This is a genomic window from Anaeromassilibacillus sp. An200 (assembly GCF_002160025.1).
GTDB classification, from domain to species: Bacteria; Bacillota; Clostridia; order Oscillospirales; family Acutalibacteraceae; genus Caccousia; species Caccousia stercoris.
This window is the reverse complement of the sequence record NZ_NFJU01000008.1, coordinates 1-57,048: the sequence shown is the minus strand read 5'-3', so window position 1 is coordinate 57,048 and position 57,048 is coordinate 1. Positions and strand designations below refer to the sequence as shown.

Annotated in this window: 61 protein-coding genes and 1 tRNA gene (1 of these 62 only partly in view); 57 read left to right on the top strand and 5 right to left on the bottom strand. The window is 56.5% G+C overall.

What is annotated here, in order from left to right:
• A protein-coding gene (locus B5F35_RS05780) for a DUF4132 domain-containing protein (RefSeq protein WP_162611342.1) crosses the window boundary here: on the top strand, positions 1-301 show its end. 3,224 nt of this gene lie to the left of the window's left edge; only the last 301 of its 3,525 coding nucleotides appear in the window; the start codon falls outside the window, past its left edge; the stop codon is at positions 299-301.
• A gap of 104 nt (positions 302-405) precedes the next feature.
• Here B5F35_RS05780 and B5F35_RS05775 read toward each other — a convergent pair whose 3' ends face one another.
• A complete protein-coding gene (locus B5F35_RS05775) occupies positions 406-2,463 on the bottom strand; it encodes a PepSY domain-containing protein (RefSeq protein ID WP_087238952.1) in 2,058 nt (685 codons plus the stop codon).
• Entirely contained in the window at positions 2,460-3,041 is a 582-nt protein-coding gene (locus B5F35_RS05770) for an RNA polymerase sigma factor (protein WP_162611341.1), read from the bottom strand. Before B5F35_RS05770 ends, B5F35_RS05775 begins: the two co-directional genes overlap by 4 nt.
• A gap of 213 nt (positions 3,042-3,254) precedes the next feature.
• Here B5F35_RS05770 and B5F35_RS05760 point away from each other — a divergent pair, with 213 nt between their 5' ends.
• The 6 genes from B5F35_RS05760 to B5F35_RS05735 all read left to right on the top strand — a co-directional run bounded on the left by B5F35_RS05760 (position 3,255) and on the right by B5F35_RS05735 (position 12,136).
• Positions 3,255-3,959, top strand: a complete 705-nt coding sequence (locus B5F35_RS05760) for a 4Fe-4S binding protein (protein ID WP_087238946.1) — start codon at positions 3,255-3,257, stop codon at positions 3,957-3,959.
• 102 nt (positions 3,960-4,061) lie between these two features.
• Entirely contained in the window at positions 4,062-5,234 is a 1,173-nt protein-coding gene (locus B5F35_RS05755; protein ID WP_087238944.1) for an NAD(P)-dependent malic enzyme, read from the top strand.
• 313 nt (positions 5,235-5,547) lie between these two features.
• The gene (locus tag B5F35_RS05750; RefSeq protein WP_162611340.1) at positions 5,548-7,305 is read left to right on the top strand and encodes an Hsp70 family protein; all 1,758 of its coding nucleotides are present in this window, start codon (positions 5,548-5,550) and stop codon (positions 7,303-7,305) included.
• Positions 7,302-10,418, top strand: coding sequence for a J domain-containing protein (locus tag B5F35_RS05745; RefSeq protein WP_087238940.1), 3,117 nt, complete (start codon positions 7,302-7,304; stop codon positions 10,416-10,418). The genes B5F35_RS05750 and B5F35_RS05745 overlap by 4 nt, the downstream gene beginning before the upstream one ends.
• Positions 10,419-10,479: 61 nt before the next feature.
• Positions 10,480-11,355 (top strand): polysaccharide deacetylase family protein, encoded by an 876-nt coding sequence (locus tag B5F35_RS05740; RefSeq protein WP_162611339.1) that lies wholly within the window; start codon positions 10,480-10,482, stop codon positions 11,353-11,355.
• Between the two features lie 37 nt (positions 11,356-11,392).
• Entirely contained in the window at positions 11,393-12,136 is a 744-nt protein-coding gene (locus tag B5F35_RS05735; RefSeq protein WP_087238936.1) for an N-acetylmuramoyl-L-alanine amidase, read from the top strand.
• Here the strand turns inward: B5F35_RS05735 and B5F35_RS05730 are convergent.
• Positions 12,118-14,544, bottom strand: a complete 2,427-nt coding sequence (locus B5F35_RS05730) for a cation-translocating P-type ATPase (protein ID WP_087238934.1) — start codon at positions 14,542-14,544, stop codon at positions 12,118-12,120. The genes B5F35_RS05735 and B5F35_RS05730 overlap by 19 nt on opposite strands.
• Before the next feature lie 306 nt (positions 14,545-14,850).
• On the opposite strand from B5F35_RS05730, the gene B5F35_RS05725 reads away from it, so the two are divergent.
• The 50 genes from B5F35_RS05725 (at position 14,851) to B5F35_RS05490 (ending at position 55,964) form a co-directional block, all read left to right on the top strand.
• Positions 14,851-16,053 (top strand): O-antigen ligase family protein, encoded by a 1,203-nt coding sequence (locus tag B5F35_RS05725; protein ID WP_087238932.1) that lies wholly within the window; start codon positions 14,851-14,853, stop codon positions 16,051-16,053.
• Positions 16,054-16,169: 116 nt separating this feature from the next.
• Positions 16,170-16,700, top strand: a complete 531-nt coding sequence (locus B5F35_RS05720; protein ID WP_087238930.1) for a cysteine hydrolase family protein — start codon at positions 16,170-16,172, stop codon at positions 16,698-16,700.
• A 119-nt stretch (positions 16,701-16,819) separates the two neighbouring features.
• Positions 16,820-16,895, top strand: a tRNA-Ala gene (locus B5F35_RS05715).
• Positions 16,896-17,236: 341 nt separating this feature from the next.
• Entirely contained in the window at positions 17,237-17,911 is a 675-nt protein-coding gene (locus tag B5F35_RS05710) for a hypothetical protein (protein WP_206423598.1), read from the top strand.
• 76 nt (positions 17,912-17,987) lie between these two features.
• Complete coding sequence (locus B5F35_RS05705) at positions 17,988-18,431, top strand: hypothetical protein (RefSeq protein WP_087238928.1); 444 nt, start codon at positions 17,988-17,990, stop codon at positions 18,429-18,431.
• Complete coding sequence (locus B5F35_RS05700) at positions 18,428-19,108, top strand: hypothetical protein (protein WP_087238926.1); 681 nt, start codon at positions 18,428-18,430, stop codon at positions 19,106-19,108. Before B5F35_RS05705 ends, B5F35_RS05700 begins: the two co-directional genes overlap by 4 nt.
• Positions 19,109-19,122: 14 nt before the next feature.
• Positions 19,123-20,322 (top strand): antirestriction protein ArdA, encoded by a 1,200-nt coding sequence (locus tag B5F35_RS05695; RefSeq protein WP_087238924.1) that lies wholly within the window; start codon positions 19,123-19,125, stop codon positions 20,320-20,322.
• A complete protein-coding gene (locus B5F35_RS05690) occupies positions 20,319-21,440 on the top strand; it encodes a DUF6329 domain-containing protein (protein ID WP_087238923.1) in 1,122 nt (373 codons plus the stop codon). The genes B5F35_RS05695 and B5F35_RS05690 overlap by 4 nt, the downstream gene beginning before the upstream one ends.
• Positions 21,440-21,712: a hypothetical protein gene (locus tag B5F35_RS19155; protein WP_242969416.1), complete on the top strand. Its 273-nt coding sequence runs from the start codon at positions 21,440-21,442 to the stop codon at positions 21,710-21,712. The genes B5F35_RS05690 and B5F35_RS19155 overlap by 1 nt, the downstream gene beginning before the upstream one ends.
• Before the next feature lie 108 nt (positions 21,713-21,820).
• Positions 21,821-22,177 carry a hypothetical protein gene (locus B5F35_RS19150; RefSeq protein ID WP_242969415.1) on the top strand — a complete coding sequence of 119 codons (357 nt, stop codon included), beginning with the start codon at positions 21,821-21,823 and terminating at the stop codon, positions 22,175-22,177.
• 181 nt (positions 22,178-22,358) lie between these two features.
• Positions 22,359-23,660 carry a hypothetical protein gene (locus B5F35_RS05680; RefSeq protein WP_087238920.1) on the top strand — a complete coding sequence of 434 codons (1,302 nt, stop codon included), beginning with the start codon at positions 22,359-22,361 and terminating at the stop codon, positions 23,658-23,660.
• Positions 23,657-24,646, top strand: coding sequence for a DUF4314 domain-containing protein (locus tag B5F35_RS05675; RefSeq protein ID WP_087238918.1), 990 nt, complete (start codon positions 23,657-23,659; stop codon positions 24,644-24,646). Before B5F35_RS05680 ends, B5F35_RS05675 begins: the two co-directional genes overlap by 4 nt.
• Before the next feature lie 10 nt (positions 24,647-24,656).
• A complete protein-coding gene (locus B5F35_RS05670) occupies positions 24,657-25,817 on the top strand; it encodes an antirestriction protein ArdA (protein WP_087238916.1) in 1,161 nt (386 codons plus the stop codon).
• Complete coding sequence (locus tag B5F35_RS05665; protein ID WP_087238915.1) at positions 25,817-26,854, top strand: hypothetical protein; 1,038 nt, start codon at positions 25,817-25,819, stop codon at positions 26,852-26,854. Before B5F35_RS05670 ends, B5F35_RS05665 begins: the two co-directional genes overlap by 1 nt.
• 154 nt (positions 26,855-27,008) lie before the next feature.
• Positions 27,009-27,347, top strand: coding sequence for a hypothetical protein (locus B5F35_RS05660; RefSeq protein WP_087238913.1), 339 nt, complete (start codon positions 27,009-27,011; stop codon positions 27,345-27,347).
• Entirely contained in the window at positions 27,344-28,330 is a 987-nt protein-coding gene (locus tag B5F35_RS05655; RefSeq protein ID WP_242969414.1) for a DNA adenine methylase, read from the top strand. The genes B5F35_RS05660 and B5F35_RS05655 overlap by 4 nt, the downstream gene beginning before the upstream one ends.
• 2 nt (positions 28,331-28,332) lie before the next feature.
• Complete coding sequence (locus B5F35_RS05650; RefSeq protein WP_087238911.1) at positions 28,333-28,833, top strand: hypothetical protein; 501 nt, start codon at positions 28,333-28,335, stop codon at positions 28,831-28,833.
• Positions 28,826-29,554, top strand: a complete 729-nt coding sequence (locus tag B5F35_RS05645; protein ID WP_087238909.1) for a DUF3849 domain-containing protein — start codon at positions 28,826-28,828, stop codon at positions 29,552-29,554. Before B5F35_RS05650 ends, B5F35_RS05645 begins: the two co-directional genes overlap by 8 nt.
• A gap of 20 nt (positions 29,555-29,574) precedes the next feature.
• Positions 29,575-29,934, top strand: a complete 360-nt coding sequence (locus B5F35_RS05640; protein ID WP_087238907.1) for a SpoVG family protein — start codon at positions 29,575-29,577, stop codon at positions 29,932-29,934.
• A 31-nt stretch (positions 29,935-29,965) separates the two neighbouring features.
• Entirely contained in the window at positions 29,966-30,523 is a 558-nt protein-coding gene (locus B5F35_RS05635) for a YodL domain-containing protein (RefSeq protein WP_242969413.1), read from the top strand.
• A 134-nt stretch (positions 30,524-30,657) separates the two neighbouring features.
• Complete coding sequence (locus tag B5F35_RS05630) at positions 30,658-30,912, top strand: DUF6133 family protein (protein WP_087238906.1); 255 nt, start codon at positions 30,658-30,660, stop codon at positions 30,910-30,912.
• Positions 30,912-31,316 (top strand): A24 family peptidase, encoded by a 405-nt coding sequence (locus B5F35_RS05625; protein WP_087238904.1) that lies wholly within the window; start codon positions 30,912-30,914, stop codon positions 31,314-31,316. Before B5F35_RS05630 ends, B5F35_RS05625 begins: the two co-directional genes overlap by 1 nt.
• A gap of 10 nt (positions 31,317-31,326) precedes the next feature.
• Entirely contained in the window at positions 31,327-32,151 is an 825-nt protein-coding gene (gene cpaB, locus B5F35_RS05620; RefSeq protein ID WP_087238902.1) for a Flp pilus assembly protein CpaB, read from the top strand.
• A complete protein-coding gene (locus tag B5F35_RS05615) occupies positions 32,148-32,954 on the top strand; it encodes a CpaE/TadZ family protein (protein WP_087238900.1) in 807 nt (268 codons plus the stop codon). Before cpaB ends, B5F35_RS05615 begins: the two co-directional genes overlap by 4 nt.
• Positions 32,954-34,450 carry a type II/IV secretion system ATPase subunit gene (locus B5F35_RS05610; protein ID WP_087238898.1) on the top strand — a complete coding sequence of 499 codons (1,497 nt, stop codon included), beginning with the start codon at positions 32,954-32,956 and terminating at the stop codon, positions 34,448-34,450. The genes B5F35_RS05615 and B5F35_RS05610 overlap by 1 nt, the downstream gene beginning before the upstream one ends.
• Positions 34,447-35,376, top strand: a complete 930-nt coding sequence (locus tag B5F35_RS05605; protein WP_087238897.1) for a type II secretion system F family protein — start codon at positions 34,447-34,449, stop codon at positions 35,374-35,376. Before B5F35_RS05610 ends, B5F35_RS05605 begins: the two co-directional genes overlap by 4 nt.
• Before the next feature lie 4 nt (positions 35,377-35,380).
• Entirely contained in the window at positions 35,381-36,253 is an 873-nt protein-coding gene (locus B5F35_RS05600) for a type II secretion system F family protein (RefSeq protein ID WP_087238895.1), read from the top strand.
• A gap of 11 nt (positions 36,254-36,264) precedes the next feature.
• Positions 36,265-36,660, top strand: a complete 396-nt coding sequence (locus tag B5F35_RS05595; RefSeq protein WP_087238893.1) for a DUF4320 family protein — start codon at positions 36,265-36,267, stop codon at positions 36,658-36,660.
• Entirely contained in the window at positions 36,657-37,190 is a 534-nt protein-coding gene (locus B5F35_RS05590) for a hypothetical protein (protein ID WP_242969412.1), read from the top strand. The genes B5F35_RS05595 and B5F35_RS05590 overlap by 4 nt, the downstream gene beginning before the upstream one ends.
• An 83-nt stretch (positions 37,191-37,273) precedes the next feature.
• Entirely contained in the window at positions 37,274-37,858 is a 585-nt protein-coding gene (locus tag B5F35_RS05585) for a DUF6550 family protein (protein ID WP_087238891.1), read from the top strand.
• Between the two features lie 66 nt (positions 37,859-37,924).
• Positions 37,925-39,682: a DUF8193 domain-containing protein gene (locus B5F35_RS05580; RefSeq protein WP_087238889.1), complete on the top strand. Its 1,758-nt coding sequence runs from the start codon at positions 37,925-37,927 to the stop codon at positions 39,680-39,682.
• Positions 39,683-39,702: 20 nt separating this feature from the next.
• A complete protein-coding gene (locus B5F35_RS05575; RefSeq protein WP_087238888.1) occupies positions 39,703-40,050 on the top strand; it encodes a DUF3852 domain-containing protein in 348 nt (115 codons plus the stop codon).
• Between the two features lie 9 nt (positions 40,051-40,059).
• Complete coding sequence (locus B5F35_RS05570; RefSeq protein ID WP_087238886.1) at positions 40,060-40,485, top strand: hypothetical protein; 426 nt, start codon at positions 40,060-40,062, stop codon at positions 40,483-40,485.
• A gap of 95 nt (positions 40,486-40,580) precedes the next feature.
• Positions 40,581-41,480 carry a conjugal transfer protein TrbL family protein gene (locus B5F35_RS05565; RefSeq protein ID WP_087238884.1) on the top strand — a complete coding sequence of 300 codons (900 nt, stop codon included), beginning with the start codon at positions 40,581-40,583 and terminating at the stop codon, positions 41,478-41,480.
• Positions 41,477-42,166 (top strand): DNA cytosine methyltransferase, encoded by a 690-nt coding sequence (locus B5F35_RS19145; RefSeq protein WP_242969411.1) that lies wholly within the window; start codon positions 41,477-41,479, stop codon positions 42,164-42,166. The genes B5F35_RS05565 and B5F35_RS19145 overlap by 4 nt, the downstream gene beginning before the upstream one ends.
• A complete protein-coding gene (locus B5F35_RS05560; protein WP_442856431.1) occupies positions 42,081-43,415 on the top strand; it encodes a DNA cytosine methyltransferase in 1,335 nt (444 codons plus the stop codon). Before B5F35_RS19145 ends, B5F35_RS05560 begins: the two co-directional genes overlap by 86 nt.
• 117 nt (positions 43,416-43,532) lie before the next feature.
• Complete coding sequence (locus tag B5F35_RS05555; protein WP_087238882.1) at positions 43,533-43,868, top strand: hypothetical protein; 336 nt, start codon at positions 43,533-43,535, stop codon at positions 43,866-43,868.
• Between the two features lie 61 nt (positions 43,869-43,929).
• Entirely contained in the window at positions 43,930-44,187 is a 258-nt protein-coding gene (locus tag B5F35_RS05550) for a hypothetical protein (protein ID WP_087238880.1), read from the top strand.
• A 1-nt stretch (position 44,188) separates the two neighbouring features.
• Positions 44,189-44,581 (top strand): hypothetical protein, encoded by a 393-nt coding sequence (locus B5F35_RS05545; protein WP_087238878.1) that lies wholly within the window; start codon positions 44,189-44,191, stop codon positions 44,579-44,581.
• Positions 44,578-45,159 carry a hypothetical protein gene (locus tag B5F35_RS05540; RefSeq protein ID WP_087238876.1) on the top strand — a complete coding sequence of 194 codons (582 nt, stop codon included), beginning with the start codon at positions 44,578-44,580 and terminating at the stop codon, positions 45,157-45,159. The genes B5F35_RS05545 and B5F35_RS05540 overlap by 4 nt, the downstream gene beginning before the upstream one ends.
• A 145-nt stretch (positions 45,160-45,304) precedes the next feature.
• On the top strand, positions 45,305-47,068 hold the full coding sequence (locus B5F35_RS05535) for a VirB4 family type IV secretion system protein (protein ID WP_087239056.1): 1,764 nt from the start codon (positions 45,305-45,307) through the stop codon (positions 47,066-47,068).
• On the top strand, positions 47,068-48,261 hold the full coding sequence (locus B5F35_RS05530; RefSeq protein WP_087238874.1) for a hypothetical protein: 1,194 nt from the start codon (positions 47,068-47,070) through the stop codon (positions 48,259-48,261). Before B5F35_RS05535 ends, B5F35_RS05530 begins: the two co-directional genes overlap by 1 nt.
• Positions 48,262-48,275: 14 nt before the next feature.
• Complete coding sequence (locus B5F35_RS05525) at positions 48,276-48,533, top strand: DUF6103 family protein (RefSeq protein ID WP_087238872.1); 258 nt, start codon at positions 48,276-48,278, stop codon at positions 48,531-48,533.
• On the top strand, positions 48,530-49,144 hold the full coding sequence (locus tag B5F35_RS05520) for a hypothetical protein (protein ID WP_087238870.1): 615 nt from the start codon (positions 48,530-48,532) through the stop codon (positions 49,142-49,144). Before B5F35_RS05525 ends, B5F35_RS05520 begins: the two co-directional genes overlap by 4 nt.
• On the top strand, positions 49,141-50,175 hold the full coding sequence (locus B5F35_RS05515) for a hypothetical protein (RefSeq protein WP_087238868.1): 1,035 nt from the start codon (positions 49,141-49,143) through the stop codon (positions 50,173-50,175). The genes B5F35_RS05520 and B5F35_RS05515 overlap by 4 nt, the downstream gene beginning before the upstream one ends.
• A gap of 25 nt (positions 50,176-50,200) precedes the next feature.
• Positions 50,201-50,902, top strand: a complete 702-nt coding sequence (locus tag B5F35_RS05510; RefSeq protein ID WP_087238866.1) for a hypothetical protein — start codon at positions 50,201-50,203, stop codon at positions 50,900-50,902.
• A 3-nt stretch (positions 50,903-50,905) separates the two neighbouring features.
• Positions 50,906-52,858, top strand: a complete 1,953-nt coding sequence (gene mobP3 / locus B5F35_RS05505; protein ID WP_087238864.1) for a MobP3 family relaxase — start codon at positions 50,906-50,908, stop codon at positions 52,856-52,858.
• Between the two features lie 12 nt (positions 52,859-52,870).
• The gene (locus B5F35_RS05500) at positions 52,871-53,776 is read left to right on the top strand and encodes a DUF3991 and toprim domain-containing protein (RefSeq protein ID WP_087238862.1); all 906 of its coding nucleotides are present in this window, start codon (positions 52,871-52,873) and stop codon (positions 53,774-53,776) included.
• 116 nt (positions 53,777-53,892) lie between these two features.
• A complete protein-coding gene (locus B5F35_RS05495) occupies positions 53,893-55,710 on the top strand; it encodes a type IV secretory system conjugative DNA transfer family protein (RefSeq protein WP_087238860.1) in 1,818 nt (605 codons plus the stop codon).
• Complete coding sequence (locus B5F35_RS05490) at positions 55,707-55,964, top strand: helix-turn-helix domain-containing protein (RefSeq protein WP_087238858.1); 258 nt, start codon at positions 55,707-55,709, stop codon at positions 55,962-55,964. The genes B5F35_RS05495 and B5F35_RS05490 overlap by 4 nt, the downstream gene beginning before the upstream one ends.
• A gap of 24 nt (positions 55,965-55,988) precedes the next feature.
• Here the strand turns inward: B5F35_RS05490 and B5F35_RS05485 are convergent, their stop codons facing one another.
• Together B5F35_RS05485 and B5F35_RS05480 are read right to left on the bottom strand one after the other, a co-directional pair.
• A complete protein-coding gene (locus B5F35_RS05485; RefSeq protein ID WP_087238856.1) occupies positions 55,989-56,531 on the bottom strand; it encodes a GNAT family N-acetyltransferase in 543 nt (180 codons plus the stop codon).
• A gap of 335 nt (positions 56,532-56,866) precedes the next feature.
• Positions 56,867-57,048, bottom strand: a 182-nt coding sequence (locus B5F35_RS05480) for a winged helix-turn-helix domain-containing protein (protein WP_140401153.1), incomplete at its 5' end; no start/stop codon positions are given.

The following is a 57,048-nucleotide window of genomic DNA, read 5'->3' as shown; positions in this document are numbered from 1 at the left end:
TGTGCAGGATGCGGGAGGCTTCTATGATTTTTACCGCGAGGACGGAGAGATCGGGGTTGACCTGTCGTTTTCCGGCAGCTTTGTGGGCGATCCCTCGGAGACAGTGACGCTGTACGACGCCGTTTTTTACCGGGCCGGGACAGTGGCGCGGGGCAGCTATGTCTATGACGAGCCGACCGGAGAGAATATTTTCCTGTTGGACGAAGTGGATCCGCGTTATTTCAGTGAAATCGTGTATCAGCTGCAAAAGGCCTCCGCTTCCAGCGAGGAGCGGGATATGGACTGGAAAAAGAACCGGTAGGCGCAGATTGGCTTGAAAAAGCCCGAAACCCTTCCCAGCCATTTAGGCTCGGAAGGGCTTCGGGCTTTTATTTGTGAAGAGGTCGGTAAAAGCGGAAGAAAAAATCAGTCGTAATCCGTTTCCCATTTCAGGAAATTGCCGTTTCTCGCGTCAATTTCAAATTCGTATTCCGTGCGGCCTTCCCGCATTTCGCCCTCATATGTGGGAATTCCATCATCATAGTCGTAGGAAATTTCCACCAGAGTAGCGTTGGGAGCCTTGGCCTGCACCAAGGACTTTGCCTGGTCAATGGAAATGGTGGAGGAGGCTCCCCCGCCTGCCGTCCCACCGTTTGTATAGGAAGGCTTCTGCTCGCTTTCGCGTTTGAGAATGGAGCCTGTGGAGGCGTCGATGGTGTAGTCATATTCTGTGTTGTTTGCGTAGAAGTCGATCTCGTACTCCCAGCGTCCGTCGTCTTTCTCAAGCTGCACCTGGGTGAAGGTGACAGAGGAGGAAGAGAGTCCGGCATCGCTTGCCGCCGCGTCCTTGGCTGCCTGCTCGCTGATCAGCGTGGGATTGGTGTTCGGCGTTGTCGTGGTGGATGGAGTGCTGGAGGTGGACGGAGCGGTGGATGCTGTCTGCGAGGATGTGGAAGGCGGCGTTGTCTGGGACGGAGCGGGGGTAGTTTCTGCCGAAGCCGCGGATGACGTCGGGCTGGACGGAGGTGTCACCGTATGGGTTGCCTCGCTCTCCTTGGAAAGAATAGAACCGCTTTGCGCGTCGATATCGTATTCATACTTTCCGGAGGAGGTGTAGAACTCAATCTCGTACTGCCAGCGTCCATCGTCATTATCAAGCTGCACCTTACCGAAGGTGACATCAGAAGCGGAGAGACCTGCGTCGGAGAGCGCGGTCTGGCGGGCGGCGTCCTCGCCGATCACACCGCTCACCCCACTGCCTGTGGAGGTGGAGACGTTCTCAATCTTTCTGGAAAGCACGGAGCCGGAAAGAGCGTCAATATCATATTCATACTTTGTATTGCCGCTGATGAATTCAATTTCATAGATGCTGCGTCCATTGTCCCGGTCCAGTGTTCCCTTGGTGAAGGTGGGGGAACTCACGCCCGCATCGCTGACCGCCGCGCTCTGCGCCGCTTCCAGGCCAATCACATCGCCGGAAGCCAGCGGGCTGACCTCGGTTTTGCGGGTCAGGATTTCGCCGGAGGTTGCGTCGATCTCATATTCATACGTTTTTTCACGGTCGTAAAATTCGACATCGTACACCACACGGCCGTCATCCCAGTCCAGCAAAAGCTTCTGCACGGTCACAGAGGAAGCCTGTACGCCGGCGTCGGAGAGAGCTGTGTCGCGGGCATCCGTCTCGCTGATATACCCCTTGGTGCTGACCGCGCCGCTGCTGGAAACACCGGTCACTTCTTTGGCGGAGGCCAGGATGTTCAGCTCCTGGATGGAGAGGGAAGAGAGCTGCTCAAAAGTATACTGCGAATTGGTGTCGAGGATTTCTTCGATGAGAGAAGCCTTGCCGGTGGAGATGTTGTAGGTGGCGGCCTTCTGCTGCAAGTCGCTGTTGTTGGTGGAAAGCGTCTGGCTCAGAATGGAGCCTTCGATGTTGTTCGATCCCAGGATCTGGTTGATCTCGCTGACCAGCTGTTCCTGGAGGGCGGCAGCTTTTTCATCGTCGCCGTTTTCCACGGTGATCAGGATCGAGTTGGCAATATCGCTCAGATAACCGTTGCGGAGCATGGATCCGATGATGGCGTTCGTCGCAACGTTCAGATCCGTTCCCTTGAGATCCATGTCAAACAGGATTTTCGAAGCGTCAGCATTCAGGGGTTCGGCGGAGAGGACTTTTTCCTCCTTGTTCACTTCGAGCTGGATGCTGGGGTTGACGTCAAACGCGACGATGGAATCGACGGCATAGTAATTCTGGTATCCGAAGAAGCCTCCGATTCCTCCGACGAGGACGAGGCAGAGAACGGCCAGCCCGATGGCAAGGCCGCGGATCCCTCTGCGCTTGCGGGGAGATTCGCTGACTGGTGCGTTCGTCATCACAAGATTCCTTCCTTTCTGTTGCTCACAGGCAGAGAGGACAGAGTCGAGAATATCCGGCGCGGCGCTTTGTGCGGCGCGATTGAGCAACCGTTTGATTTCTTTGTTGTTCATACGCCCTCCTCCTCTGAAAGCTGTCTGCGCAGCCGTTTCATGGCGCGGTGATATTTGGAAAGAACAGTGTTGATCGGAAGCTCCAGAAACGAAGCAACTTCACGGAAGCGAAAGCCTGAAACGGCGTGAAGGGTGACGATCTGCCGCTCCTCCTCGCTGAGAATGTTCAGCGCGGCAGAGAGCACCATGCGTTCCTCCCGGCCCAGATGAGGATCCTCCCACGGTTCGGGTCCGGACTCCTCTTCAGGCACCTCACCCCGGATTTTTTTTCGCCGGAATGTCATCATTGCTTTGTTTTTGGCGATGGCGTAGAGCCAAGCACGAGAATGACCCTGAGGCTGGTAGCGCGCCGCCGTGGTAAAGACGTCGAGATAGGTGTCCTGCAGGGCGTCTCCGGCATCGGCACTGTTCTTTAACAGGGAAAGCAGATACGCATAGAGCGGGGCCTGTGTGAGGTGATACAGCTCCTCCAGGGCTGAGGTGTCTCCGCCGGCGATCGAGACAATCAGCTGTTCGGTATGCTGTTCATTCCAGGCTGAACCGCGTTTCGCGGTGGAATCGCTTACTGTCATAAACATTTCCGTTTTTCTCCTGTCGTTTATAAATTGCATGGAAAGCCCGTTTTATTGCAGAGGTTTCACCTTTTCAAAAAATATTTTTTTGCTTTGTGTTGTTAAAACAACAGACAAACCGTCCTCGCTGCTGTATGATAAAAGGCGTACAGAGGGAAAAGCCGGAAATCCGGCGGATCCCGGAGAAAAGTTCGAGGAACCGGAAAGGCGGAAAAAACCATGTTAAGGAAAATTATACACATTAATGCGGAAAAATGCAATGGGTGCGGCGCTTGTGCCGAAGCTTGTCATGAAGGAGCGATTGGGATGCGTGACGGAAAAGCCGTGCTGCTGCGGGAGGACTACTGCGACGGCCTGGGGGATTGCCTGCCCGCCTGCCCGACGGGCGCCATCACCTTTGAGGAACGTGAGGCTGCCGCTTATGACGCTGCCGCAGTGGAGGCCGCAAAACAGGAGAAGAAGCAGGCGCCCCTGCCGTGCGGATGCCCCGGAAGCCGGTCCCGTGCGCTGACGCCCCCGCCCGCCGTACCGCACACAGCGCAAACGCCCGCCGCGAGTGAGCTTCGCCAGTGGCCCGTGCAGATCAAGCTTGTCCCGGTGAAGGCTCCGTATTTTGACGGGGCGAAGCTGCTGATCGCCGCAGATTGTACAGCATATGCGTTTGCCTCCTTCCACCAGAAATTCGTGCGGGGCCACGTGGTTCTCGTGGGCTGCCCGAAGCTGGACAGCGTGGATTACAGTGAAAAGCTCACGGAAATCCTCAAAAACAATAATATCCGCAGCGTCTCCGTGGTGCGCATGGAGGTTCCCTGCTGCGGCGGCATCACTGCGGCGGTGCAGCGTGCGCTGGCACAGTGCGGCAAGCAGCTTCCCTGGCATGTGACGACGATCTCCGTGCAGGGAGAGATTCTTGAGGAGCTGTAAGGCAAAAATTCCTCATCGGCTCTTTTCCGAAGGTGGATTCTGATCTATAATAGGACGGTACAGGCAATGTCTGTCGAATCCGAACGGAAGAGGGAAATACAGATGGATTATATGAAAGAATCCCTGCGGCTGCACGAGCAGTGGCAGGGCAAAGTGGAAATGGTCTGCCGTGCTCCGCTGCAAACGCGCGACGATCTCTCGCTGGCCTATACCCCGGGCGTCGCCGCGCCCTGTCTGGAGATCCAGAAGCACCCGGAGAAAAGCTTCACCCTCACGCGGCGTGGGAATACCGTGGCCGTGGTGACGGACGGCACCGCCGTACTCGGTCTGGGCGATATCGGCCCCGAAGCAGGCATGCCGGTGATGGAGGGCAAATGCGCGCTGTTCAAGTCCTTTGCGGACGTGGACGCGATCCCGATCTGCGTGCGCTCGAAGGATGTGGACGAAATTGTGCGCACGGTGAGCCTGATTGCCGGAAGCTTCGGCGGAATCAATCTGGAGGATATCGCCGCGCCGCGCTGCTTTGAGATTGAGCGCCGTTTGAAGGAAGCGTGCGACATCCCGGTGTTCCACGACGATCAGCACGGCACCGCCGTCGTGGTGGCTGCCGCTTTCCTCAACGCCTGCCGCCTGACGGGCCGCAAGCCGTCCGAGGTGCGCGGTGTGGTCAACGGTGTGGGTGCGGCCGGAACGGCGATCGCGGACTTCCTGCTCGCGCTCGGTGTGGGCGAGCTGATCCTGTGCGACCGCAGCGGCATTCTTGTGGAGGGCGATCCGTCGCTCAGCGAGGCGCACGCCGCGATGGCCAAACGCACGAATCCCCGCCGCGTCGCCGGAACGCTGGCCGACGCGATGGCCGGAGCCGATCTGTTCGTCGGCGTTTCCGCGCCGGGCATTGTGACGCAGGACATGGTGCGTTCCATGGCGCCGAAGGCGATGGTGTTTGCGATGGCAAATCCGGTTCCCGAGATCCTCCCGCAGGAAGCGCTGGATGCGGGTGCGGCTGTCGTGGGCACGGGCCGCAGCGATTATCCGAACCAGATCAACAATGTGCTGGCGTTCCCCGGTATTTTCCGCGGGGCGCTCGACGTGCGCGCAAGCGATATCAACAACCAGATGCTGGTAGCTGCCGCGCAGGCGATCGCGTCCTACATTCCGGAAGGTGAGCTTTCCGTGACCAACCTTCTGCCGAGCGCACTTGACCGCAAGGTTTCCGCGGCTGTCGCCGCCGCTGTCGCGCAGGCGGCGAGGGAATCCGGCGTGGCCCGCATTTAAGCTAAAACATGAAGTTTTCGCACAAGCCTTTTTCAAAAGGCTTGTAGGGGTTTCAGGGGGCAAAGCCCCCTGAGAAAAGTATGCGCAGCCAAGAAAAGCCAGGAAAAAGAGCGCAGCGATTTTTTCCGGATGTCGTGCACCAAGACAATTTCCAGCACAAATCCATTCCTGGAGCGGGAGCCGTTTCACACGGTTCCCGCTCTTTTTTGCGTTCCAGCCTCTCATTGCAGTGCGTTTTGTTCCGTGCTACAATAAAATCAATTGCCGCAGAATGGCGGCTCAGCTTGAAAACAGCGGAAAAGAGGGAAACACCATGGCGGTGATAGGCATTGATTTGGGAACCACAAACTCGCTGGCCTGCGTTTACCGGGACGGAAAGGCGGAGTTGATCGAAAATGAGCTTGGGAGCCTGATGACTCCCAGCTGTGTCAGTGTGCTGGAGGACGGGACGATTCTGGTTGGAGCGGCGGCAAAAGAACGCTTGATTTCGCATCCCGATCGCACGGCTGCTTCGTTTAAGACTTGGATGGGAACGGAAAAGACGTACTCTCTCGGCGGCCGCTCCTTCCTCCCGCATGAGCTGTCCGCTCTGGTGCTCAAAAAGCTGGCGGATGACGCCAGACGCTTTCTGGGAGAAGAGATTGAGGAAGCGATCATCAGCGTTCCGGCTTACTTCAACGACAACCAGCGATGCGCCACCAAGCTGGCGGCGGAGCTGGCCGGGCTGCCCGTCAAACGGCTGATCAACGAGCCTTCGGCTGCCGCGCTCTGCTACAGCCACGCCACCGGCCGGGAGGATTGCAGGCTTTTGCTGGTGGATTTCGGCGGCGGGACGCTCGATGTGAGCGTGGTAGACTGCTTTGAAAACATCATCGAGATTGTGGCGGTGGCGGGAGACAATCACTTGGGCGGGAACGATGTGGATCAGGCGATTGTGGACTATTTCTGCCGTGAAAACGGGATCGCTCTCGATTCCCTCTCCCCGGACTGCCGGGCGCGCCTGTTCTCCCTGGCGGAGGCCGCAAAGCTGCATCTGTCCCAGACGGACATGGCGCTGCCCATGGTGCTCCGGGAGGGCGAGCAGAGCTGGGGTGCGAGATTGGATCGGAAAACGCTCCGCACGCTCTGCGATCCGCTGTTCGCACGGGCAGGAACGGTGATCGCCCGCGCCGTCCGCGACAGCGGCATGAGCGCCGGAGAGCTGGACGGCGTGGTACTTGTCGGCGGATCGTCGCGTATGGCGGTCTTTCAGGAATATTTGACGGAGCTGCTTTCCGGCGCGCCCTCCCTGGTAGGAAATCCTGACCATATCGTAGCGCAGGGAGCCGGACTTTGCGCGGGGATCAAGCAGCGCGCCGAGGGGCTGCGGGATGTGGTCATGACGGATGTGTGCCCGTTTTCGCTCGGGGTCGCCTCGTGCGTTGACCAGCAGGACAGGAATCCGCACATGGTGTTCCTGATCCCACGCAGCAGCATGCTGCCCGCCCGGCGCTCCGAGGTGTTCCGCACGCTGTACGAGGATCAGAAGCAAATCCGGGTGGAGGTGTATCAGGGCGAACAGTATTACGCGTCGGACAATCTCAGGCTGGGCGAGATTTTGGTACAGGTGCCGCCAGATCGGGCGGGCAGCCAGTGGGTGGAGGTCACGTTTGCCTATGATATCAACGGGATTCTGGAAGTCACGGCGCGTGGCAGCGGCGGCGACGTACGCAGGCGGGTGATCGTGAATCCGAAACTGGATCTGTCGGAGCAGGAGCGCGAGCGGATCATCGCCTCGTTTGAGGAGCTGTCGATTGAGAGCGGCGCGCACGATCGCGACCGCTATCTTCTGGCCCGCGCGGAGCGGTTGTTCGCGGAATTGACAGGCCCGGCGCGCAGGGAGGCGGCGTTTCTGATCCAGCGGTATCAGGCGATCATCCGTTCAGGCCGCCAGGCGCTGCTTGCACGGGAACGGGATGAGATGCAGGAGCGTTTGGATCGTCTGGAAGCCTTTCTGCAAGCGGACTGGATGCTGGGCGGCTGGGGGCCGGAGGACGAAGACGAGGACTGGGATGAGGAGGATGACGAATGAGCTGCTGGGAGATTCTTGAAATACCGGAACATTCGGATGTTGCCGCAATCCGCCATGCCTATGCCGTGCTGGCGGAGCGGTATCATCCGGAGGAGCACGAGGAGGAATTCCTGCGGGTGCGGGACGCATACCGTGAAGCCATGGCGCTGGCGCGCGGGCAGGCAAGGCCGTCCGCCGGAAGGGAAGAGCCTTCGCCGCCGCCGGAGAAAGCGGAACAGCCAGTTTTGCATCGGGAACCACAATCTCATCCGGAGAAAACATCCGTACCGGAGCCGCTCATAGAAAAGCCGGAAGAACCGTCCCCTGCCGCAGAACCTCAGCGCCCCGCCTTTGTCTTACAGGAGGAGAAAATCGCGCAGGAGGAGCTGCCCCCGGATTTTCCTGCCCTTGCCGCTTTCCGGGAGCTGTATGTTTCCCCACGCCGCAGGGATCGCGCGGCTTGGGACAAATATGTTTCCTCACCGGAATTTCTCTCCGTGGTGAAAAATGAGGCGTTTCTGCGGGCGGTGCGCGCGTTTGTGGAGGAGCAGGCGGAAGCGTTTCCCCCGAACCGCGAGATCCAGACGGTGCTGGCGATCGTCTATCGCTACCGCGCCGTACCGTATGAGGATCGTGTGGAGTTTGAGCTGGCCTCCGGCGCGGGATTCCAGGGGATCGAGCATGTCCTGGCGATCGCCAAACTCGGCCCTCTCTCGCGTGGCCTGCGGGGGAACGACGACGCTTTGCAGGCAGGCTTCGAGGATTATTTTTACCTTGACGGGCTGGCGAACAAAAGAGCGTGGGACGAGTCGTGCAACCAAAGCATGAAGGAGATCGTGCAGCGCTATACCATTTCCTACATCAAAGAGAGATGCTCCAAGCGGTCCGAGACGGAGCGCAATCTCCTTTCCCTGCGGCTGCTGGAATATTTCTTCTCGGCCAACAGCCTGCCCGCAAGCGCATATGAAACGCTCTGGAATACGCTTCTCCTGGAAAGCGCGACGATGGGAAGGGCCCAAATTCTCTATGGCCGCCTGCGGGAGATCGCGCTTCCCCATCTCCAGGAAATGGAGCAGGAGGATTTTTCCGATGTGCAGAGCGCGGTTCTTGCATTTGCCAAACGGAGCAGCGCGGACGACGGCAGGCATCCGGAAAAGCTGCGCGCTCTGGCGAATGAACTGTTCGCCCGCGAGGATCTGCACCGCGCCCTGCGGAACCGTGCCTTCTGTGATCGGTATGTGCTGTATTCCTGGTTCTTTGAAAATGAGCACCCGATCTTTTTTGAGCATCTGCTGGCCTGCTGTGAGGACGATCAGATTCCGCTGCGGGACGAGATCCGCCGGAAAGCAGAGGAATTTCTGAACGATCACAGAAAGCAGAGCGAGCGGGAGGAGGATGATCGCACAGAGCCTTCCCTGGAAAGCTGCTGGGTGGGAGACCGCCCGTTTCTGCGGTATTTTCTGTTTCGTGCCTTTTGGGGAGCCCGGCTGCCGGATGGGAGTCTGTCGCTGGAGGATGTCCTGTGGGAAAGCTTCTGGCCTTCCCGCGACTGGGCCCGGAAGCTGGGCGGCTACAATCTGTCCGGCGCGCGTATCCGGGAACCGTTCTCGTTGTCTTATGTTTATGAGCGCCGTTCCTCCGACGGCGAAACAGTCGAGCCTTTGGAAATGGATGTGGTATTCCGCCGCTTCTGTGTGGAGTATTTCTGTAACGGCCGGCCGGCCGCCGGGCCGCTGTTCCCCTTTGAGGTGCTCAAAGAGATGGAGGACGATGGAGATTTTTTCCTGATGCTGCCGGTCGCTATGGCGCATCAGGAGGAGCTGGAAACGGTACAGGAGGAGATTTTCCACCGGTTGCAGGGGCTCCCGCTTCCGCAGGAGTGTATGCAGGATGTGGCGGGATGTTTGGCTTCCTTCGTCTGCTGCCTGGGAGAAATCCAAACGGAGCAGGGCGAAAGCGGCCTGATGCTTCTGCGCCCCCTGATTTTCTGGCGGGAGCGGCCGAACCGTGCGTATGCCTGCCTGTGGTATTCCAATGGGCGGATGTATGCGGCGGAGATGACGGACGAGGGAATGCAGGTGCTTCCGGATGGCGTGTGGGACGATGTGACCGCCGATCAGGCTGCCGGTTTCGCGGAAAGCGTACTGGACGGGCTTTGTGAGGAGAAGGAGCCGGAAGAACTGAGCTTTCAGCAAATCCCCATCGTGCATGCCCAGCCTGACAGTGGTTTGGAGCGCGTCTATGGCGAACCGGAAGTGAACGAAAAGCTGGCGTGCGATCAGATACAGGATTTTTGCGAGGGGAAGCTGACCCGTCTGGAATTTGAATGGCCGAAGGAAGGCTATTCGCTGGTTTTGATGCGCGATGCAGATCAGTATGCCTGTTTTATTTTTGATGATGTCAAGCAGATGACATGTACCTATCTCTCGGATCCGAAGGCCTATCAGACCGTGGATTCCGAGCTGGTGCAGTATGTGCCCTTCTTTTTGGGAAAGCTACCCTTTTATGCTGTGCATAAAAATATGGAAAACATATACGCGGTGCTGCCGGGAATTCTTTCCAAACTTTCACAGCCTACCCCAAAGGAACAACGGTTAAAGATGCTGTCCATCTTTGAATGGTCGCAGAAGGTGTATTTGTATTCCTCCGCCCAGCGGTACTGGTTTGATCGCCGGACCGTCGGTGATTTTCCGCCGAGTCGCGGCACGCTTTCCCTCACGGGAAAATTCCAGATCGAAAAGCAGCCGGATGTGCTGCTTCTGGAAGAAAAGGATGGAGCCCTGCGGGAGGAGCCTGTGTCCGCACAAAACCGGAGCGTGGTTTACACAAATCTGGTCGGTTTCTTTTTGGGACGTGTCCGCCGTTTCGGCATGGCCTGGAATCTGCCGGAGGGAGAAGTGCGTCTGCTGCTGGAGAGTGAAGGCGACGGGGATGAAAAGCAGTATGCGCTTTCCGTCACGCGAGAAGGCCGCACGGAATATCTGGCGATAGAAAAGGAGCTCAGCTGGAGCGCAAAGGAGCGCATGCGCTGGGAGCTTACCAGGATACGGGATTTTATGGATCTTTTCCTGATGAGCCTTCCGGACGTGAAAAGACTGCTTTCCAAGCTGGAAAAACTTGGCGCGCTGCGGTAAAGCTGTGAGATACGCATATCCGCCCCTCTGCCGCATAAGCATAGGGCAGGGGGGGATGGAGATGTTTGCTTCACTGCGTGTGAAAGGCTGGATTCTTGCTGCCGCCGCGGCGTTGGCGCTTGGATGCGCTGCCGGAGTGCTGATCCGCTCCGCCTTTGCGGTGCGCCCGGCTTCCGCCGCGCCCTCACAGGGGATCCCGCTTCCCGCCGTCATGTATCATGGCCTTCTGCGGGATCCCGCGCTTCAGGGGACTTATGTGATCGATCCCGCTTTGTTTGAGAGCGATCTTCTTTATCTAAAAGAAAAGGGCTATACGCCTGTCCACATTGCCGACCTGCTGGCCTATGTGGACGGGAAGGCGGAGCTGCCGGAAAAGCCGATTCTGCTCACCTTTGACGACGGCTACTATAACAATTACGTTTACGCTTATCCACTCGCGCAAAAATACGATATGAAGATCATCATTTCGCCCATCGGCTGCTGGTCGGACGCATACAGCGAGTCGGGGGAGGAGCGCGCGCCCTATACGCATCTGACGTGGACGCGGATCCAGGAAATGTGCGGCAGCGGCCTGGTGGAATTCCAGAACCATACCTACAGTCTGCATGAAGGAAAGGGCGAACGGATCGGCAGCAGCCGCAAGTCCGGCGAATCGGACGAAGCCTATACGGCTTTGCTTACTTCCGATCTCGGACAGATGCAGGAAAAAATGCGTCTGCATCTCGGAAAAGCGGCAGACTGCTTTGTCTATCCTTTCGGGGCGATCGGCGAGGGAGAGGAGGAGATCGTGAAAAATCTTGGCTTCCGATGCACCATGACGTGTGACAGCCGCATAAGCTGGATTACACGGGAGCCGCAGTCTCTGTTTGGGATCGGCCGGCAGCTTCGTCCGCCGGATTGTTCCAGCGAGGAGTTTTTCTCCTTCCTGCCCGAATAGGCGGGCTCCCGAATCCAACCGGGAGGAGATCCGTGTCATGCCGATTATTTTTCTAAGCCCTTCTCTCCAGCCCTTTAACCAGTATGTAGGCGGGGGAAACGAACAGCAGTATATGAACGAGGTGGCGGACGCGATGGAGCCTATGCTCCGCGCGAACGCCATTCGCTTTACCCGGAGCAAAATCGGGGACAGCCTGGCGGACGTGATCCGGCAGTCGAACAGCGGAAACTATGACCTGCACCTTGCCCTGCATTCCAACGCGGCGGGCGAGTCCATGAGCGGCCAGCTCAACGGCGCCGACATGTATTACTACACCTACAGCGTGTGGGGGAAGAAGGCAGCCAACATTCTTGCGGAGAATTACCGCAAGATCGCCTATGATCCCAAGCGCGTCCAGGCGCGTCCCACCACAAAGCTGGTGGAGGTGACCAAGACAAACGCTCCTGCCGTTCTGGTGGAGGTGGAGTATCATGACAATGAGGCGGGTGCCAACTGGATCCGCACGCATATCAACGAAATTGCCGCGAATCTCACAGAAGGGCTGACCATCTATTTTGGCCTTCCTTATATTTCGGACACCATGGAACCGCGCAGCGCCATGGTTTGTACGAAGGAAAGCCCTCTGAATCTGCGTGTGCGTCCCGATCTTCACGCGCCGGTTGTGACGCAGATCCCGCGCGGCTCCACCGTGACGATCTATGGCGTGTGGAAAAACTGGCGTGTGGTCGGTTACCAGGATTATTTGGGCTATGCCGACGCCTCTTATCTGCGGGAGGTTTGATCCTCTTCGGAAAGACGGCTCCGAAGCCTGCGGAAGAAATCTCCCGTTTTTCCGCACGAAGCCATGGCGATCAGGCGGTGAATGCCGATAAACACGGCGGAAGCAGCCGCCAGCAGCGGCACAAGAGCCACCGCCATGGGGACGGTAAAGACTGTGAGGGAGAACAGATCGCGGAACAGGACAATCGCCAGACAGAAAACCGTGACCATCGCGATGCATAACACCGTACGCGGAACGTTCAGCGGCCGGCTGATTTTTACGAGGGTCAAAAAGCCCGCAAAGGCGGTCTGGCAGACAGCCATCGTGGAGAGCTGGACAGCGTCCAGTCCCAGGAAAGCGGAAACGGGAAGAAGCAGCAGCAGGCCAAGGATCATTGCGGCAGCGCCGGGAAGCGCCTGACGCAGAACGTTTGAAATGAAGTGTCCCCGGATGCGTTCCTTGTTCGGCTCCAGTGTGAGCAGGAACGAGGGAATTCCGATGGTGACGGCGTTGATCAGTGTGAACTGGATCGGTTCAAACGGGTAGGCGGCGGACAGGAACAGGAAGCAGACCGCAATCACGCCGGAGAATATGGATTTGACCAGAAAGAGAGAGGCGGAGCGCTGCAAATTGTTGATCGCGCGCCGTCCCTCCCGCACAACGTGCGGCATGCTGGCAAAATCAGAATCGAGCAGCACCAGGTTGGCAACGGATCGGGCTGCTTCGCTGCCCGCCGCCATCGCAACGCTGCAATCGCTTTCCCGCAGGGCCATCACATCGTTGGCGCCGTCTCCTGTCATGGCAACAGTATGTCCGCGATCCTGCAATGCCTTGACCAGGATGCGTTTCTGATCCGGAGTGACGCGGCCAAACACGGTGTAGTCCTCCGCCGCCTCCCGCAGCTGCTCCGGGGACAGGGCGGAAGCGTCAAGAAAGCGATCCGCGCCTGGCAGGCCCGCTTTCCCGGCGATGCTGGCCGCCGTCGCCGCGTCGTCACCGGAAATGACTTTGAGTGTCACCCCCTGTTCTGAGAAATACCGAAGCGTTTCCGGGGCGCTCGCGCGGATTTTGTCGCTGAGCAGGACGAGAGCCAGCGGCTTTGGCGCGTCCGGGAGTGTTTTGTCTCCGAAGGCATGAGAGGAATGGGCAAGCAGCAGCACACGGCTTCCTTTCTGTGCATAAGCTTCGACCGTTTCCCGGATTTCGGAAAAACGATCCCGCAGGATAAATTCCCCCGCGCCCAGAATGTAGCTGCCGTGGCCATGAAACGAAACGCCGCTCCATTTGCGGGCGGAGGAGAAGGGTACAATCTGTTCCGCTTCCCAGTCCGCCGGATCGCCGCAGCCCTCGCGCAGGGCGGTGAAGGTGGGGTTTGCGTCGCCGTTTGCGGCTGTCATGGCGGCAATTACGGCGCGCAGCTCCGCCGGATCTGCACCGTCCAGCGGGACAAGCTCGTCCAGCTGCATACTTCCCTCGGTGATGGTTCCCGTTTTGTCCAGGCAAAGGACGTCAACGCGGGCCAGCGTTTCAATGGAATACAGATCCTGCACCAGTGCCCGGCGGCGTGCCAGCCGGAGCACGCTCACAGCCAGCACCACACTGGTCAGCAGTACCAGCCCCTCCGGCACCATGCCGACCAGAGAGCCTACCGTCACAACAACACCGTGATGGAAGTCCTGATGCGAGAAAAAGACCTGCTTGCAGAACATCAGAATGCCAATGGGAAGGATGGCAAACCCGATAAAGCGGATGATACGGTTGATGCTTGTCATAATCTCCGAGACGGCGCGTTTGGGCCGCTTGACGGTTTTGACGATGGCGGCGGCGTAGTTTTCCTCCCCCACATGCTCCACCCGGGCGCGCACGGATCCGCTGACCAGGAAGCTTCCGGAGAGCAGGAGCTCTCCCTCTGATTTGCTGATTGGATCGCTCTCACCAGTGATCAGCGATTCGTTGACCTCGCAGCCGCCCTGCATCACGATGCAGTCGGCACATACCTGGTTTCCCGCTTCCAGAAGGCATACGTCGTCCAGCACCAGCTCGTTGACGGGAATTTGGGATATGGATCCATTTCGTATAACGCGGGCCTTTGGAGCGGCAATCAGCGAAAGCTTGTCAATCGTCCGCTTGGCCTGAATTTCCTGAAAAACTCCGATCAGCGTGTTAAAGAAAGCAACACCGAGAAAAAGCATGTTTTTATAAGAGCCTGCGAGAAATACAAGCATGCCCAAAATCAGGTTGAGAAGGTTAAACGGCGTCAGAAGATTTTCGCGCAGAATCTGCCGGACACTTTTGGTCCGGGTTTCCGGTTCTCCATTGGCCAGGCCCTGTGCGATGCGTTTCTGCACCTGCTCTGTTGTCAGACCGAGAGCAGCGTCAGGGGAAAAGCGAATTGGCCGGTTTTTGCTGTTTTCCAAAGGCTGTGTCATATGCCCTCTCCCTCTTGGATTCCTGTTTTTTGTTCTCTACTTTATGATACTATAAAATTACAAATATTTATCAACTTTGACAATCTGTTGTTAAAAAGTTCAAATTTGATTCATACTTATTGTTGATTTACACAAAACACAAGCCGAAGAGTCCGCTCGATTCCCTCAAAATGAATCTTGTCCCGCTTATGAGATCTCACTATAATTAGAAAATAAATGTTCTGAAAACAACAAGTGCAAAGAAAGGCAGGTGACGAAGTTCATATTGAGGAGGGGACAGTTCCCTTCTAAAAGGAGTGAAATTCGATGGCGGAACATATCCAGGCTTTTTGCAGGCGCCGCCTGCGGACCAGGGAGGACGTGGATTACTTTGTTGTCCTTTGCCTGACGGTTTCCGTTTTTCTTTCGGTATACACGGCGGTGGCTGCCTGCGCGGCAATCGCTGTGGCAACGATGATGAGCTATGAGCGGCGCAGGCGTGCTCTGGCTTCCCCGCATGCGAAACTGCTGCTGGGTTTTTTGCTGGTTCCCTTTTTTGTATCGGCCATGTACGATAATATCCTGGGGCTTTTGGCGTCTTTTGCGCTGTACGCGGTTGTTATCTGCGGCCTGTATGTGCGCAGCGTCATGACACGCCGTCTGTTTGCCCGGATGTTGGATCTGTGCTGCCAGTGCAGTGTGGGATGCTTTGTGCTGGCCCTGGTGCAGAAGCTGGCCGCCTATCCGTCCGCACCGGATTACCGTCCGGTTTCCACCTTCACCAATGCCAATTATTATGGTGCAATTGTGGAAGTGATGCTGCTGATTTGTCTGTATCGCTGTGTAACGAACCGCCCTGCGCGGAAATGGTATCTGGCAGCGGCCTGCATCAATCTGGGAGGCTTATATCTGACGGGCAGTATGTCGTCCGCGGCAGCGGCCTGTGTGGGAATTCTGGTTTTTCTGGCCTTGCAGCACCGCCGCCGTCTGGCAGTTTTATTCTGCATCGGCGCGGCGGGTGTTCTGGTTTTGATCACCTGCTTCCCGTTCCTTTTCCCGCGTGTGGAGTCGGTGGATGTCGCATGGGATCAGCGCTTTTCCATCTGGCAGACCGCACTTCGGGCAATTGTGGATCATCCTCTGTTTGGTCAGGGGGCGGTGGCATATCACAGGGCCGCAATTCAATATGGCGGTTATATGACTTATCACAGCCATAATCTTTTGATTGATTTGGTGCTGAATTTTGGGATCGCCGGCCTGCTGGTTATTGGGTATTACGCATTCCAGCAGGGCAGGCTGCTTCTCCTGCGTTTTCGCAATCGGATCGGCAATACTTCCAATGTGCTGATGGTTGCCGCACTGTCCTCCATGCTGGTTCATGGGGTCACAGACGTGACGGTTTTCTGGCCTCAGACAGGGATGCTGATGTTTTTTATCCTTTCGTCCCTCAGTGTCGGTGCGGAGTTTCTTGAGCGTGAGATCGAACCCCGTTCCCTTACGATTTCCGCCGCCTTCCGGCTGCGGCCCTGAGTGGATTTTCGTTTTCCGCTTGCATGAGCGGGCGTTTCGCTGTACAATGAGGACAGTCGGAAACGCCCGCTTTTTTTGCCGGATATCCCCATGTTGTGAAAGGAAGGAAGCAGCACATGAAAAAGCTTTTGGTTGTGGTGGATTACCAGAATGATTTTGTAAACGGTTCTCTGGGGTTCCCCGGAGCGGAAGCGCTGGAAGAGACAATTTGTGAAAAGATCCGGGCGTATCAGAAGGCCGGAAATGATGTGGTTTGTACGCTCGATACCCATGGAGAGGATTACTCTGAAACGCAGGAAGGGCACAAGCTTCCTATTCCGCATTGCCTGCGCGGCACACAGGGCTGGGAATTGTATGGGAAAACAGCTGAGCTGCTGAAAGACTGCCGGAAATTTGAAAAGCCTGTGTTCGGCAGCGCCGGGCTTTTTGAGTTTCTGCGTGAGACGCCATATTCTTCCATTGAGCTTTGCGGACTGGTGAGCAATATCTGCGTGATATCCAATGCCGTGCTGGCCCGTACCGCTCAGCCGGAAGCAGAGATTGTAGTGGATGCTGCCTGTACGGCATCGAATGATCCCGCGCTGAATGAAGCGGTTCTTCGTGTTCTTGAGGGATTGCAGGTAACGGTTCTGCATCACGGTTCCTGATCCTCATGTTTCCTGCGATTGACGCCTGTTTCTTTTGAAGATTTTCCCGAAAAATGTCTTGCATTTCCTTTCTGGTCATGCTATAATATAACTCACCGCTGAGAAAAGCGGCGTTTTATGGGCCTGTAGCTCAGCTGGGAGAGCGTTCGGTTCGCATCCGAGAGGTCAAGGGTTCGAATCCCTCCAGGTCCACCATAAAATCAAAACGGTATAGATGCCACTGGCGAAAAGCCAGTGGCATCAACCGTTTCCGGGCTTTTTCAGCTCGAAAATTTACGGATGATTCCATAAATGCCAACCGCTGTTTCCCCCTAACTGGTGGGATTCGAACCCCCTCTTCTCGAAGGTTGGCAACACCAGAAACCATGTAGCGCCCTTTTTGAAAATTGATGCTTCAAAAAGGGCGCTATTTTTCTGCCAATAGAATACACAAAGTTTGGGGCGTCAATTTGTTGGTCGTGATGGACCAATAGGTTGGCGCCCTTTTTCGTTTTCAGGCAATTTCAAAAAGGGCACTAAATATCAGGAGGTAGTAAATGAATCAAGAACAGTTTTTTCAGGAGCTTCGCACCGCTCTTCACCGTGAGGGATTCACTCCGCAGCCGGAACAGGATGAATTGCTTCCTGTGGAGTGGGATGGTCTCCCCCTCTGCCGGATCACAGCGGACGGAGGCGTTCGCTACTGGCAGGAGGATGTAGCGACACCAGAACGGGAACGAGCCTGTGAGCGAGCCACCGATCTGGCCTGCACCGTGCGGGAGTACATGACGCTGCTGGAACAGGCTCCGCCCCTGCAAGCTCAAAGCTTGACCGGTGACTACCGCCTGCTGGCTGACTTCAACGGAGCCGTGCTGGCTGCCCATCCCACCCGGCTTGGCGTCCAATTCGTCACATGGGACTGGAGCTTCGACCGTACAGGTCTCAACCAGGGCAATTACTTTCAGGAAAACTATGCAGGTGCCAAGCAGGACTTCGCCATCCGCGCCGGCCTCATTTCCAAACAGCAAATCTTCAATCAGGAACAGCTTATCGAAATCTACCACTGCTGCTCCGACACCTTGGACGCTGGTTTTGACTTGACTGCTGAGCAGGAAAAGTGCATCCGGGGCGTTCAGGAGCAGATTGCCATTGCAGCTCCCGATGCTCTGAATCGCATAAGGGAGCAGGAGCAGCACCCCATGGAACCCTACAGTCAGAAACCGATCATGTAATATTCAGGCGCCGGAGTTTTAGAAATAAGACTCCGGCGCTTTTTTATTGCCTCAAACCAGACAGGAGGATTAAAGATTGGATCAAAAGAACGAACAAAAAGCGCCGCTGCGCATCAAAAATCTGGCTGAGTTGAAACGCTGTATCCGCCCCGGGACAGAGTTGGTGGCAACCAGCCATAGCAAGCACCCTGCCCTGGTCGGGCTTGTGCGGGCGGTGACTGAGGTTCAGACCAACGCTTACTATTCCGTGGTCAAGGATCAGCCGTCTCATCAGTATTCGACCTGTAATTACGGGAAGGGATTCCGCTCTGATTTCGAAAAGGCATCCAACTATTTATTTGAGGGCACGACCATCAAAGTCCTTGACCGCAGAAGCGGTGATGGCAGCGTGCTGTACGAAATGGAGCTTTATCCGGGCGAATGCCTTATTCCCGGCCAGAAAAGCGATATGGAGGAGGATGAGGAAATCAGAGAAGACGGTTGCGAAATCAAGCAGGAAGGGATGAGTATGACCTTATGACACGCTACTTCATGCGGGATACACCGCTGTGCCAGATGGAACAGCAGATGATGACCCCGCCCTATTTCAAGCCCAGGGGCCATGGCCGATACTATCCCAGTTTCAAATATAGCAGAGATGACATGGAGTGCCCATACTGCATGAACTTCAGACGAAAGCATCCCTGCCCTTTGGAGCAGTGCGTCTGTCTGGATGAACGGATCGTGGCCGGTGCGATTGACCTCAACGAGTTTGTCAGGGATTGCTTCTTCCCTGAAGCGGGAGTGCAGCTTCAGGCCCGCTTAGAGAGGAGTTTCAATGGCTGCTCCATTGGATTTTTCCTGAGCGATAGTCATCGGGAGCGTTGGCAGCACTGGCGTGCGCGTTGCTATCGAATGTCAGACCGTAATCTGGCCGCGCTGTTTCTCCTCACGGCGTATGGGGACATCTGGCGCAGGATGATCTGGAAGTTTGATGCCAGTGGGTTTGACTTCCAATCTGTCCAGCTCGCCGGCATCCAACCGGAGCTGTACAGTGTTTATCAGGCGGCCAAAGCCATCTCCACCGGCAGCCGCAATATCACTCTTGCCGATCTCGCATCCCCCGAATTGGTCACAGATGAGGCGTTCCACCTGATTGTCTGCGCTCTGCTTCTGGCTAAGTACGGAGATGCGATTTTGAATTTTGAAGGAAAGTAAGGTGATGCAATGTGATGATGGAAGCAGTTCTGAGCAACGCCGACCACCCGGAATACGGTGTTGCGACGATCCCTCTTCCCATTCCCAGAAATCAGTACGACCACTGCGTTTCGCTGTTGGAGGCACTGGAGATCGGCGGTGCCTCTGAAGCCGACTGCCGCTTGGACTCGCTCGACAGTGCCTGGCCTGTGCTGAATCGGCTGGTATGCACCAAGGTCAACCTTGATGAGTTGGACTATCTGGCAAAGCGGCTGGACAGCTTTACTGTGGGCGAGTTTTCGCAATTTCAGGCAATGGCTGAAAAGCTGAATCTCGCCAGCATGAAGGATCTCATCAACCTGACCTTTTGTTGTCAGCAGGCAACAGTGATTACGGACTTCACAAATTTAAAGGAGATTGGCCGTGACCACTACATGAACATCCACGGCGGCTGCGCAAGCATGGAAGAATTGGAGCAGTTGGACGGAGCGGAAACCGCCATTCTGCTGATTGAGGACAATGAGGGAACCGTCACCCGCTATGGCGTGGTCTATGACAACGGCATGCAGCTTTCACAGCTCTATGATGGAAAACACCTGCCCTGCTACCACTATGAGGCCGATATGACTGCTGTCGGGATATCCACCCGGTGGGAGCCGGAGAACAGCAGGAATGTGACCTGGATCTATCTCCCTGCATCAAAAGGACAAATTGAGCGCGCCATGCAGCGTTCCGGCATTGCTGACCCAAAGGATATGCGCCTCTTTATAGCTGACAGTTCATTCCCAGAGGAAGTGGATGTAGCACTGGACTTCCAGTGCGATAACATCCACGAACTCAATGAGCTGGCGCTGGCTGTGGAGAAGTTTTCGATTCATGACCGCAAGAAGTTGGGAGCGGCAGTAAGCATGGCCAAGCCGGAAAACGCCAGCCAGATCCGCCGCCTGGCGGAGAACATGGATCTGTTTGAATTCGCCCCCGGTGCGCACACCCCCGCGGAGTACGGGAAATACATGATCCAGAAATCCGGCCATTTTGAGTATGACCCCAATCTGGACGAGTTTTATGACTACGAGCGGTATGGCCTGCAGCACATGGACTATCAGTCGGGCGTGTTTACTGACCGCGGCTACATCGCCTATGTCGGCACAGTAGATCTGGAGGAACTGATGGCAGAAGATCCGATGGATCAGTGCCAGCGGGAACAGGGGGTTCAGATGGGAGGAATGACATGATCCAACTTTTCATGAAACGAAGTGGGAGTCCTGTCATTGTCCCGCTCAATTTGCCCGCATCTCATGACGCTATGACAGAAGCGGCCAGCCAGCTTGATGAGGCCAGCAGAGCAGGAAAAACAGAGATCGTCGAGATCAAAAGCGTGATCGCCAATCTGCCGTCGTACCTCAGCGGACTCGACCCTGGTTCCAGAACGCAGCTTGCACAGCTGAATCAGCTTTCGAGCATCATTGCCAAAATGGACTCCCGCGAACGGAACATCTATGCCGGCGCCTTGGATGGCAACAGCATCAATGATCTGAACGATATGATTCGTGTGGCGGAACAGGTGTCGGACTATATCCTCATTCCCAATGTCAATTCAGATGTGACGCTTGGCCGTTATGTCGCTGTTGCCGGTCAGATTCAGGGCGATCCCAGATTCCCCGAAGCAGCCTGGCCCTACCTGGACTTCGCAAAAATCGGCGCAGAATACTATGCCGAGCATGGCGGTGTCTATACCTATGCCGGCTATGTGCTCCGCAAGCAGGATGATGAGCTTGTCAGAGAGAAAAAATCGAAGATCCAGCTTGGCCTCTCCTCTTCCCAAGCGCAAGTGAGTATCTGCCTTCCGGCAACGAAGGAAGAATTGGAGCGAGTAAAAAGAACACTGGGAATCGATTGTTTTGCAGAGGCAGCAGTAACCAAGGTGTCGTTTTCCGTTCCCTATATGGACGAGCACATTCCCACTACAGGGGTCTGCGTGGAAGATGCAAACGAATTGGCTTGGGCCATTGAGGGGATGCAGTGTGAAGATGGTGAACTGCTGAAATATCTGTCGGTTCTTTCTGTGGAGCAGCCGGGGACTATGCAGGAGGCTCTCCGCTGTGCCATGAATCTGGACGACTATGAGCGCATTCCGGAGGACACTTACGAATACGGGCAAGCAGTCCTTCGGCGCATCGGTGCTGATGACGAGCTGATTGATACCATCGATGGGTATATGGATTTTGAGAAGTTGGGTGAGGACACTATGGCGGAGGAAGGAGTCCGGCGAACCGAGTTTGGCCTGATCCGCCGATGCAGCAGCCCCTTCGCTGAGGAAACCCAGGCGATGGAGATGGGAGGCCTTTCCTGATGCCCCGTGAAACCGATCTGCTCCGCGTAAAGCTGGTGGCGCACACCCTCCTCGATGTGCAGATCCAGGAAACGGCCCTCTCCCCGGTGATCGTCAGCCACCCCTTCACATCTTCTGGGATTTCCGCACTTCGGAATGAGGATGGGAGCCTCTCCATGGTCGACCTGATCAACAATTCGGATGACTGCACAAGGTGGCGCAGAAAGGTTGGAGAGCAGATCGACAGCGCCGAAAATGTCCATCAGATCTTCGTACTGCTCAACCCGCCCTAGTATCTGACTTTTATCAAATTTGCCGCCTCCGCTCTCTCAGAGAAGGATCTGGGACAGCTCTTATCCACCGCCTGGACCCAGGAGGAATGCCCCAATCAGGACTGCAATGTGAGCAAACGAGAACTGGTGGCCTTGTTCCGATCCGTCCCTCCGGAGTTCCTGATGGACGAGGAGGAGCGCGCCGCACACCAGGCGCTGGAGGATACGGTGACGGTCTATCGGGGCGTTACCCCCTACAACGCCAAAAATATCAGTGCGTTGTCCTGGACACTGGACCGGAAAACGGCGGACTGGTTCGCCCACCGCTTTGGTGAGGAGGGAACGGTGTATGAAGCGCAGATTCGGAAGGAACACATCCTGGCTCTGTTCACAGGCAGGAATGAAAGCGAGGTCATCGTAGACCCGCGGCACTTGGAACAGATCATGGAGTCCCCGGAGCCGGGATTTGATATGCAAATGACCTGAACGACATGATCCGATGATTGGGAGGAATGTAAATGAAGAAGAAAATCATGATCACAGTAGCATCTCTGGCAGCACTGGGAGCCGCTGTCGCCGGCTATCTCCACTTCTCCGGCAGGACGCCTTTTGGTCATAGCTATTTCCGCTGACCTGTGGTATTGTTCCGCATGAGGAGGTGAAGCAAATGACCATTTCTTTATCGGAACAGTTGGAGGGTGACATCAAAGCATATCTTCACAAGACTTTTGGGACATATTTCTCCAGCCTTGATGAAAGATTTGCCGCAGATATTAAGGAAGATGTCATCAACGCATCGGATTTCCATCATGGATATTACAACGATGATGACATCTCCATCGCATTCCAGCGAGTAACCCTGGGGAGGATGGGACATCCTGATTGGCAAATTTACCACTCCTGTACGGATACGGAGGTGAATACCATGAAGCAGAATGTAAAAGTAAATACACCGATTCACATCAGGCCCGCTTCTCCCGAGGAAGCGGGCCTCTTTTATTCGGAACTCGAGGAGGCTGCCGACAAGAAGCTGGGTACGGTCGGCCATGTGCGGATGGACTTCGGATCTTCCGGAAAAGGATTCTACCACACCTGGTGGCCTCACAACGACGACCAGTTCAACACTGAGGAATTCAAGGGTGAGCTTCAGGAAGTCGTGGATATGCTTCGGGCTGATGGGCCGCTCAAGGATCTGGCTTCGATGAGAAGCTACTGCTATCGGAACGGCGGCGGAATTACGCAGGATGGCCGGTGCTTCGGCTATATCGTGGAAACCGAGCATTACCGCTACTGCCTGCGCTGCACCCCTTCCCCTGGGGACTATCAGGGCTATCTCTACTGCTACGACCTGCGCCAGCAGCAGATGGCCCAGCAGGCAAAGCCTGTGGGCCGGGTCACCTATGCCAGCGGTGAGCAGACGGAATTTACGGACGCCACAGCATTCCTCCAGACCATCCGGGAGGAACTGCCCTATATGGCCACTACCGGCTTCCGCTACAAGCTCCTGACCGAGAACCCGGACATCTGCAAAGCGGTGGATGATATCCTGCTGGACTTTGCCGGAGAAGATAACCCAAGGCGAGCCTGTAATTACGGCCTGACGGAAAAGGGCATCAAAGCCATGCAGGACGCCGCCAACACAACTCTGCCCCTTACCTACGCCTGGTTCGTGATCACCGACTGCAACACCTCCGGAGAACATATCTTCCGGGATCTAACCTTGGAGGAGGCTATCCACACCTATCTGGACAGCGACCGACCGGAGAAGCGGATTGGCGTCACCAAAGACGGAATCGCCACGGTGGATCTGGTACGCTCTCTGGATGGGGAACAGCAATTCTTCACAGACCACTTGAAGCTGGACAGCTTCAAGTGCGACCCGGAGGTCGCAACCGCAGTAGAAACGCTCCGATTGGAGTTGGAGCAGAATACGCCCCAGCAGGGCATGACAATGGGAGGATTATCATGAGAGAAATTCCGAGAGAGTGGTTGGAATTCCTGCGGGAACAGTTCCCCGCAGGTTCGAGGATCAAGCTCAGGGAGATGAAAGACCCCTATGCCCCGCTGGAGCCGGGCAGTATGGGGACTCTGGACTACATCGACGACGCAGGGCAGTTCCACATGAAGTGGGATAACGGCAGAACCTTGGCGCTGACCATCGGAGAGGACAGTTTCTCTGTGCTGCCACCCGAGCCTACCACGCTGAAGCTGTATATGCCCCTGACCGCCGATCTCTATACTCGCAACGAGTACGGAGAGATGGAGGATGACTGCACTCTGCTGGACGGAAGGTCGCTGCGTGCCTATGAGGGTGAGATCCTCAGAGCTCTGATCAACAACCGAATGCCGGAAGAATCCGAGAGCGGCATCATGCACTGGTATGGCGAGGATGACAGCGTCAACCAGAAGGTCAAATCTGTCGTGTTCACCGTCGAGGATCGAAACGGCCAGCTCTGGGGCGTTGCCGAGTGCCGTGTGGTCGGCACCCTCACACCGGAGGAACTGACTACCCTGAAGGCGTACATCTCCGGTCAGGCGTCGGACGGCTGGGGCGAAGGCTTTGAACAGCGGGATATCTGCGCCGGCGATGACGAGCTGTATGTCCATCTGTGGAGCGTGGAGGACGATTGGGACATCCAGACCGAGGCGGAACGTTTCGCTCCCAAAGTGGCGGAGGGGCTGCCTGAGATGTGCTTCTCCACCCTCAAGTCTACCGGCGACCTCATCTGCATCCGCCGAGGCGAAAACGGCTACTACCCCTCCGACTGGGACACCGGAGACAAGGAGCAGAATGTGGAGCTGGCTGACAAGTTGAACGAGCGGCTCGGCGTCAACATGTGGCAGCGCCAGGCCATGGAGGTGGGCAGTATGTGCGGCTGGGATGTCCCCGGCGCTGATCCCACCAAATATGAGGAGGACTACAGGCCCCAGATGGGAGGGATGACCCCTGAATGAAGTATTCCGTGTGGAGCTGTTCGGAGAGAAGACGGATCGGTGGTGCGAGCTGGAGCTTCCGGCCAGCTACTATGGTCTTCAGGATGCGCTGGACAAGCTCCAGATGCCCTTGGGCGACAAGCCGAGGTGGGAATTTCTTGAACACCACGGCTTTCAGTTCCTCCATGTTCATCTGACCCATGAATGTGATCTGTATCAGCTCAATGCGCTGGCAACCTGCCTGGGACAGATGAACGGCAGAGAAAAAACTGCCTTCGAAGGGCTGTTCAACATGGAGGTGTCCAAGAAATACGGTCCCATCAGCGTTGCCACCATGATCGACCTGGCCTACAGCACAGACTGCTGCCATGTGATCAACGCCACAACAGACGAGCAGCTCGGCAGGTTCTATGCGGAGAACGATTTCATCCCTGCTCTGGAAAAAGTTCCGGATTCCATCTTCGAGTATCTTGACTTTGAGATGCTCGGAAGAAAAGCCAGGTTTGAGGAGGGCGGCGTTTTCGCAAGCGGCGGTTATGTCACGCAGCACACCGAGCTGAAGCAGGTATATGACAGCCTGGCCTTGATTCCCGAAGCGCCGGAATATAGCATCCGCCTGACGGTCGGCAGGTATCCCTTCCACTCCGATGAGCAGCCGGATAACATGATGTGCCTGGATCTGCCCGCCACGCAGGAGCGGCTGGACGCCGTGCTGGAGGCTTGCGGAGGCGCCTCCTGGTCGGAAATGGTTTTTCAGGTGGAGGACAGCGCGATGCCTGCGCTTCTGGAAAACATGGACTGCGACAATATCCATGGACTGAACGAGTTGGCTAAATGCTTCAAGGAGCTGAGCACACAAGGAGAACTTTCCAAATTCAAGGCAGTTATCCTTGCGGCGGATTGTCACGATATTGCTGCCGCTGTTCAGATTGCAGAAAATCTGGATGACTATCTGCTCGAGCCTGATCAGCGAAACCCCGAGGAGGTAGCCATAGAGGAACTTCGCTTCATTGTGGATGAGCATTCCCGGTCCATTCTGCAGAAGCACGTCGTCCTCTACAACTATGGTCAGGATGTCATGGCAGCACATAACGCTCTGCTGACCCCCTACGGGCTGGTTCAGCGCAGAGATGGCGAACCGATCCTCAGCGAAGAAACGCAGGCAGAGAATGCCGGAATGGAGATGATGTGATGGCGAGTCCGCAAGCCAGACAGCTTCTTGACCTGTTGGACGGATTTGAAATGACCAAATCCCAGCACGACTGGCTGGAACGGCGGTTTGAAAACATGACGGTAAAAGAAAGCCTCCTGTTCCGTGGGGCGATGCAGATCGAGTGCCCGCAGATGACCTGCGATGTGATGCTGATTGCGAGCCAGCTGGATCACTACGAGCTGTTCTATGGCGCCGGGGACGATGTTCAACTGGGCAAATTCATCATGGAGCAGATCCAACGTCCCTCCGATCAAGCGCGGGAGTTTCTTGACCCAGAGAAAGTGGGCGCAGCATATCGCCAGAAGGGCGGGAACACTTTCTGTGATGGACATTTCATCAAGGTCACCTCTCTGATCGATCCATTTCTGGACGGCGATCCTTCGATGAACCCCGACAAAGGCGATTTTGCAATCCGGGTCAAACTGGCCAGCCGAACCAACATGGACGGCGTGTGGGTGGGCTTTCCGGACACCGGCGAGCACATGGATGTCGCCCATCCGGACGAGCTGCTTCTGGCGCTGGATGAGCTGGAAGCGGAGTCCCTAACTGAGTGCATTGCCGTGGATGTGGACTGCTGCCTCCCGCAGCTGGAGGACATCCTCTCCCAGTATGGCTCGGCATCGGAACTTGTTCGCCATGCCATCGACTTTGGTTACATCTGGAGCGAACAGGGCCAAGGAGAACCCAGATGGGTGGATAAATTTATGGCGGTTATGGAACTGGAGGACTGCCGCCGCCTGGATTACGCCTTGGATCTGGCGCAGAACCTCCACTGCTACCACTTCATGCCCCGTGACATGGATCTTGCCGATTACGGAAAAGAGCTGGCAAAACGGGATGGCATCTATCCCAAGGACGAACTGCTCGCCTCCTGCTTTGACGCTGAGGGCTATGCCAATCAGAGAATGAAGCGCATGGGCTTGTCCGCCGCAGAACATGGGTTTGTATCCTGGAATGGCACAGAACTCAATTTTGAGTACAGTCAGCCGGAGATGCAGCCGACCATGTCCATGTGAAAAACCTTCGTACAGACCAGGCTCTGCCATAACGGAGGTGATGAAAGAAGAAAAATCAAATAGCCTGAAAGTTACAGGGGCCGTTACCCGAAAGGGACGAACGGCCCCTTCTTTTTGTGCTCTTTCCGGGTAACTGTCCCGGAAAGGAGTCTTCATGACGACGGACAACCCTATCGCCAAACACTTGAAGGAGTTTCACTGCGGTGAGCTGAGAGTCGTCCCCAGCCGTGAGCTGGAGGCCGCTTTTCAGATCCGCGGACCCGACCTGCGACGGTTGATCAACAGCCTGCGCGGGGATGGCATCCCCATTTGCAGCTCTGATGCCGGCTACTATTACGCCGGCACCGAGGAGGAGCTGCGGAGGACAATCCGTCAGCTCCGAAGCAGAATCAAGAAGATTGCCCATGCGGAGCGCGGCCTCACAAAAGCGTTGGAACAATTCACCGACAGCGGACAGATATCCCTTCCACTGGAGGGCGGTGATACCGCTTGAAAAGCTTCATCCCCTGGGTGGGCGGTAAAAGCAAGCTGCTGTGGCTGATCCGAAAGCTGTCTCCCTCGCGGTATTCCCGATTTATCGATGTGTTCGGCGGCAGCGGAACGGTGACCCTGAGCCGTCCCATCCAACCGGGATGTATGGAGGTCTACAACGACTTCAACAGTGACCTGACCAACCTGTTCTGTTGTGTCAAGAACAGAACTATGGCACTGCTTCAGGAGCTGGGCTTTCTGCCGCTGAACACCCGTGACGATTTCAATGTGCTGTATAAGTTCTTCTCCAAAGAGGAATTCACCGATGACTATCTGAAAGAGGAACTGGAGCTGACCCAGCGGTATCTGGAACCGCCGGATGCCGAAACCATCCGAAGGATGATGCTGGAACGGGCGCCCCGCGGAGATGTGCGGCGCGCTGCCGACTTTTTCAAGCTGATTCGATACAGCTTCAGCGGCGGCGCCAAGTCCTTTGCCGGAAAATCCTGCGATATTCGCCGTTTCTTCTATCTGATTTGGGAATGCTCCCGCAGACTGGCAAATGTCGTCATTGAAAACAAGGACTATGGGGAGATTGTCCAGCAGTATGACCGGCCAGACGCATTCCTTTATTTTGATCCGCCCTATTACGATGCCGAGGACTGTTATGCGGCGGTGTTTCCCAAGGAAGATCATCAGCGTCTCCACGACGCTCTTCTGGAGTGCAAGGGATATGTCATGGTGTCTTACAACTACTGCCCCTTCATTGTGGAGCTGTATAAGGAGTTCTACATCTTCTACACCACACGCCCCAACAGTATGTCCCAGACGGCTGGAAGCGAATATGAGGAGATCGTCATTACCAACTACGACCCCCGCCGCCACGATTCCACAAGGCATTGGCAGCTCAATCTTTTCAACCTGTCTGCCGCGGACGAGGAGGAAGGGAGATACACCCTGATCCATGAACCAACAAAAGAACTCAAACAGAAAACGGAGGAATGAACATGACTTTTATCAAGTACACCAATGACGGCAAGGCCGTCATCCAGCCGGCGGCCCTCACCCTGAGTGGTCTGGAGCAGGAGGAAACGCTGGAGATGCATACCCTGGAAAACGCCATTGTCCTGCTCAAGCAGGAGATGGAGCCGGTGGAGAAAGCCGCCGCTATGATGGCGCTGATTCGGCTGACCAACAGCCTGTGGGCGGATATGATGGCCGGATGGGAGGATCAGGAGGGCGATGCGGACCCGTGCGGCGGTTGTTCTGGTTGCGGCGAGGATATGCTGCCCATTCCTGCGGAGGCCTTTGCGGATGCCGGCATTCTGCACGACAACCTCCGTGTGGTCAGCGTGGACGGCGCTGTTCTGGTGGTTTCCGATGATCACAAGACCAAGTGGGCGGCCGAGCTGGACAAGAGCCTGGAACAGCTCGGCATCGACAGGGCCGGTTTCGAGAAGCTGGTCAAGGCAGTCATGGAGCTGGATGAGGACGAGGGCGATGACTAAGGATCACGCTTATCTCTATCTCGGCTCTGTTTCCGAGGCCAGGCGGCAGAACGAACTGGCTCTCTGGCGGGCAAGCCACTTGGAGAACATCTCCTGTAAGCAGGCTATCGAGGAGGCCATCCGCAGGGGCTTTGATGGGATGCATCTGAGTCACGACTGCGCCAGGGGCGTCATCGAGGACTTTGGCTTCAAGCGTGTGGGATGGGTGCTGGCCGCCACGCTTCAGCAAAAGCAGTACGATGGACGATTCAGCCCTCAAAATAAAACATGGGCGGCATCCACCTTCATCCCTCCCAGCGACCGCAATTACGAGTTTTCGGTGGAGAGTCACCCCGCTGTGCTGGACGGTTTTGTCAGCGCCTTCCGGGAAGCACAGGCAGAGTTGAACCTGTTTAACAGTTCTCACTGCAACGATATGACCGGGCAGGAGCTGGAGGGCAAGGTGCTGGTCATGAGTCCGTTCACGCTGAAGGAGTCCTATTGGGCGCCGGAGAATCAGCTCTGGCTGGCCACCGGCGGCTTCGGCTGCGCCCCCAGCGCCGCAGGCAGAGCGGTATACGCCACCTGCCTCGGTGACGGGGAGCGAACCCGGTGGAACCGGAGCGATTTCATCGGCATTCTCAAGGAAGAACATCTGCCCGACTGGGCAAGAGAAAGCCTGGAACAGATCCGGCAGGAAGATCCTGCCGAATCTGCCGGCATGACAACCCCATCCATGTGAGTGAAAGGAGCTTGATTACCATGGCGACAACCAAGAAGAAACAGCAGGAAACCACCACGCCCCAGGTGGAGGCGCGGATCGACCGTCTGGTGGACGGAGATTTCAAGACCAAAGCTTTCGCCAGCGCCACCATCGGTGGGGCCTTTGCCGTCCACGGCATCCGGGTCATCGAGTCTGACAAGGGCCGTTTCATCTCCATGCCCCAGGACTCCTACAAGAAAAACGGTGAAACCAAGTACAACGACACCTTCCATGCCATCACCGCTGAGGCCCGGAACGCTCTGGTGGACGCCGTCAACGATGCCTACGAGCAGAAGCTCCAGGAGCAGCAGGAGCAGAAAGGCGACGCTCCCGACCAGGCCATGAGCCAGCAGATGTGAGTCGCTCGCCCCGAAGGGAGGTGATGTGATTTTGGTTCGCTTCACAATTGATAATCGCAACCGCCTGATTTTCTACGGCAACACGGTGGGCTATGTGAAGGGCGATGCCGCTGTTGTGGACGAGATGTTCCAGACGGATGAGCTGTCCCGCTACCTGGCCCGGTTGAATCTGACGCCTCAGTGGAAGGAAGGCGTATTTGACCGTCTTGCAGCCGGAGAGGCGCCCGGCGATGAGCTGGGGCAGCCGCAAAAAGGCTGCCGCATCTGGCAGCTCCGGAAAGGCGTGGATGTCACCATGCGCTTTATCGGATATGAGGATTTGATAAAGCGGTTCGGAGAACCGGACGCAGATAATTATACGCAGGTCTTTGACGGCGATCTGGGTACCAATGATCTGGAGCAGATCTACGCCATCTGCCGTGACAATCCGCCTCCCGGATACCAGGGCTACCGGATGGCTCTGTCCGATGTGGTGGAGCTGTACGATGATTCCGGCAGCGAGTTCTTCTACTGCGACCGCGTGGGCTTCCGACCCATCCAATTCGACCAGCGTCAGGAGCAGAACGAATGCCACGAAATGACCATGTAGTCCGGGAGGATATAAGCCGCCCGGATTTTCCTTTGCCCAGCCGAGGCCGGGGGCCTCCCCAACCGCATCCCATGATCTCTTTCCAGCCAACAAACTACCAAAAATCATTTTTAATTACAGGAGGAATGTACCTTATGAAGAAGCTGTTCAAGAATATCGCCAAGTCCGCCAAGTCCGCCGCCATCAACTGCCAGACCTCCATCGCCGCCTTCCACCGCCGCGCCGTCTGCGGCAACGCCGGTGAGGGCTATATCGATACCGCTGTCAAGGTGCTGATCGCCGTTGTTCTGGGCGCCCTGGTGCTGGCCGGCCTGTATGCTGTGCTGAACGACACCGTCATGCCCACCGTCACGGAGCGTATCCAGGAGATGTTCGACTACGCTGGCTGATGCTTTGGGTACAGGCGCTGGTCTTCTGCGGTGGACTCATTTATGCCGCCGTTGATGACCTGAAAACCAGAACGGTCTGCGACATCGTCTGTATCATCATTGCTACGGCGGGGCTGATCACCATCAGCCCCGCCTCCTTTTTGGGGGCGCTGCTGGCAATGGCCCCATTTTACCTCTGTGCAGGTCTCGGCCTGATGGGGGGAGGCGACTGGCGGTTAGCCGCCGCCGTAGGCTTTGTTCTGGGATTTGACCGGGTAATCACAGGCTTGTGTCTTATGGCCGCTGCGCTCCTTTTCGCTTCCTTTGCTATGCGGGTAATCCCAGCACTGCGGAAGGGTGCATCGGCAAAGCAGCCGCTGGTTCCGTATTTCGCGGTGGCTTTCATCCCCGCATATTTCTTATAAGGAGGCTCATATGAAAATTTTTCGCAATCGCACCGTGGTCGGTGTGCTGTGTATCCTTCTGGCACTCCTCATCTGCTTTGGAGTAACGCCTTTGTTCAGCCGCAGCGCCAGCGAGAAGGCTGAGATCGTCCGCGTCACTGCCGACATCAAGGAGGGCGACGAAATCACTGCTGAGATGGTGCAGACCGTGGAGGTGGGCGCCTATAACCTGCCTTCCGGCATTATGACAGACAAGGATGACGTCGTCGGCAAGTACGCCACTGCCGACCTGAAAGTGGGTGACTACATTCTGGACAGCAAGCTCTCCTATGAGCCCGCCGCTGAGAATGCCTATCTGTACAATCTGGACGGCACCAAGCAGGCCATCTCGGTCACCATCAAGAGCTTCGCCACAGGTCTGTCCGGCAAACTGGAAAGTGGCGACATCGTTTCTGTCCTTGTGGCCGACTACAAGGGTATGGGCGAAACTGTGATCCCGCCCGAGCTGCAGTATGTTGAGGTCATCTCCGTTACCGCTTCCTCCGGTTACGATGCCAACACCGGCGAGGCTGTTGAGGATGAAAAGGAGCTTCCCTCTACCGTTACCCTCCTGGTGACTACCGAGCAGGCCAAAGTTCTGGCCGGACTGGAGCAGGAAAGCGAACTGCACTTGGCTCTGGTCTACCGTGGCGCACCTGAGAATGCGGATGAATTTATTGCGGCACAGGACGCTCTGATCGAGGAACTGTACGCCGAGCCGGAGGCCGAGGAGGGCGCTGAAAATGCGGAAAGCGCTGAAACCGTGGAAAGTGAGGGTGCTGATCCTGCCGCAGAGAGCGAGGCGGCTGGAGAATGAATTTCATCAAAGGAAGCCTGTTTCGTCGAAACACTGAGCCGGAGGAACTGGAACCTGTTGTGGAGTCCGGTGGCGGCGTTCTCGCCGTATGGGGAAGCCCCGGCTGCGGCAAAACCGTAACCGCGGTGAAGATCGCAAAGCATCTGGCGTCCCAGAAGAAAAATGTGGCACTGCTGCTCTGTGACATGACTGCCCCCATGATGCCCTGCATCTGCCCGCCCTCTGAGCTGGAGTGTGACAAATCCCTGGGAAGCATCTTTGCGGCCCAGCGTATCTCCGTCAACCTCATCAAGCACAACCTGACCACCCACAAAAAGATGTCCTATCTGACCATGCTGGGGCTGAGAAAGGGCGAGAATGAGTACACCTATGCGGCTTGTACCAAACAACAGGCCGAGGAACTCATCCGCGGTCTGCGTGAGATCGCTCCCTATGTGGTCATCGACTGCTCCAGCTATATCGCCAATGACATCCTCTCCGCCGTGGCGCTCATGGAGGCCGACAGCGTCCTCCGGCTGGCCAACTGCGACCTGAAATCCATCGGCTACCTGTCCAGCCAGCTCCCGCTCCTCCGGGAACTGCACTGGGACGAGGACAAGCAGTATAAAGCCGCGTCCAATATTAAGCCCCTGCAGGCTGCCGACCGCATCGGTCAGGTGCTGGGCAGCGTTGCTTTCAAGCTGCCGTACTCTCAGGAACTGGAGGAGCAGTATCTGGAGGGGACGCTTCTGAATGACCTGTCCATGAAGGACAGCAAGGCGTTTCGCCGGGAGATTGAGAAAATCTGTAAGGAGGTGTTCTGATGCTTGGCGACAGAAGAAACCACTCGTTATTCGCCCCCGCCGCGGCCACCTCCGTACCGGAGTCAAAGCCGGAACAGGCCGAGGTGCATGACATCGCCTTTGAGGAGGATACCGGCCGGTCCATCTTTGCGGAAAGCAAAGTGGCGCCCAAGGCAAGCGACCTCTTCTTCGCTCCCCTGGACAAAGGGATGCCTTTTGCAGAGGTACTCAGTCAGGTGCAGTCCTACCTCTCCGGTACCTATGCCACTCTGATTACCGACAGCGGCGATGAGGCCAAGGAGCAGATGAAGCGCCGCATTGCCCGATACCTGCAGGACAACCGTATGGCTGTGGATGGCATGACTCAGGGCGAGCTGGTCGATGCCCTGTATACGGAAATGGCCGAGTACGGCTTCCTCACCAAGTACATCTTTGCAGACGGCATCGAGGAGATCGACATCAATTCCTGGCGTGACATCGAGATTCAATATTCCGATGGCCGCACCGTCAAGCTGGATGAACACTTTGACTCGCCGGACCATGCCGCCAATGTCATCCGCCGTATGCTGCAGAACTCCGGCAAGGTGCTGGACAACGCCAGTCCCATCATTACCTCCCGTCTGGCCAAGAACATCCGTGTTTCGGTCATCAAGACCCCGGTGCTGGACGAGGATGCAGGTGTTGCGGCCTCCATCCGAATCGTCAATCCCAAGAATCTGACCAAGGAGGACTTTGTGGGCAGCGGAACTGCTACGGAGGAAATGCTGGACTTTCTGTCCGCCTGCCTGCGCTATGGCGTGTCCATCTGTGTGGCTGGCGCCACCAGCTCCGGCAAAACCACCGTGGCTGGCTGGCTTCTGTCCACTATCCCTGACCGCAAGCGAATCTTCACCATCGAGGACGGCTCCCGTGAGCTTCAGCTCATTCGGGAGCAGAACGGCAAGGTGGTCAACTCCGTCGTTCACACCCAGACCCGTGACAGCGAGAATGAGCGCCAGCGCATCGACCAGATCGCACTGCTGGACATTGCCCTTCGTTTCAACCCCGACATCATCGCGGTTGGTGAGATGCGCGGCCCGGAGGCCAATGCTGCCCAGGAAGCCGCCCGAGTCGGTGTAGCCGTTCTCACCACCATCCACTCCAGCTCCAGCGAGGGTACCTATCGGCGCATGGTGTCCCTGTGCAAGCGGGCCGTGGATACCCCCGACGATACACTCATGGGCTATGTCACCGAGGCGTATCCCATCGTGGTCTACTGCCGCCAGCTGGAGAACAAACAGCGCCGTATCACCAATATCTCCGAGTGCGAGATCCTGCCGGACGGAAGCCGCAGGCTCCATAAGCTCTATGAGTACAACATCACGGAAAACCGTCTGGAGGGCGACCGTTTTATCATCGAGGGACATCACCAGAAGTGCGAGGAGCTGTCGGAAAGCCTGCAGCGCCGCTTCATCGAAAACGGTATGTCTCGCAGTGAGCTGGAGCAGTTTATCCAGAGAAAGGAGGCATCTGCGTGACAACCATCCAACTGATTGCCTGTGTGGGCATGATCGCCGGGCTTTTTATGGTGCTGAACATCTCTCCCAGCGAGCTTTGCGACAGCATCTTCTCCAGACTGACGGCAGCTCCCGGCAGCATCCGCGCAGACATCAATGAGACAACCAAGCGGAAAAAGGCCGGTTTCTTTCGTCGGGAGATCACGGAAGCCCAGGCGGTATTGGCCGCATCCGGGCGGGAGGGAAAATTCCCCATGGTGTGCATGGCCTCCCTGGTGCTGTTTGCCCTTGGCGCCTGCATCGCCATTCTCGCCGGGAACGCATTCCTTGTCCCCGTGCTGGCCGTCGGATTTATGCTGGCGCCGTTCTGGTATGTCAAGCTGACAGCCGGCAGCTTCAAAAAGGATGTGGCCGCAGAGCTGGAAACGGCGCTGTCGGTCATCACCACCGCATACCTGAGAACGGAGAACTTCCAGCAGGCCGTAGAGGAAAATGTCCGCTACCTGCACCACCCGGTGCAGGAGGTGTTCCAGCGGTTTCTCGCCCGCATCAAGCACATTGACCCGGATATGGATGCCGCACTTCATGACTTGAAATATGCCATCGACAACGAGGTATGGCAGGAATGGTGTGAAGCCGTTTCTGCCTGCCAGACAGACCGCAGCCTGAAAAGCACCCTGACCCCCATAGTCAGCAAGCTGTCGGATATGCGGGTAGTCAACGGAGAACTGGAAAATCTGGTATACGGCCCCCGTAAGGAATTCGTCACCATGGCAATTCTGGTGCTGATCAATATCCCGCTGGTACGCTTTATCAACACGGATTGGTATCACACCCTGGTGGATACCATCCCCGGCCAGATGGTCATCGCCGTCTGCATCGCCGCTGTATTCGTGTCCTTTGCTTTTGTGGTGAAACTGACACAGCCCATCGAGTATCGGAGGTGAGAAAATGGGCGCACTTTTATTTCTGTTCGGCGCCGCATTGGCCGCCGGACTGTATTTTGTCCTTGCCGACCTGCTGAAAATCCCTCGGCTGGCTACGGAACGCGCGCTCATCTCTGCTGGGCGGCGGGAGCGTAGTCTGGTCAAATCTCTGGAAGCATTGATTCTCGGCTGGGCATTGAAGCTGGCCCCACTGATCCGGATGGATGAGTACAAGTACCGGCGGCTGGAGAACAAGCTCACAGCGGCGGGGCTGGATATGACCCCGCAGGTCTACACGGCCTACTCGCTTCTGAAGCCCTGCCTGATTCTGCTTGGCATCATCCCGTGCCTGCTGATCCTGCCCATCCTGAGCCCCCTCATCGTGGTGCTGGCCGTGCTGACCTGGTTCAAGGAGAGCCGCCGGGCTGACGAGCTGGTCAAGGCCAGAATGGAGCTGATCGAGGGCGAGCTGCCCCGGTTCGTCGCCACCATCCATCAGGAGCTGGCAGCCAGCCGGGATGTGCTGCGGATTCTGGAAAACTACAAGAAACACGCCGGACCGGACTTTGGTCGGGAACTGGATGTACTGACAGCAGATATGCGGTCCTCCTCTTACGAGGCGGCACTCATCCGCTTTGAGGCCAGAATGGGCTCTGCCATCATTTCGGACATCGTTCGCGGCCTCATCGGCATCCTCCGTGGCGACGATGGCCGGATGTATTTTCAGATGCTCTCCCACGATCTGAAAGCTCAGGAACTGCAGCGGCTCAAAGCCAAGGCCGCAAAGATCCCGCCCAAAATCCGGGTATTCAGCTTTATCATGCTCCTGTGCTTCATGATGACCTACATCGTCATCATTGTGTACCAGATCGTCAACTCCCTGGGGAGTCTGTTCTAAAGGAGGTCGCCATGAGAAAGTTACTGAAACGGCGCTCCGGCGAAGGCTATATCGATGTATGCGTCCTGGTGGTGTGTGCCATGCTGGTGCTGGCGCTGGTGGTCCGTGTGCTGCCGGTCTATATTACCAAACAGCAGCTGGACACCTATGCCGTGGAACTGGTGCGCGAGGCGGAGATTGCCGGCCGGGTCGGCACGGAAACCACCCGCCGTGCGGCGGCTCTTACCGACAGCACCGGGCTTGACCCTGAAATCCGGTGGTCCACCACCGGACGCATCCAGCTCAACGATGAGGTCACCGTGACCCTGACGCTGGAAACGGATATTGGTCTCTTCGGTGGGCTGGGCTCATTCCCCATTACGCTGACTGCGGAAGCCACAGGAAAGTCGGAGGTGTATTGGAAGTGAGAAAGCCCATCTTTCGCCGTCGCTCCGGCGAGGGCACCCCCATGATCCTGGCCATTGTGCTGGTCTTGCTGATGCTGTTCTGCGCTGTAGCAGAATTCTGCCGGATATGGATCATCGCCCAAGGCGTGAAAGAAGCCGCACAACAGGCAGTGATTTCCACCGTCAATGACAATTATGACGATGTGTACCACGCCGTGCGGGAGGGCTATGCCGCTGGATGGTATCCGGACGGTACGGGCCGCTGGGATGAGAGCATCGATACCGGCGATGTGTACGGCCAGCTCTCTGAAACGCTCGGCCTGGAAAATACAGCGGGCGGGTATCAGAAAATTTCGGACGGTGAGGTGGAATATACCATCTCCGACCTGTCCGTGGTTCTGGAAAATAACAGTCTCGGTTCCGGCCAGAGCGAGGGCTATACCGCACTGGTGGAGATCCATCTGGAGGTGCCCGTCCGGTTTCTGGGGAATCTTTTGCCCGCCGCCAGCATGACTTTGCACACGGAGGCCAAATATGTGCCTCTCTTCTGATCCATCCGGTCTTTTCAATAGACTTCCACAGAAAAATGTGGTATTGTCCCATTAACAAGAAATACACCAAGGAGGCATACACCATGACAGACAAGACAAAGAGGATCGTCCTCATCGCCGTCTGCTGCCTGCTCTGCGTTGCGGCGGCCGTTGGGATCGCCGTCCGGTTCGGCGGCAATGCCGATATTTCTTCCGGTGTGGTTTCCGATGATCCCACCCAGAGCGGTAATCCCAGTGTGGATATCGACAATAACGGCCAGACTGATCTGGATGTCCAGGTGGAAACGCCGGACGCATCCGAAACCGATCCCGCCCAGGGTGCGGACTCCAGCGGCCTGGAGCAGACCATCCAGGCAGATCCTGTAAAGCCGGAATCCCCCGAAAAACCGGAAGCACCCGCCGGCACCACCACGCTGCCGGATGACCACGACGGAACGGATGTGCCGGAGGAGGAGCGCAAGACCGAGGATGAGGCGCCGCCCACCTATGAGGAGACTCCCACAGTGACTCCCACCGAAACGGAGCCTGCCGCGGGAAGCACCAACAGCTCCGGTCAGGTCTATGTACCCGGCTTCGGCTATGTGGAAAACAGCGGTGAGAACCAGGGCGGCACTCTGGATGATATGTATGAAAACGGGAATAAGATTGGGATTATGGGTGGCGAGTAAGCTCCCCACATCCCCATGGCGCAGTCGGAAGCGGCTGCGCCCTTTTTTTGCCGAAAGGAGTCCTGCATGAGAAAAATTCTCGCACTCTTTTTATCCCTCGCTCTCCTTCTGGGAACGGCTATGCCTGCGTTTGCCGCCACCGGCGAGGGAAATATCGATGGCGGTGGCGGCAACATGGGCAGCGGCAATTCTTCAAGCTATTGGAATCCCGGCATGGACGGTGTGAGAGTTACAGTGATAAACGCTGAAAGCCATGCTGTTGTGACAACGCCGGTTGATCTCACCAACAAAACGCCCTCTACAGGTATCATCCACTTCGGGAAGGTCTGCAAACTCACATATAACGGTGGTGCGTCACTATCGCCGGTTGTGGGCGGTTATTCTTATCGAAATCCCTCCCAGAGTTTACCCAGAATCATTTCCTCGGGGTCATCTTCGGCCAGCATTGAGGCCATCCGAAGCTACTTCACGGATGAACAGGTCATTCGTTCTCTGGCAGGTTATGTCGGCATGGACTTCGATACATTGGTCAATGGCGACTACAAAATCATCATCGAGCCGATTGCATACCTGAATTATGACGGACAGCAGTTTGCAATGACAGCCACCGAAGCTGCTTTGTACGACCAGGTGGTCAGCGGTGACCTGCGCTATTGGATGGGATCGCTGACCCATCAGAATCTCCCGCTCGCTATCTTCCTGGAGGAAGCTGACCTCGGGTATCCTGCGTGGTCAGGCAGCACTACCAGCAAGGTCAGTAACGAGCAGATCATCTCCTCGCTGGGGATCGGCATCGTCCGCTTCAACGATGAGGTGGAGGAACCGGAGGTGGATGAGTTTGACTACGAATACCGGGTGGACACCGATGTCATTACCTCGGTGGAGGTGTCCGGCGGGCAGTCAGACCCGGACAACCCGGTCACCGTGCAGTTTGTGATCGAAGGCAGCACCTATACCGTCAGCAATGTGTACTATCCGGACGGCGACAGCCAGCTGATCTGGGTAAAATGGCATACCCCCGATGAACCCTGTGTCTGCACCATTCAGGTCAGGGTGCTGGGCGGAGGCACGGCACAAAGCACCATCACCGCCAACATTGTGGATCTGGACGGCAACGACCCGCCCAATCCCGTGGCCGACGACCGAAACGACACCTTCACCCTCGTGGATATCCCAGAGAAAGAAGAAGTGTCCTCCGCCTCCTGGGGCATCTGGTCTCCCTGGTGGCAGGAGAATTGGGTGTGGGTTGAAAACTGGGAGAAGTGCTGGCACACGGATCGGTGGACGGACAGCGAGGGCAAATCCCACACGGATCGCTGGTACCACTGGGTGGACAACGGCTGGTGGGAGGATCAGGGCTGGTGGGAGTTTGACTATAACGCCTACACAGCCAGCCTGACGGCAACCATGGTCATCACGCCGGACAGCCTGTCGCCCACGGCATCTTCCTCTGCGCTCAAGAGCGGATACGGCATCCAGCAGAGCGTTACGGCCAGCGTCAGCACCACGCAGAGTTCTGCCGTAACTGCGGCGCAGAATGCGGTGACCTACTTCCCGGAGTTCAACTACGAAGGCTTCTGGAGGCTCCTGGACCGAAGCATCAGCGGCAAACGCTCCACCTTCACCTTCAAGGACAACCCCTACAGCACCTATAACCGGCCGACCCATTTCACACCGATATGGTATCCCGATGGAAGCTATACGCCGTACACCTGGCTCCTGGACTGCTGGACGCCGGCGGGAATGCTGTCGCTAAACCTGACGGACTCCCTCCGGATTTCCGGCGACCTTTGGGAGGACTGGCATATCGCCCCCACAACTTAATAATACAATGGAGGAAATCTATGCGTAAATTCAACTATAAGCGCCTAATCGTTATGCTTGTCGTGGTCTTGGCAATGACCTGCCTCATGGCGACCACAGCTCTCGCCGCAGGTACCGGGGATGTGGCCGGCGCCGTCGAAAGCACCTGGTCCACCGCATCCACTCAGATCAAGTCGGTGGTAGACAATGTGGTGTTTCCCGCCATCGACCTGATCCTTGCCGTATTCTTCTTCGCCAAGCTGGGCACCGCCTACTTCGAGTACAGAAAATCCGGCCAGTTCGAGTGGGCGGCTCCCGCCATCCTGTTTGCCTGTCTCGTGTTTACCCTCACTGCGCCCATGTATCTCTGGAGCATCATTGGAATCTAAGGAGGGTATATGAACTTTTTCGAACAGGAGCTTCACAAGATCGTTGCCCCAAAGTATCCGGATGCTACCTATGTAGGCCGGGCCTGCTATGTGAGTCTCGATGAGCTGAATCGGGCAAAAATCCAGTTCGTCACCGGGATCGTGGCAAATCAATACCGTGCCCTTCGCATTTCCATTCTGAATCGGAACGAGGGCCAGGTGGATGTGCTGCTTCTGAATCTTTCAGATATCCTTGGCAAAAAGCAGACCAGCAACCCTAACTTCAAAAGTGGGATCACCCCCTACATCTGGGATGACTATGGGAAAGCGGATTGGTATGTCTACCATCCCAACAGCCAGGACTACCAGCAGCTCACGGATGCGGTGTCGGATTATTTGGAGGTGTTTCAGGAGCAAACCCAAACCGCTGACCCCCAGTGGCAGCAGACCATGTAAAGAACTGACCCAGGGGCCGTACCAGCTGTACGGCCCCTGGCCTTTTATCCCAAGCAGTTGGTGCGGCCTCACACCGAAAAGAGGTGAACGAACCATTGTTTATTTGGGATTTTGTTGCCGACACCATCCTCGGTCAGATCGTGGATTGGATCTACGGTCAGGTCATGGGCTTTCTCGGAAACTTTTTCGCCGAGATGGGCAACATGGGCGTCGAGCTGTTCGAACTCAGCTGGGTGCAGAGCATTGTACTGTTTTTCTCTTATCTGGCCTGGGCGCTCTATGTGACCGGTCTTGTGGTGGCCTGTTTTGAGTGCGGCATCGAGTATTCCTCCGGCAGAGGGAACCTCAAAGAAACTGCTCTGTGTGCCATCAAGGGCTTTATGGCGGTGAGCCTGTTTACGGTTGTGCCGATTCGGCTCTATGAGCTTTCCGTTACATTGCAGGCAAGCCTCACCGCGGGGATCACAGGATATGGCACCTCCATCGGCGAGGCGGCAACCGAGATTGTGGATTCACTCAGTGGCATTGATTCGCTGACTGGAATGACCACCGGCTCATACTTCGGCTTTGCTTCCATCACCAGCCCAATCATGCTTTTATTCTGCATCATTCTGATGGCCTACGCCGTGATAAAGGTTTTCTTTGCAAACCTGAAGCGCGGCGGCATTCTGCTCATTCAAATTGCAGTGGGCAGCCTTTATATGTTCAGCGTCCCACGCGGTTATACGGATGGTTTCATCCAATGGTGCAAGCAGATCATCGGATTGTGCCTGACCGCCTTCCTGCAATCCACCATCCTTATCGCCGGACTCATGGTATTCAAGGACCATGCGCTCCTTGGCCTTGGTCTGATGCTGTCCGCCGGCGAGATCCCCCGCATCGCCGGAGCCTTTGGCCTGGATACCACCACAAGAGCCAATATCATGTCTGCGGTCTATACCGCCCAAGCCGCAGTCAGCACCACAAGGACTATCGTTCAGGCGGTAGCCAAATGAAAACTCTGACGATGGGCAGCCTGTTTGATGGGATAGGGGGATTCCCACTGGCCTCCATTCACAACGGCATTGTCCCTGTGTGGGCAAGCGAGATCGAAGCCTTTCCCATTGAGGTGACAAAGATTCGTTTCCCCGACATGGCACATGTGGGCGACATTACAAAGCTTGACGGAGCAAAGCTGCCGCCGGTGGACATCATCTGCGGCGGCTCGCCCTGTCAGGACTTATCTGTGGCCGGAAACCGTGCCGGTCTCTCCGGTGAACGCTCCGGTCTTTTTATGGAACAGGTTCGAATCGTAAAGGAGATGAGAGATGCGGATAGACAACGAGGCCGAGCAGCTCTCGATATACGACCTCGATTTATGGTGTGGGAGAATGTTCCAGGAGCCTTCTCCAGCGGAACCCCAAAAGGAGAGGATTTCCGGATCGTCCTCGAGGAGATCGTCCGAATTAAAGTCAGTGGTATTTCAGTCCCTCGACCTGACACCGGGCGCTGGGAATCTGCTGGGCGAATTCTACTGGGAACTGATTTCTCCCTGGCGTGGAGATGCCTCGACGCTCAATACTGGGGTGTCCCCCAGAGAAGAAAAAGAATCTTCCTTGTCGCAGATTTTGCAGGACGATCCGCCGGACAAATACTATTTGACCAGGAAAGCCTGCCTGGGCATCCTGCGCAGAGCCTTTGAACGCGGGAAAGAGCTGCCCCGAAAACTCAATCGTGCGCTGGAGATCCAGTCAGGGGTTGCTCCGCCGGATGGCAGATCCACCCCGCTGGAGGCATACCATATCAACCAGCGTGATGAAGGCATCGATCTGCACGGAGTTTCCGGTGCCCTGATGGCGACAAACAATATGCAGATGCAGACCTTTGTTACCCAGCCGGACGATGCGGAAATCGAAGGGTTCGATGGCTATAACGGTGACCTGACTGGCTCGGTCGCGGCCACCCTTGGCGTGAACTGCGGAATGTCCACTGGCCGCAACGGCCTTATACAGCCGATTGCCTTTGCCGCAAATCAGCGGGATGAGGTCAGAGATCTGCACGATGTGGCCGGAGCCTTGGGCGCCCAGCCAGGAATGAAGCAGCAGGCTTTCATCGCCGAAGGGGTCGTGGCGAAGGGAAACGGCGATTGCTTCCTGACGCCGGAACGGCACACATCCCTGAGTGCAGGCGGCGGTCAGGCCGGGCAGGGGTATCCCTGTGTCCTGACTGCTGGCTTTTCTGCAGGAGCTGGAGCCTCTGCCGGAAGCATCGGCTACGGCGAAGAACTCGCCCCCACGCTGAAAGGCAGCGCCAGCGGAAACTGTATGCCATCCATCTTATGCCTGAACGACCAAGGCGGCAGCGTGATGGAGTGCAGCCTGGACATCACAGGGACACTTCGAGCCCAGGAACACGGGCATCAGCCCTTGGTCTACGAGAACCACGGCATTGATTCCCGCTACACCGGCCCCCATCGGGTCGCTCCCACCATGTCCGCACGGTATGGTACAGGCGGCAACAATGTCCCGCTTGTGGAGCAGGAGCAAGTATTCTGCATCACCGGAAACGCCATCGACCGAAAGCCTGAAAACGGCGGCAACGGGATCGGCTATCAGGAAGGCATTGCCTATACGCTGACTGCTACCGACCACCATGCCGTGTTCAGCAGACAGCGAGTCGACATTTTCAAGGACGGTGAGGTAACCAGTACCCAAAGCGCACGCCAGCATAAGGATGCCACAGACCTGGTGCTGCAGGGCACAGATCAGCCACGGCTCATCCGCAGGCTGACGCCGTTGGAGTGTGAGAGGCTCCAAGGGTTTCCGGACAGGTGGACTGACATTCCCAACGCCTCGGACTCTTCCCGGTATAAGGCGCTGGGCAACAGCGTGGCCATTCCATGTGTGGACTATGTCCTCCAGGGCATTGCTCTGGTGCTTCTCGCCGGCTGAGCCATGCTTGTTGCTTATGCTTCGTTTGCAGCTTGCTTCTTCGTTGGGTTCTGTGAATAGCTATTTCACTCCGGTCACAGTATGCTTTGCTTACAAAATCAGAGAAAGGAGCCACCCATGGAAGCAAAGAAGAATCTCTGTGGTATGATCCCGGAAAATTTACATGCCAAAGCTATCGAGGAAAAGGAACAGCTTGGCCTCAAGACTCTGGGTGATTATGTGGAGTTGGTACTCAAAGAACGCTTCGAAGGAGGAAAAATCACCATGGCAGCAACCAAGACTCTCGCATTCCAGATCACCGAGGAGCTGGATCAGCGGCTGAAGAATTTCATCGCCGCAGAAAAGAAGCACGGCAGGAAAATCACGCAGAAAGAATTCGTCATCGGACTCATCGAGCAGGCGCTGGATGCGTATGAAGCGCAGAACCAGCCCGCAGAGATGTCTGAAGAATAAAATGCCGCACCGACCGCTGGGGAGAGCATCCCCAGCGGCTTGTTTTTGGAGGTGAAATACCCTGTACATCTACCCCGACAACCTGACTGCCAAGGCCATGATGTGGCTTTGGGAGCTCAGAGATGTAGGCGTCATTGGCGTAGGGCTTCTGGTCTCTATCCTGGCGCTGACTCAGACCGGAATTTTTATCCCGCTGGTGTTCACGGCGGTCTATGCCTTCCTCAGCATCCGCTTTGATGGAACCAGCATTCTGGATTTCATTCGCTATGCGATTGCCTTCCTGATCACCAAACAGCAATTCTATGAATGGAGAATGTGATATGTTCCATGCCGACACGACCTTTGAAAACGAGGAGATCATCGGCCTGCCGGAAGTTGAGGAGCGAGATCTGTCCGCCTCCCTGACGCTCCGGTGGAGCCGGAAGCGCAAGCGGTGGGAGTGCCACAACGCCTTCTTCTGGCAGGATGCCAAGAACAAGTGGAGCTGCCGCAGCCAGGACGGCAGATATTATTATGGCTTCCGCAGCCTGCGTGCCCTGCTGAAAAGCTATGTGGGCGGCCTTCTGTGCGAGAAGTCCCTCTGCTACAGCGCCAAGAATGCCAGGGCAAAATACTGGTTCAGCCAGAACCCAAGGCGGGTGACCTGCTGTGTCACCATGCGCTGTACCGGCTTTTTCCCGCCCAGCTTTCCCCAAGGAGGAATGAAGCTATGAACAGAAAGAAAAAAGAGAATGCCGCCCAATCCACCCGGCAGCTCATGGGGATCGATGGTATCAAGGACTATTGCATCGCCACCCGCATGGGCGACCTGGTCTTTTTCATCATCAAGCCCACCAACATCAGCGTCCTGTCCGATTCCAGCATCAGCGCAAGGATCTACGCCCTGCTGAATGTGGTCAAGGGGCAGGCGGAAATTGAGATGCTGGCCCTCAACTCCAAGGAGTCCTTTGAGCGAAACAAAAACTTCTATCAGGAGCGCATGGGCAGTGAGGAGCTTCCTGCAATCCGGCGGCTTCTGGAGCAGGACAGCAAGCATTTGGATCGCATCCAGGTGCTGATGGCTTCCAGCCGGGAGTTTTATATCATCATCCGGCTGCGAAGCGAAAAGGAAACGGATGTGTTCCCGTATCTCAGCCGCATCGAGCAGAGCATCAATGACAATGGGTTTACCACCCGCCGCGCCACCGAGCAGGATCTCAAGCGGATGCTGGGCGTTTATTTCGAGCAGAATGTGACTACCGAGAAGTTCGAGGACTACGACGGCGACCGCTGGGTCATCGTGGGCGAGTAAATCAATTCATCACAGGCCGTGGAGGTGTTCCACTCCATGGCCGGGATGCCTCCACGGAGAATAGGAGGCATCCATTTTGGCAAAGAAAGCGAAAAGACCTGTTCCGCAAGGCTGCGAGGAGGCATCCATCAAATCCTTTTTGGATATGATCGCCCCCTCTGTGGTCAGCTTCATGCCGGATCATTTCATCTGCGGCAACACCTACCGCTGCGTCTGGGCGCTTCGTGAATACCCGACCAGCACGGATGAGCAGGCCATCCTCCGGCATCTGGGAGAAAAGGACGGCGTCACCCTGCGGATCTACACCCGGCAGGTCACTCCGGCTGAGGAAAAGCGCATCATTCAGAACGCCGCCAACAAGAACCGCCTGAACAGCTCCAACACCAACGACCTGCAGCAGACGGTCACCGCCGAGAGCAACCTTCAGGATGTGGCCACCCTGGTGGCCACCATGCACCGAAACCGTGAGCCTCTGCTCCACTGCGCCGTGTACATCGAGCTGACCGCATCCGACTACAACAACCTCAAGCTGCTCCAGACCGATGTACTGACGGAGCTGGTGCGGAGCAAGCTGAATGTGGATAAGCTCCTGCTCCGTCAGCAGCAGGGCTTCCGCTGCGTCAATCCCTGCGGTCACAACACATTCGGCATCCAGTTTGAACGAGTACTGCCCGCCTCCAGCGTGGCGAATCTCTATCCCTTCAACTACTCCGGCAAGCTGGATTCCAAGGGCTTCTACATCGGCAAAGACAAATACGGCAGCAACATTCTGGTGGATTTCGACCAGCGGGATGAGGACAAGACCTCTGCCAATATCCTGATCCTTGGCAACTCCGGTCAGGGCAAGTCCTATCTCATGAAGCTGCTCATTCTGAACCTGTTGGAGTCCGGCAAGTCCATCATTTCTCTGGATGCTGAACACGAACAGCAGGAAATGTGCGAGGCGGTGGGCGGCTGTTTTGCTGACCTCATGGCCGGACAGTACATCATCAATGTGCTGGAACCCAAGTGCTGGGATGATGGTGGTGACCCCAACGCCACCGATGCGCCGGAGGCCTTTCGCAAAAGCACCTTGCTGGCCCAGCACATCTCCTTCCTGAAGGACTTCTTCCGGGCCTATAAGGATTTCAGCGACGCGCATATCGATACCATCGAGATCATGCTGTCCAAGCTGTATCGGAAATTCGGCATCAACGAGCAAACCAACTTCAGCCGGATGCGCCCGGAGGACTATCCCATCCTTTCCGACCTCTATGATCTCATTGAGGAGGAGTTCAAGACCTACGACGCTGGTCAGCACCAGCTCTACACCCAAAAACTCCTGCAAGAGGTATTGTTGGGACTGCACTCCATGTGCAAGGGCGCCGACGCCCAGTTCTTCAATGGGCATACCAACATTACCTCCAGCCGCTTCCTGGTGTTCGGTGTCAAGGGAATGCTCAGTGCCGCCAAGAATGTCCGCAACGCCATGCTCTTCAATGTACTGTCCTTCATGTCCGACAAGCTTCTGACCGTGGGCAATACCGTGGCAGCTCTGGATGAGCTGTATATCTGGCTGTCCAACCCTACCGCCATCGAGTACATCCGAAACTGCCTGAAGCGTGTACGGAAGAAGGAATCGGCGATGCTGCTGGCCAGTCAGAACCTGGAGGACTTCGATCAGGAGGGCGTCCGCGAGATGACCAAGCCCCTGTTCAGCATCCCGCCTCACCAGTTCCTGTTCAACGCCGGTTCTATCGACAAGCGGTCCTACATGGATATGCTCCAGCTGGAGGAGTCGGAATACAATCTAATCAAATTCCCGCAGCGCGGCGTCTGCCTGTACAAGTGTGGCAATGAACGATATCTGCTGGAGGTTCACGCCCCGGCCTACAAGGAGAAACTCTTCGGATCGGCAGGTGGTCGCTGATGGCGGTACCTGCGGCAATCGCAAAGGCCGCCGCCATGCTCCTCACCAATGAAAAGACTCGGAAAGGTGTGGGCTGGATTCTGGTAGCAGTCTTTTCACCGGTCATTCTTTTAATCGCCTTGCTCTGTTCCCTTGGCTCAGGCGGGGCGGAGCATAACAACTACTCGGTGGAGGCGTGCTTCTACGGAGCGGAATTTTCCACAGAAGTTCCGGCGGAGTTTCGATATCACATCGAGGAAATGCGCTCGGCCTTTTCTCTTCTGGATTCGGCGGTGTCCTCGGCCAACGGGCAGATGGACAGCGGCAACAGCCTTGACCCAATCAGAGTCAAGGCTGTTTTTTATGCCCTCTGCTTTGGGGAGGACGCTCCGTCCACACGGGCGGCGAACAGCTTCGTGGGGTGCTTCTACACCACCGAAACCCGAACACGAACCGTGGAAGTGACCCTGGCGGACGGGACAACAAGTACAGAGGAAGAAGAATACACCGTCGCGGTGCCGGTCTCTCTGTCCCAGGCCTACGCCAACCTGGAAGCCCATCTGGGCAGAGAGATCACGGAAGATGACAAGAGCAACATCGACCATATCTATACCATGATCGCAGGGAGCGCCGGGGGCGGCAGCTACAGCGGCGAGTATCTCAGAGGGGATGGGAGCAGGATAGAGCTGGATATCTCCGCCTTCACCGATCCAACCACCAAGAACGCCGCAGACCTTGTAACCTACGCCATCCACGCCTGGGAATCCGGCTGGGGCTATGTCTGGGGAACATACGGCAGTGTCCTCACCGATTCGCTCTTCGCCTACAAGCTGGAGCAGTACCCTGACGGTGTCGGCAGCTATGCGGACTTCATCCGTGCCAACTGGCTGGGAGGCAGAACCACAGACTGCGTGGGCCTGATCAAAGGGTACGGATGGCTCAATCCCGACACCATGACTATCGAGTATGGAACCAACGGGATGCCGGATCTTGGCGCCAACCAGATGTATTATAACGCCTCAGTATCCGGAACCATCGACACCATGCCGGATATCCCCGGCCTCGCTGTCTGGCATGACGGCCACATTGGCGTGTACATCGGTGACGGTTATGTGATTGAAGCTATGAATACCAAAAAAGGTGTGGTGAAAACAAAGCTGGAGGGTCGGGGCTGGACCCACTGGCTGCAGATCAAATACATCAACTACGACTGAGAAAGGAAGTGCCAATGAAGCAAGTGAACCTGACCATCACCTTCGACGAGGAGAAGCTCTCTGCGCTCAAACGCTATATGGGCAAGAAGGAGCTTGACCTGGACCGTGAGATGACGGATGCGCTGGTGAAGCTCTATGAAAAATATGTGCCCGCCCCCGTGCGGGAGTATATCGATGAGAGCGATGTAAGCGCCGCCGCTCCGAGCAAGTCTCGGCGCAGCCCGAGAGCCGCCGCACCGAAGCCTGACCAGGAACCGGAGGTGATCCAGTGAACAAAGATGAGATCGCCTTGGATTACAAGAAAGAGCTGAAGAAGCGGATCAGCGCCGACTATGAGCGCCGGGTCAAGCAGTGGATGGCAGCCGATCCCTCTCAGCTGATCGATGCCGCTGAGGAGATCACCGCCGCACGGTTGATCCGTGACAATATCGAGGACGCCATCAATGAGGAGGACGCCAGATTTCTGCTGGGGCTGGACGAGCCGCTGGATGAGCTGGCAGACCGCTGGATTGCGGAGAATGGTCTGGATGCCTCCCATGGTGAGGAGCTGCTCCACTGCGTCTGGACGCTTCGGGAGGAACTGTCTGATGACGCAGGCACACGCACGGTTCGTGATTTCCTGGCCACCCATGTTGGCGGCATCTTTTCCCTGATGACCCCGTGCGGCTTCGTGCCTCTGACCGCAGCCCAGGCGGAAGGACTGATGAGCGGCCAAAGTGCCGCGGCGCATCCCGGCGTGCCCGGTATCACGATGTCGCTCTCTGCCGATGAGCTTCTCAGTCAGACGGTCAACAGCGCCAACTACGCAAACGGCGTGTGGCATCTCCTGACCGAGTACCCTGAGATGAAGCAGTGCGGGCCGGAAATGGGAGGAATGCAATGAGGGGCCGTGAGATCACACTCTGGCTCGATGAGCGATGGTACGACGCTCTGAGCAAACAACTGAAGGGGGAAACACTGGAGGAGCATCTGGAGAATGTCCTTGATGAAATGTGCAACCAGCTTCCTCAGCGGGAGTACGAGCGCATCAGCCATGAGCTCTGGGCGGAGCAGCAGGCGGAGAAGGAGGCTCGGGAGGCCGCACGGCGCTTCGCTGTCTTTCATGTCACGGAGAGCGGCAGCTCCGATTATATTTTGGCCGAGGAAAATCTTGAGCTGCTCCGGGTCGCCTGCCGTCTGCGCAGCTACATCCGCAAGCCGCCCGACGAAGCGCCCCACCGCTTTGTTGAAACGCTGCCGCGCACCCAGCGGATCTATCAGGTGGAGTTCGACTCCTATGTGTCGGAGCGGCTGGACAACACCGGTCGGGTGGTGGGTGTCTACGACATCGACCTCGACAACGGAGATATGGAGGCCGTCAACATCATGGATGGCTGGAAGCGGTTCAGAATCCGGGATGTGAGCACCGCCGCCTACTTCGCCATGAAGAAAGGCAACGCTGCGCCGGATGAAAGATGGCGGATCTTCCTGGACCGTCTGGAGGAGAGAACGCTCATCCAAGAGCCGGAACCGGAATACCTCACCGGCAGTCGGCGGCTCTGCGCCGAGGACATCTCCTTCGCCGAGGACATTATTCAGAACGACAACCTGCTGGAGTTCTACATGGAAGTATCATTCAATGCGGATGAAGTGTTCGGTACCGATGTCTGCACCTCCGAAAATGACGACTGGCTGAACATCTATGCCAACTACGATCTGGATGCCCGTCGTGTCTGTGACACGCTGGAGGTGTATCTGCAGCGTGGCAACGGCGACGAGGAGGCATTCAAGTACCGGCTCTGCGCCGAGGAGCAGGCTCTGCTCCTCCTCAAGATGAACACCTACTGTCAGGAGCACTGGGGCCAGAGTCTGGAGGAGTGCAGTGCAGACTATCTGGCGGAGCAGAGTCAGGAGTCCCCGGAGATGCAGATGTAGCCCCCGTTGCCCCCTGTGAGCCGCTGTGTGCGGCTTTCAGCGGGTAGCCGACCGTGTACCCCACCCCGGAGAAACAGGCGGGATTTGGGCCGCTTTCCAAGAGGGCGGAAAGCTGACGAAAGCGAAGCAGGAGAAAGAGCCGGAGACAATGCCGCCCCCGGCTCTCCCACTTCTGCCCGCAGTGCGGGCAGTTTCCGGCTTTTCGCAGCGGGGACAATTCGGCGGGTGGAAAGAGCTGCTGGACCCTATGATGCGGAAAAGCTCCGCTGTGGCAAGGGTTTTCAGCGGGGACTTGACGAAAAAAGGAGTGGTTTTACTGAAGTCCGAAAGCAGAAAAACGAAGAAGGGGTTTTGGATCTCTGAGGATCTGGACGAGAAGGTAGACATCTACCTGCGCCTCGACAACTGCGCCAGCCGGAGTGAATTCGTGGAGAATGCGCTCCGGTTTTACATCGGCTATCTGAACACGAAGAACGCCGGCGCCTTCCTGCCCGAAGCACTCTCCGCCATGCTCACCGGCACTCTGGACAATTTTGCCGGACGCATGGGCTCGCTCCTGTTCAAGCAGGGTGTGGATCTCAATGTGCTGGGGCAGATCATCGCCTACGACACCGACATCGACGAAGGCGAATACCAGCGTCTGCGGGGACGCGCCATCCGGGATATGAAGCGCACCAACGGACGTATCTCGTTCAAGGATGCGCTGGACTTCCAGAAGTCGGTGTAACCCATGGCGAAGCTCGTACAGAAAAGCGGCTACATCAAATCCGAAAAGGCCGGCGGGTACATGAAATACATTGCCACCCGCGAGGGTGTGGAGAAGCTGACCGGCAACGGTCCCGTCACCAAGGGACAACAGGAGCTGATCCAAAAGCTCCTGCATGATTTCCCTGATGCCGTGGAGCTGTTCGAGTATGAGGATTACCGTAAGACGCCTACCCTTGGTACCGCATCAGCCTTCATCACCATGGCGCTGGATGCAAACCTCCACGAAATAAATTCTGAGAGCGGATACCTGTCCTACATTGCCACCCGCCCCCGTGTGGAGCGCCGCGGGGCCCATGGCCTGTTCAGCTCCGCCGCCGCAGTCGACCTTGACGCGGCCATGTCCGAGCTGGAAGCTCACGACGGAAATGTGTGGACCATCATCTACTCCCTGCGCCGTGAGGATGCTGCCCGGCTGGGGTACGACAATGCGGACGCATGGCGCGGCCTGCTCATGATGCACGCACAGGATCTGGCCAAGGCCATGAAGATACCGGCTGATCACTTCCGCTGGTATGCGGCTTTCCACAATGAGGGGCATCACCCCCACATCCATATGATGGTCTGGTCAGATGATCCGAAGGAGGGCTTCCTGACCAGGGACGGTATTGCGGCCATGCGCTCCAAGCTGACCAACACCATCTTCCGGGATGAGATGATCCAGATCTACGAGCGGAAGGATGTTGCCTATAAAGAGCTGATCGAAGCGGCGCAGGATACCATGCGGGAGATGATTCAGAAGATGGAGCATCAGCTCTGCGACAACCCCGTCATCGAGGAACAGATGCGCCAGCTGGTGCAGGCGCTGGAAACCACCACCGGGAAGAAGCAGTATGGCTATCTGAAGAAACCGCTCAAAGCATTGGTGGACACCATCGTGGATGAGCTGGCCCAGCAGCCGGAAGTGGCGAAGTGCTATGAAACCTGGAATCAGATCCGGGATGAGCTGAACGAGTGCTATGGCAGCCGCACACCGCGGCAGCAGCTCCCGCTCTCGCAGCAGAAAGAGTTCCGCCGGATCAAAAACGATATTATCCGGGAGGCCGAGAACATCCGCCTCGGCCTCCCGACTTTTGAAGATGAGAAGATGCAAGATGAGCCGGAAGCGGCACATGAGGAGCAGCAATCCAACAGCGTATATGAACAGGCTCGACGCTATCGTGCCGCCAAAACGGTCCTGCAGGATGTCTATGCGCTGGACGAAGAACACGCCGAAGCCGTCCGGGCGCTGGAACAGCTCTGGGCGGAAGGATACACGATGGCGGCGCATCAGCTGGGAAAGTTCTACCGGGATGACCTCTCCACCATGCGGGATCATGAAAAAGCGGAGCGGTGGTTTCGCTTGTCCGCAGAGGCCGAAAATGACTTTTCGGAATACGCACTCGGGAAGCTCCTGCTCTCTCAAAAGCGTACCGGGGAGGCAGTGCGCTGGCTGGATAAGGCCGCCCGGCATGGGAATCCGTTTGCCCAATACCGCCTTGGAAAGCTCTGTCTCACCGGCGAGTCCGTAAAGAAGGATGTGAGAAAAGCTCTGGAGTACCTGACTGCCGCCGCCAGACAAGGAAACCCGTTTGCTCAGTACACACTTGGCAAGCTGTATCTCCTGGGCCGGGATGTGGAACAGGATCGGGAGCAGGCCAGGGATTGGTTCACCCGCTCCGCCGCCCAGGGCAATGAATACGCCCAATTTTTTCTTGACCGCTTTGACCAGTTTCGAGATCCGTCCGTCATGCTGGCGGCAACCAAACTGCTCCACCACATGGGCAGGATCTTCCGGGACAATTCCATGCCGCCTCGCAATCCGGCAGGGATTCGCATCGATTCCAAACGGCGCAAGCGGCTGACGGAAAAGCGGATGGCCATGGGCCACAAGGCGGATGATCATGAGGAGCAGGTATCCTATCAGCAGACCATGTAACAGGAGGAACCTATGTCGACCTATATTCATTTCACAGATGAACAAAAGCAGCGAGCCGCCTCCGTTGATCTGGAGGAGTTTCTTCGCTGCCGTGGCGAAAAGCTCCTTACCTCCGGCAGAGAGAAACGGCTTGCCCGAGACCATAGCGTCACCATCCGCGGCAACGAGTGGTACGATCATGCCGAGGAGCGGGGCGGTCACGCTGTCAGCTTCGTGCAGCGGTTTTATCACCTCAGCTATCCAGAGGCGGTGACCATGCTTCTGGGGGGTGAGATGGGAACGGTCTATCCCTCTGCCCAAGAACGGGTTGAGGAGCCGCCGAAACCCTTTGTCCTTCCGCCGGCCAATTCCAATATGCGCCGGGTCTATGCCTATCTGGTCAAGCACCGGAATATCGACCGGAGCGTTGTGGCGCACTTTGCCAGAGAGAAGCTGCTGTATGAAGATGCCGATTACCACAATGCGGTTTTCGTGGGTACGGATGAAGATGGCGTCCCCCGCCATGCCCACAAGCGCAGCGCCAACAGCTTCGGCAAAGCCTTCCGGCTCAATGTGGAGGGCTGCGATCCCCGCCACAGCTTCCACCATATCGGCACAGATGGGAGCCTCTATGTGTTCGAAGCTCCCATCGATATGCTCTCCTACATCACGCTCCATCCGGAGAACTGGCAAAGCCACAGCTATGTGGCCTGCTGCGGCACCTCCATTCAGCCAGTGCTGAAGCTGCTGGAGCGGCAGCCGCAAATCAATACGGTCCTGCTCTGCCTCGACAATGACGAGGCTGGTCACCTGGCCAGCCGGCGCATGAAGGAACAGCTGGCAGAGAGGTACACGGTGGAAAGGCTCATTCCCGCACACAAAGATTGGAATGATGATCTGACCGCTGAGGAACCGTCCTTCACACAAGTCATGCAGTAAATAACAACAACGCACACCACTTCCTGTTCGCCCGAAGTAGGCCGTAATAAGAGTGATGTGCGCATTCAGAAGTATGGAACCGAGCAGGAAGTGGTGTGCCCTGAAAGGGGTTAACCATGCCACACCAAGTCCTGATTTTGTTAGCGGCCGGCGGGCTGATGTTCCTGGTCATCGGCTGCCTGGCAGCCTTGTCTCACTACTATACCCTAAGCGGGATCAAATCCAAAACGGTCGGCGACGGCCAGCACGGCACCGCGAGATGGGCCACAGCCAAAGAGATCCGGCAGACCTATGCCCATGTCCCCTTCGAGGTGAAGAAATGGCGCAGCGGCCAGAACCTGCCCACGGAGCAGGGGCTGGTGCTGGGGTGCAAGGGTAAGAAAGGCGAACTAACCGCCCTCGTGGACAGCGATGACATCCACTGCCTGATGATCGGCGCTTCCGGTATCGGCAAGACCGCCTATTTTCTCTATCCCAATTTGGAGTACGCCTGCGCCAGCGGCATGAGCTGGCTGGCGTTGGACAGCAAGGGCGACCTCGCCCGCAACTACGGTGCCATCGCTAAGAACTGCTATGGGTATCAGAATGTGGCCGTGATCGACCTGCGAAATCCCACCCGCTCCGACGGAAACAATCTGCTGACGCTGGTCAACCGGTATATGGACATTGCCCGGAATGACCCGAACAATCTTGCGGCCCGGGCCAAGGCCGAGAAATACGCCAAAATCCTGTCCAAGACCATCGTCAATCCAGACGGCGATGACAGCAACCGCGGCCAGAACGCTTTCTTCTACGATGCGGCGGAAGGGCTTCTCACCTCGGTCATCCTGATGCTGGCCGAGTTCCTGCCGCCTGATAAAGACCACCCCCAGGAGCGCCGGCATATCGTCTCCGTGTTCAAGCTGGTACAGGATCTTCTGGAGCCCAGCCGGGTCAAAGGCAAGAGCCACTTCCAACTCCTGATGGCAAAACTGCCGCCGGACCACAAGGCGCGGTGGTTTGCCGGCGCCGCCCTCAACAGCGCCGAGCAGGCAATGGCCTCCGTCATGTCCACCGTGCTGTCCCGCTTGAATGCCTTTCTGGACAGCGAGCTGGAGCAGATCCTGTGCTTCGACAGCGCCATTGACGCTGAGAAGTTTGCTTCGGAGAAGTCTGCCATCTTCCTGATCCTGCCGGAAGAAGACACAACCAAGAACTTCATGGCCGGTCTCATGATCCAGAACCTGAGCCGGGAGCTGTTCGCTGTGGCCGATGAGAACGGCGGCAAGCTGAAAAACCGGGTGGTGCTTTTCTGTGACGAATTCGGCACCATGCCCCCGTTTGATATACTGCCCCTTTTCTCCGCTGGACGCTCTCGCCGGTTAACGCTCGTGCCGATCATCCAGTCCTTAGCGCAGCTCGAAAAAAACTACGGGAAAGAGGGCTGCGAGATCATTCAGGACAACTGCCAGGACACCATCTTCGGCGGCTTTGCACCCAACAGCCAGACCGCCGAAGTGCTGTCCAAAGCCCTGGGCAGCCGCACCGTCCTCTCCGGCTCGGTGAGCCGTGGCAAGAACGATCCCAGCCAGAGCCTGCAGATGATGGAGCGCGCCCTGCTGACGCCCGACGAGCTGAAATCCATTCCCAAGGGCAGCTTTATCGTCATGAAAACCGGCACTCATCCCATGCGGACCCGGCTCCAACTCTTCTTAAACTGGGGCATTACCTTCGGGGAGCCGTATGTGGTGCCGGAGAGAGCCAACCGAGCGGTGGCCTATGCCAACCGGGTGGATCTGGAGCGGAATCTTCCGCAGCTCAGTGAGCCGGAGGAGATGGACGAAAGCCGCGGCTATGCGGTATCCAGCCGGGGCGGCATCGCCCATGCTCCGGCTCAGGAGAGGGCTGTAAAAAGAGGAAAGCAAATGAAGACATTCGGAGAGGAGGAACGATGAGTTACTTCGGAACGATTTACGCCGACACTGAGCTTCCCTCCAGGGCGAAGGCGGTCTATATGTACCTGCGGGATCGCTCCGATGCCGAGGGAAAGTGCTGGCCGGGCATTAAGACCATTGCCTCGGACATGAAGCTGTCCCGCTCCACGGTCAAGCGGGCGCTGCACGATCTGGAGCAGCACGGCTATCTGAAAAAGGCTTCCCGGCACAGGGCAAACGGGAGCAGCACATCAAATTTGTATATTATCCTGTAAGGAGTAGGTTTTTCAAATGGATGGTCACTTCATTACCTTAACGAAACGGAATGCTTCGTCTGGCCCCTCAGAGTCATTACCATCCATTGGCATCTGCGAATCTGCATGATGTGCCGTAAAAAACTCCACGATGTGAAAGCCGCATTTATTGACATAGAAATGAATATTTCTTTTTTCAAAGTATGGTGTATAGGTTTCCCATACAACTGTTTCTGGATGAAGTGCCTCCACGGCCTGCCACGCTTCATAACCAATACCTTGGCTGTGCATCATTGGAGAAGTAAATAGGATCTCCAGATGGTTGTGTCCCGTCATGTGGTCGATTTTTAGAATCACTCCGCCGACCTTTTTTCCGTCGACTACAATGCGATAAGTCTCGTTGTCTGCTGCATCAATACACTGCTCAATCGTTTTGCGGGAAATAATCTCACCATCGCAGTTTAAGTGGTCATCCCTTTTCCCAAATTCCAACAGCGCCCCATATTTGAATGCCCATTGATTATCTAAAATGAATTGTTCTCGATCTTCTTCTGAAAATGGGATGAGTCGGACTCTTTTCGTATTCATTCTGTGTAGCCTCCTTAAAATCTAAAATAAAAAAGCTCGGCTATTACACAAATGTAATAACCGAGCTCACTCGACATCTTATCTGACAGGCGGCCTGCAAGCATTTTGCTTACGATCCCCTACACTACGGTGTACTGTCCTCCGATGATTTGCCTTCATTATAAGTAAAAATATGCAAAATTGCAAGCGCCATAATACTGATCCCACGCCAGGGGAGAGATGCGCATATTTGCTGAACCCAGGGGTGGTTCATTGTGAACCACCCAGAAGGACTCACTCTAACGGAGCTTTAGATCAGAGAAAAGATATCCATGTGAAAGAAACTGGCGGTAGAATTACGGTTCATCGACATCCAGGCAGTATCCGACTTCCCGCACGGAGCGAATGTAGAACGGGGCATCTGGATTAGCCCGATACAGCTTCTCGCGCAGGTTGCAGATATGAAAACCTATCGTATTGTTTTCGTTTCCTGTAGTGAAATCGCCCCAGACCTGTTCGTAAATCTGTGCGTAGGTCA

Coding starts and splice junctions, on each gene's coding strand:
- B5F35_RS05680 (WP_087238920.1), top strand. CDS start 22,359: ATGACCATTTCTTTATCGGAACAGTTGGAGGGTGACATCAAAGCATAT.
- B5F35_RS05700 (WP_087238926.1), top strand. CDS start 18,428: ATGACACGCTACTTCATGCGGGATACACCGCTGTGCCAGATGGAACAG.
- B5F35_RS05755 (WP_087238944.1), top strand. CDS start 4,062: ATGGATTATATGAAAGAATCCCTGCGGCTGCACGAGCAGTGGCAGGGC.
- B5F35_RS05530 (WP_087238874.1), top strand. CDS start 47,068: ATGGCGGTACCTGCGGCAATCGCAAAGGCCGCCGCCATGCTCCTCACC.
- B5F35_RS05730 (WP_087238934.1), bottom strand. CDS start 14,544: ATGACACAGCCTTTGGAAAACAGCAAAAACCGGCCAATTCGCTTTTCC.
- B5F35_RS05750 (WP_162611340.1), top strand. CDS start 5,548: ATGGCGGTGATAGGCATTGATTTGGGAACCACAAACTCGCTGGCCTGC.
- B5F35_RS05740 (WP_162611339.1), top strand. CDS start 10,480: ATGTTTGCTTCACTGCGTGTGAAAGGCTGGATTCTTGCTGCCGCCGCG.
- B5F35_RS05515 (WP_087238868.1), top strand. CDS start 49,141: ATGAGGGGCCGTGAGATCACACTCTGGCTCGATGAGCGATGGTACGAC.
- B5F35_RS19155 (WP_242969416.1), top strand. CDS start 21,440: ATGCCCCGTGAAACCGATCTGCTCCGCGTAAAGCTGGTGGCGCACACC.
- B5F35_RS05720 (WP_087238930.1), top strand. CDS start 16,170: ATGAAAAAGCTTTTGGTTGTGGTGGATTACCAGAATGATTTTGTAAAC.
- cpaB (WP_087238902.1), top strand. CDS start 31,327: ATGAAAATTTTTCGCAATCGCACCGTGGTCGGTGTGCTGTGTATCCTT.
- B5F35_RS05600 (WP_087238895.1), top strand. CDS start 35,381: ATGGGCGCACTTTTATTTCTGTTCGGCGCCGCATTGGCCGCCGGACTG.
- B5F35_RS05595 (WP_087238893.1), top strand. CDS start 36,265: ATGAGAAAGTTACTGAAACGGCGCTCCGGCGAAGGCTATATCGATGTA.
- B5F35_RS05570 (WP_087238886.1), top strand. CDS start 40,060: ATGAACTTTTTCGAACAGGAGCTTCACAAGATCGTTGCCCCAAAGTAT.
- B5F35_RS05640 (WP_087238907.1), top strand. CDS start 29,575: ATGGCGACAACCAAGAAGAAACAGCAGGAAACCACCACGCCCCAGGTG.
- B5F35_RS05490 (WP_087238858.1), top strand. CDS start 55,707: ATGAGTTACTTCGGAACGATTTACGCCGACACTGAGCTTCCCTCCAGG.
- B5F35_RS05775 (WP_087238952.1), bottom strand. CDS start 2,463: ATGAACAACAAAGAAATCAAACGGTTGCTCAATCGCGCCGCACAAAGC.
- B5F35_RS05535 (WP_087239056.1), top strand. CDS start 45,305: ATGATCGCCCCCTCTGTGGTCAGCTTCATGCCGGATCATTTCATCTGC.
- B5F35_RS05725 (WP_087238932.1), top strand. CDS start 14,851: ATGGCGGAACATATCCAGGCTTTTTGCAGGCGCCGCCTGCGGACCAGG.
- B5F35_RS05710 (WP_206423598.1), top strand. CDS start 17,237: ATGAATCAAGAACAGTTTTTTCAGGAGCTTCGCACCGCTCTTCACCGT.
- B5F35_RS05630 (WP_087238906.1), top strand. CDS start 30,658: ATGAAGAAGCTGTTCAAGAATATCGCCAAGTCCGCCAAGTCCGCCGCC.
- B5F35_RS05580 (WP_087238889.1), top strand. CDS start 37,925: ATGAGAAAAATTCTCGCACTCTTTTTATCCCTCGCTCTCCTTCTGGGA.
- B5F35_RS05555 (WP_087238882.1), top strand. CDS start 43,533: ATGGAAGCAAAGAAGAATCTCTGTGGTATGATCCCGGAAAATTTACAT.
- B5F35_RS05575 (WP_087238888.1), top strand. CDS start 39,703: ATGCGTAAATTCAACTATAAGCGCCTAATCGTTATGCTTGTCGTGGTC.
- B5F35_RS05650 (WP_087238911.1), top strand. CDS start 28,333: ATGACTTTTATCAAGTACACCAATGACGGCAAGGCCGTCATCCAGCCG.
- B5F35_RS05770 (WP_162611341.1), bottom strand. CDS start 3,041: ATGTTTATGACAGTAAGCGATTCCACCGCGAAACGCGGTTCAGCCTGG.
- B5F35_RS05545 (WP_087238878.1), top strand. CDS start 44,189: ATGTTCCATGCCGACACGACCTTTGAAAACGAGGAGATCATCGGCCTG.
- B5F35_RS05615 (WP_087238900.1), top strand. CDS start 32,148: ATGAATTTCATCAAAGGAAGCCTGTTTCGTCGAAACACTGAGCCGGAG.
- B5F35_RS05485 (WP_087238856.1), bottom strand. CDS start 56,531: ATGAATACGAAAAGAGTCCGACTCATCCCATTTTCAGAAGAAGATCGA.
- B5F35_RS05675 (WP_087238918.1), top strand. CDS start 23,657: ATGAGAGAAATTCCGAGAGAGTGGTTGGAATTCCTGCGGGAACAGTTC.
- B5F35_RS05525 (WP_087238872.1), top strand. CDS start 48,276: ATGAAGCAAGTGAACCTGACCATCACCTTCGACGAGGAGAAGCTCTCT.
- B5F35_RS05760 (WP_087238946.1), top strand. CDS start 3,255: ATGTTAAGGAAAATTATACACATTAATGCGGAAAAATGCAATGGGTGC.
- B5F35_RS05695 (WP_087238924.1), top strand. CDS start 19,123: ATGATGGAAGCAGTTCTGAGCAACGCCGACCACCCGGAATACGGTGTT.
- B5F35_RS19145 (WP_242969411.1), top strand. CDS start 41,477: ATGAAAACTCTGACGATGGGCAGCCTGTTTGATGGGATAGGGGGATTC.
- B5F35_RS05610 (WP_087238898.1), top strand. CDS start 32,954: ATGCTTGGCGACAGAAGAAACCACTCGTTATTCGCCCCCGCCGCGGCC.
- B5F35_RS05665 (WP_087238915.1), top strand. CDS start 25,817: ATGGCGAGTCCGCAAGCCAGACAGCTTCTTGACCTGTTGGACGGATTT.
- B5F35_RS05735 (WP_087238936.1), top strand. CDS start 11,393: ATGCCGATTATTTTTCTAAGCCCTTCTCTCCAGCCCTTTAACCAGTAT.
- B5F35_RS05690 (WP_087238923.1), top strand. CDS start 20,319: ATGATCCAACTTTTCATGAAACGAAGTGGGAGTCCTGTCATTGTCCCG.
- B5F35_RS05540 (WP_087238876.1), top strand. CDS start 44,578: ATGAACAGAAAGAAAAAAGAGAATGCCGCCCAATCCACCCGGCAGCTC.
- B5F35_RS05585 (WP_087238891.1), top strand. CDS start 37,274: ATGACAGACAAGACAAAGAGGATCGTCCTCATCGCCGTCTGCTGCCTG.
- B5F35_RS05500 (WP_087238862.1), top strand. CDS start 52,871: ATGTCGACCTATATTCATTTCACAGATGAACAAAAGCAGCGAGCCGCC.
- mobP3 (WP_087238864.1), top strand. CDS start 50,906: ATGGCGAAGCTCGTACAGAAAAGCGGCTACATCAAATCCGAAAAGGCC.
- B5F35_RS05645 (WP_087238909.1), top strand. CDS start 28,826: ATGACTAAGGATCACGCTTATCTCTATCTCGGCTCTGTTTCCGAGGCC.
- B5F35_RS05625 (WP_087238904.1), top strand. CDS start 30,912: ATGCTTTGGGTACAGGCGCTGGTCTTCTGCGGTGGACTCATTTATGCC.
- B5F35_RS05745 (WP_087238940.1), top strand. CDS start 7,302: ATGAGCTGCTGGGAGATTCTTGAAATACCGGAACATTCGGATGTTGCC.
- B5F35_RS05495 (WP_087238860.1), top strand. CDS start 53,893: ATGCCACACCAAGTCCTGATTTTGTTAGCGGCCGGCGGGCTGATGTTC.
- B5F35_RS05660 (WP_087238913.1), top strand. CDS start 27,009: ATGACGACGGACAACCCTATCGCCAAACACTTGAAGGAGTTTCACTGC.